Source organism: uncultured Sphingomonas sp. (assembly GCF_964237335.1).
Lineage (GTDB): Bacteria > Pseudomonadota > Alphaproteobacteria > Sphingomonadales > Sphingomonadaceae > Sphingomonas.
Genome location: NZ_CAXSHM010000027.1, coordinates 1 through 47,042 on the forward strand (window position 1 = coordinate 1; position 47,042 = coordinate 47,042).

Here is a 47,042-nt window from a genome sequence, read left to right on the forward strand (position 1 = left end):
TGGATCGTGCGCCTGATCTCCTCGTCGCGGCCGATCACCGGATCGAGCTTGCCGTCGCGTGCCGCCTGCGTGAGGTCGCGCGCGAACTTCTTGAGCGCGTCATACCGGTCCTCGGCGCCCGCGGTGTCGGCGGTGCGGCCCTGGCGAAGCTGGTTGATCGCGCCGTTCAGCGCCTCGGGGCTGGCGCCCGACGCCTTGATCGCCTTGCCCGCCGCCGTGTTCAGCGACAGCGCGAGTGCGACCAGCAGCCGCTCGACGGTGACGAAGCTGTCGCCCGCCTGCTTACCGATCTGCTCGGCCTGGTCGAGGACGCGCACCGCGTCGTTGTCGAGCCCAGGTGTCTGTTGCGCGCCGGAGCCGGACACCGCCGGGATGCGCGACAGCGCGAGGTCCGTCTCGCTCGTGGCGCGCGCGGGATCGCCACCGGCGGCGCGGATCAGGCCGGCCGCCATGCCTTGCTCGTCCTCCAGCAATGCCTTGAGGATGTGTTCGGGCGCGATCCGCTGGTGGTTCATGCGGATCGCGACGGTCTGCGCCGACTGGAGGAACCCCTTGGCGCGATCGGTGAAGGTCTCGATGTTCATGCAAACTCCCTGTTCGCTGGTGCCGGGAAGATGGTGTGATATTTGAGACACACAAGGGGGAGGGCGGCGCGGGCATCGAACGCATGTTGCGCTGCTCGCGCCGCCAACTATCGTGGCGGGAGGACTCGGGGGGAAGATGACATGAACACCAAGGCTCTGGCACTGGCCGGCGCAGCGACGGCTGTGCTCGCGGCACCTGTCCTCGCGCAGACGGCTCCGTCGCGGCCCGCACCGGTCGCGGCGCTGGTGCGCGAGGTGAACATCCCGTTCCAGCAATTCACCTTGCCCAACGGCTTGCGCGTCGTCGTCTCCACCGATCGCAAGGCGCCGGTGGTAGCCGTCAGCGTCTGGTACAATGTCGGGTCGAAGTTCGAGCCCGCGGGCAAGACGGGCTTCGCGCACCTGTTCGAGCATCTGATGTTCAACGGCAGCGAGAACTCGCCGACCGACTTCTTCGTGCCGCTCAAGAGCGTCGGCGCGACCGATTACAACGGTACCACCTATTTCGACCGCACGAATTACTTCGAGACGGTGCCGACCGCCGCGCTCGACCGCGCGTTGTTCCTCGAGTCCGATCGCATGGGGTATCTGACCGGCGCGATCACGCAAGGCGTGCTCGACGAGCAGCGCGGCGTCGTCCAGAACGAGAAGCGCCAGGGGGACAACCAGCCCTACGGCCTCGTCCAGTACAGGCTCGTCGAGGGCCTGTTCCCGGCCGGGCACCCCTATGCCCACACGACGATCGGCTCGATGGCGGACCTCGATGCGGCGTCGCTGCAGACCGTGAAGGACTGGTTCCACGACCATTACGGACCGAACAACGCGGTGCTGGTGCTCGCCGGTGACATCGACGTCGCGACCGCGCGCGCGCTGGTGACGAAATACTTCGGCGCGATCCCACGCGGGCCCGCCAGCGTCGCGCCCGCCGCACCGATCCCGACGTTGTCCGCGCCCGTGAACGAGGTGATGAAGGACCGGGTCGCGGCGACGCTCATCACCCGCAACTGGGCGGTGCCGGGCCTGAACGATCCTGAGTCGACCGCGCTCGACGTGGCGGCGGGCGTGCTCGGCGGCCTGTCGTCATCGAGGCTGGAGACCGCGCTGGTCCGCAACGAGAAACTGCTGGTGAGCGTGTCGGCCTCCAACCGCACCTTCTCGCAGCTCGGCTTCTTCGCCATCCGCGCGGTCGTGCGGCCGGGCGTCGACCCCGCGCTGGCGGCGAGGCGGGTGGACGAGGTGGTGGCCGAGTTCCTGCGCACGGGGCCGACCGCCGACGAGGTCACCCGGGTCGCGACCCGCGACGCGGCGCGCACGATCGAGGGGCTGGAATCGGTCGGCGGGTTCGGCGGAAAGGCGGTCGCGCTCGCGGAGGGTGTGCTTTATTCGAACGATCCGGGCTTCTACAGAAAGGAGCTTGCCCGGCTGGCCGCGGAAACCCCGGCGCAGGTTAAGGCGGCGACCGACAAGTGGCTGTCGCGCCCGGTCTACGCGCTGACGGTCGTGCCGGGCCCGCGCGACGCCTATGCGAATGCGCAGGTGGCGCCCAAGGCCGCCGTCATCGCGGCCGCCGAGCCCATCGTGAAGGGCACGCGCGGGCCGTTGCCGGCGGTGGGCGCCGTTCCCGACCTGTCGTCCCCGGCGGTGCAGCGCACGACGCTGCGCAACGGCATCGCGCTGGTCTATGCGCAGCGCAGGGCCGTGCCCATCACCAGTGCGGTGCTGAGCTTCGATGCGGGCTATGCCGCCGACGTGCCGGACAAGCTGGGCACGCAGCAACTGGTGCTGGACCTGATCGACGAGGGCACGCCGATGCGCACCGGGCTGCAGATCGCGGAGGAGCGCGAGCGGCTGGGCATGGGGCTGGGCGGGGGCGCGAGCGCCGATCGCACGACCATCTCGATGACCGTGCCCAGCGCCAACCTCGCGCCCGCCGTCGACCTGTTCGCGGACGTCTCGCGCAATCCCGCCTTCGCGCCGGCGGAGGTCGCGCGGTTGAAGAACCAGCAGCTCGCCGGGATTGCGCAGGAACTCACCAATCCTACCGCCCTCGCCGGACGCATTGGGCCACGTCTCGTGTTCGGCGCCGCTTACCCCTATGCCAAGCAGCAGGGCGGCGGTGATCCCGCGGCGGTGCGGACGTTGACCCGCGATGATCTCGTCGCGTTCCAGCATGCTTGGTTGCGGCCGGACAAGGCGAAGATCTTCGTCACCAGTGATCGGTCGCTCGCTGAGGTGCGCGCCGCGCTCGATGCCCGGTTCGGCGATTGGCAGCCGGTGGGGCCGGCCGGCACCAAGGACTTCTCGACGCCGCCGCAGCCCTCGCGGCCCAGGATCATCCTGGTCGACCGGCCCGACAGCCCGCAATCGGTGATCGTCGCGGCGGCACCCACGAAGGTCGTCGGCACGGACGATCTCCTCGGCCTGGAGGTCGCCAACGACGCGCTGGGCGGCAGCTTCCTCAGCCGCGTCAACATGGACCTGCGTGAATCGAAACACTGGTCCTACGGCGTGTCGGGCCGGTTTCAGCGAGACGCCTTTGCGACGCCCTATGTCGCCACGGCGCCGGTCCAGGCGGACAAGACCGGCCCTTCGCTCGCGTCGCTGCGTCAGGACATCGCCGGGTTCGTGACGACCCAGCCGATGACGCAGGAGGAGTTCGATCGCACGATCACCGGCGCCACCCGGTCGCTGTCAGGAACGTTCGAGACGTCCGGCGGCGTGTTGCGGGCGATGCAGGCGAACGACCTCTACAAGCGGCCGGACGACTATTACGCGACCATAACCCAGCGCTACCGCGCGCTGTCGTTGCCGCAGGTGAACGCCGCGATCCGGGACACGATCGACCCGTCGCGTTTCGTCTACGTCGTCGTCGGGGACGCCAGGATCGTGCGGCCGCAGCTTGACGCCGTGAGCCTTCCCGTCGAGGTGGTGCCCGCCGCCGCGGTGGCGGGGCCGGCCGCGGCGACCGTACCCAAGCCGACGGACGGATCGCCGCAAGCCGGCACGAACTAGGAAGGACGCAGCATGGCGGACATCGACGGGACCTGGAACTGCACGGTGAAATCGCCGCTGGGCGATCAGAAGCTGACGATGGCGCTGACCGGCGACGGATCGTCCTTCTCCGGCCAGGCGAGCGGCGCCATGGGATCACTGCCCGTGTCCGGCACCGTCTCGGGCGACAAGCTCGCCTGGAAGATGTCGATCAGCGTGCCGATGCCGATGACGCTCGATTGCGCGGCGACGATCTCGGGCGACACGCTGACCGGCGACGTGGGCGCCGGCGGCTTCGGCAGCTTCGCGCTGACCGGCACCCGCGGATAGCGTAGCGCGCGATCCCGGCTCGGGATCGCCCGCCTGGCTTCAGGCGGCGATGCGATGGAGCGCGCACAGCTTGTTGCCGTCGGGATCGCGCAGATAGGCGAGGTAGATCTGGCCGAACGGCGTCTGGCGCGCGCCGGGCGCCTCCTCGATCGCGGTGCCGCCGTTCGCGATGCCGGCGGCATGCCAGGCCTTGGCCTGCTCGGGACCTTCCATCGCGAAACCGATCGTGCTGCCGTTGCCTGCGGTCGCGGGCTCGCCGTCGATCGGCACCGTCACCATGAAGCTCGCGCCCTTTCCGCGATAGGCGAGCCGCCCGAGCGGGTCGACGATGCCTGGCCGGCCGCCGGTCGCGGTGAACAGCGCGTCGTAGAAACGCCGCGAGCGTTCGAGGTCGTTGCTGCCGACCATCATGTGGCTGAACACGGGGACGCTCTCCTTGCCGCACGATGCGGGCGGTCCGCCATCGCGCGATGGACCGGCAGCGTCAAACCCGTTGGGCGCCGCAGATCAGGCTGCGCCGCGTCGTTGCTGGCGGGAGAGCTGGAGCCGTTCGAGGTTGAACTGCTGCGCGAACTCGACGCCGGCGCGGCCGCCCTCGGTCCAGCGGAGCGTGGCCGCGAACATCTGGTCCTCCAGCAGCTCGATCAGCACCTCGACGCCTTCGGCGCCGTCCGCCAGCTCGAAGCCATCGAGGTCGAGGCCGTCGACCATCGCGCCACTGGACGAGATGTTGCGGATGCGGACGTCCTTGTGCCCGCCGGCGAGATCGAGCCGCGCGGACCGGAGCATCGTCGTGCGCGGACTGCGGCTGACCTTGAAGCCCGATGCGGCGACCTGGCCGCCGACGTCGAACAGCTGGCGGCGCGCCTCCTCGCCGAGCATCGGCTTGCCATAGACATAGCCCTGGATGTGGCTGCACCCCAGTTGGCGCACGAGTTCGATCTCGTCCTGCACCTCGACGCCTTCGGCCGTCGTCTCCATGCCCAATGTGTCGGCGAGCGTGACGATCGCCTTGATGATCGCGGCGTTGCGATTGCCCGGCTGCGCCGCGCCGCGGACGAAGCTCTGGTCGATCTTGATCTTGTCGAACGGCGCGGTGCGCAGATAGCCGAGCGAGGAGTAGCCGGTGCCGAAATCGTCGAGCGACAGGCGGACACCGAGCCCTTTCAGCGCGGCGAACATCGCGTCCGACGAGCGCGTCTGGTCGAGGAACACGCCCTCGGTGATCTCGAGCTCCAGCCGGGCGGGATCGAGTTGCGCGCTCGCAAGCGCGCTCGCGACGAGGGCGGGGAGCGCGGGGCTGGCGAACTGGATGGGTGAGACGTTGACAGCGACGCGCACGCCGCCCGGCCAGCTCGCCGCCTCCGCGCAGGCCGTCCGCATCACCCACTCGCCGATTGCGCCGATCAGGCCGCACTCCTCCGCGACCGGGATGAACGTCGCCGGGCCGACCGCGCCGCGGGTGGGATGATCCCAGCGGAGCAGCGCCTCATATCCCACGATGCGCGCGTCGGCGGTGGAGACGAACGGCTGGTAGGCGAGGTGGAAGGCCCCGGTGGCGACCGCGTGGCGCAGGTCGTCTTCCAGCAGCTTGCGGCTCTGCGCGCCGGCCAGCATGTCGTCGGCGTAGAAACGGTGGACGCCGCGTCCGTCGCCCTTGGCCGCGTAGAGCGCAAGATCGGCGTTGCGGATCAGCGTCTCGGCCTCGGCATCGTGGCGCGGCGCGACGGCGATGCCGATCGAACAGCCGATCGTCACCGACTGCCCCGCGATGTAATAAGGCTGAGACAGCGAGGCGATGATCGTCCGGGCGAGCTCGGCCAGCACGTCGCGCGCGTCCGTGCCGGGCAGCAGGACCTGGAACTCGTCGCCGCCCAGTCGGCCGCACAGGCCCTTGTCGCCGACGCAGCGCTGCAACCGCTGCGCGACCTGCCGCAGCAGCTCGTCACCGGCCTGGTGCCCCAGCGTGTCGTTCACGGCCTTGAACCGGTCGAGGTCGAGCATGAACAACGTCGTGGCGCGATAGGGGCCGACGGTCTGCGACAGCGTCTTGTCGAGCGACAGCCGCATGCGCTGGCGATTGGCGAGTCCGGTCAGCCCGTCGAACAGCGCGAGGCGGGTGATCTGCGCCTCCGACCGGCGCTTCTGGGTCAGGTCGCTGCCGGAGCCGATGAAGCCCTGGAACCGTCCGAGCTCGTCCGTCATGGGCCGGCCGGAGATCGACCAGCAACGGCCGCCCGTCGGATCGCCGGTCGCCTCCTCCTCTGCCGCCAGGACCGAGTAATCCGAAAACGACGTCCGCGACGACAGGTGGAAGGCGAGAGTCCGCTCGGTGGCGGGCGCGTCGGAGTCGATCCGGAACAGCTCGGTCAACGGGCGGCCGACCGGGTCCATCCCCTTGGTCTGCGCCAGTTCGTCCGCCACCTTGCGCGACAGATAGGTGACGCGGCCCGCGCGGTCGGTTTCCCAGAACCATCCGGTGCCCTGGCCCTCGAACTCCGCGATCATGCGGGCGGCGAACTGGCCTTCGCTCGCCTGGCCGGCATGGGCGAGCGCGTTGCGCGTGTCGCGCCGCGCGAGCCGCAGCATCGCGACGCCGAGGCAGAGGACGACCGGCGCCACCGCGCCCGTGGCGGCGATGCTCTGCCCCATGATCCCGAACGCGGCGAGCAGGCCGGCGCCGAAACCCAGCGCCGCGATACGCGCCGGATACAACAGGATCGCCGACACGCCGATCGCCGCCACGACCGCGGCGATGGCGGCTGGCTGCATCGGGCCGGCCGGCAGGGCGCGGGCCGAACACAGGAGCGCGGCCTGCGCGATCGCCAGCACGACGACCGCGGGCAGCAGCGCGCGATGCCGGCGACAGGCGCTCCACTCCTTCGCACGGGTCAGGATCGCCCATGTCGGCACCGCGCATGCCGCCGACGCGGCGAGCAGTGCCAGCGCGAGGAGCGTCGGTCCTCTGCCGGTCGTCATCGACAGGATGGCGATCGTCGCCGTCGCCAGCGCCTGAGCGGTGACCGCGAACGACCAGGTCGCCCCGATCCCGACGAGCTGGCTCGTATGAGCCGCCGTCACCGGATCGCGCTCATCCTCGCGCAGGCCAAAGTCGAGGAGGAAAGAGGAAGTGGCGCCCTTCATGGATCGTCGCTGCCACGACACCGATTGAGGATCGGCGATGGAACATGGTTAACGGTCTCGTCTTCGCTCGACAGGCGGCGCTGGCGGAGCCGCGGGATCGGCATTAAGGACTTGATGTGGATCGCAGCGGCACGATCGTCATCCTGACCGGCGCCGGCATCTCGGCGGAAAGCGGCCTGGCGACATTCCGCGGGCCGGGGGGCCTGTGGGAAGGCCACCGAGTCGAGGACGTCTGCACGCCCGAGGCGCTGGCGCAGGATCCGGTGTTGGTCCACCGGTTCTACGACGCGCGGCGGGCGGCGCTGGCGACGGTGGCGCCCAACGCCGCGCATAGGGCGCTGGCGCGGCTGGACGCCAGCTGGAGGGGCGACTGCTGCTGGTGACGCAGAACGTCGACGACCTGCACGAGCGCGCGGGCAGCCGGCGGATGATCGCGATGCACGGCCAGCTCCGGTCGGCGCTGTGCGCGGCGTGCGGAACGCGGCGCCCCTGGTCCGGCGACCTGCCGCCGGGCGCGCGCTGCGAAGGCTGCGACCGGCCGGCGCTGCGGCCCGACATCGTGTTCTTCGGGGAGATGCCGTACCGGATGGACGCGATCATGGCCATGCTGGGCCGGTGCGACCTGTTCGTGTCGATCGGCACGTCGGGCGCCGTCTATCCCGCAGCCGGCTTCGTCGAGATCGCCCGCGAGGCGGGCGCGGCGACGCTGGAGCTCAATCTAGATCGGTCGGCGGGCAGCGACCGCTTCGACGAGAGCCGGCTTGGCTCCGCGAGCACGCTAGTCCCCGACTGGGTGGACGCGCTGCTCGCCTGACCTCAGCCGGTCATCGGCCGCCGCGCGTAGAGGCCATAGGCGGCGATGCAAAGATAGCAGAGCGCCGGCAGCAGCAGCGCGAAGTGGAGCCCCGACGCGTTGGCCAGCCGGCCGGTGAGATAGGGCACGACCGCGCCGCCGACGATCGCGGTAGCGATCACGCCCGATCCCTCCGCCGATCGCGAGCCCAGGCCCTGGCTCGCCAGGCTAAAGATCGTCGGGAACATGATCGAGTTCATCAGCCCGATCGCCAGCAACGCCCAGCCGGCGATGCCGCCGACGCTGTTGGCGGACAGCAGGATCAGCCCGATCGCGGCGACGGCGACGCTCGCCAGCGCCCTGCCCGGAGACACCTTGCCGAGGACCCACGCGCCGACGAAGCGGCCGACCATCGCACCACCCCAATAATAGGACACGTGATTGCCCGCGGTCTGGGGATCCACTGCCCAGACGTCGCGCTGGACGAGGTAGGCGACGGTCATCGACCCGATCGACACTTCCGCGCCAACGTAGAGGAAGATGCACGCCGCGCCCATCGCGAAGCGCGGCCGGCGCAGCAGGGTGAAGGCGTGGAACATGCTGCCGGCCTGCTCCTGCGCCTCGTGAATGCGGTTGCGCCGCGTCCACACGACGCCCGCGATCACCAGCAGCGCGACGGCGAGGCCAAGATAGGTGTGGACGATCGCGCGCGAGGCCTCGACACGGTAGGCATCGAGCGCGGCGCCCGAGAGCGACGCGGCGCTGACGCCCGCGATGCCGCCCAGGATCAGCGTCGAGCCGATGCGCGGGAAGATGGTGGTGCCGAGCGAGTTGAACCCTTGCGCGAACGTCAGCCGCGACGGCGCGCTGGCGGGCCTGCCCAACAGCGAGATCAGCGGGTTGGCGACGACCTGCACGATCGTGATCCCCGCGCCGAGCACGAACAGCGCGAACAGGAACATCCCGAAGGTCGCACTCCGCGAGGCGGGGATGAACAGCAGGCACCCCGCCGTCATCGTCACCAGCCCGACGGACGCGGTGCGTAGATAGCCTAGCCGGCGCACGATCGCCGCCGCCGGGATCGAGAACAGCGCATAGGCGACGAAGAACGCCGACTGCACCAGCATCGACGAGGCGTGGTCGAGCGTGAACAGTTCCTGCAGCTTGGGGATGATGATGTCGTTGAGGCTGGTGATGCCGCCGAAGATGAAGAACAGCGCGAACACGAACACGCGCAGATCGGGCGCGTCGATGCCGGTCGCGGGGCTGTCGGCACCGGAGGCCGGATCGGACGACGAAGGGGCGACGTCGATGTGCAAGCGTGATCCTCCCGGGTGCCGGGCCGTGGTCGCCGCCCGATCGTGACCCTTTGCCGCCCGTCCTAGCGACAGGCGGGGGCACGTGCCAACCGGCCTATTGACCCAGTCTAGTCAACCCAGTCGAGGCCGATGTCGCGATAGACCTCGCGGTCCTCGTCCCAGCCGGGGCGCACCTTGACGTGCAGATAGAGGTGCACCGGCCGTTCCATCAGCGACGCGAGCTGCGCGCGGGCGCGGGCGCCGATCTCGCGGATGCGGCTGCCGCCCTTGCCCAGCACGATCGCGCGCTGGGTCGGGCGCTCGACCATCACCTGCTGGTGGATCTCGACCGAGCCGTCGGCGCGTTCCTGATAGGACTCGGTCTCGACCGCACTCGCATAGGGCAGTTCGGCGTGGAGCTGGAGGAACAGCTGCTCGCGCGTCACCTCGGCGGCCAGCGCGCGCTCGGTGGCGTCCGATACCTGATCCTCGGGATAGTGCCACGGCCCGGCCGGCATCGCGGCGGCCAGCGCGCGCTTGAGCTCGGGCACGCCGTCGCCGGTCCCGGCCGACACGAAGAACGTCTCGTGGAACGGCAGGATCGCGTTCAGTCGCTCGGCATGGACCAGCAGCTTCGCCTTGTCGGCGACATCCACCTTGTTGAGGACGAGATACGGTCGCTCGGGCCGGCCGACGAGCTGTTCCACCAGCGCCGTCACCTTAGTGCCCGTGCCCGCCTTGCCGTCGACCACCAGCACGACGATGTCGGCGCCTTCGGTCCCGCCCCACGCCGCGGCGACCATGGCGCGGTCGAGCCGGCGCGTCGGCGCGAAGATGCCGGGCGTGTCGACCAGCAGCAACTGCGTCGCGCCCTCGATCGCGACCCCCAGCAGCCGCGCGCGCGTCGTCTGCGCCTTGGGACTGACGATCGCGACCTTCTGGCCAACCAGCGCGTTGACCAGCGTCGACTTGCCGGCGTTGGGCGCGCCGACGAGGGTGACGAGGCCGCAATGGGTGGGGGGGGCGGCGACAGGCGCGGTCGTAGGATCGGGTTTTGGAGTCACCCCGATCCCCTAACCGTTCACCTTGAGCTTGTCGAAGGAGACGAGGCCGGATCCCCCTTCTCCGCCTGTTCCGAGCTTGCCGACGGAAGACCATGCTCTCCCCCTCCCGCCTACCCTGAGCTTGTCGAAGGGCTGCCTTTCTTCCTCGCCAGTGCGGAAATCATCGACCAATCACCCCGGATCAGCGCGAGCTTCTTCGCCCGGCTCCAACCCTTGATCCGACGCTCGGCTTCCTGAGCCTCCAACCGCGGGGGAAATCTTGGCTCCACACCAACGTCACCGGCAGGTGATCGCGGGTGTAGCCCGGAAGATCGCCGCGTTCATGCTGTGCGAGGCGGACCTCCAAATTGTCCGTATGTCCTGCGTAGAAGCTGCCGCCATTGCAGTGGAGCAGGTACGCGTGGAACGGCATGCACTCAGTTTAGGAAAAAGGGCAGCCCTTCGACAAGCTCAGGGTGAGCGGAAGAAAGGGACAGGTGAGGGTAACGGTTAGGAAGAAGGGCAGGGCTTCGACGCGCTCAGCCTGGACGGACGTGAGGGCAAGTAGCAGAGTCGCCCCTATCCCCGCACGATCGCCAGCAGCGCCGCCGCCGCCGCCGTCTCGGCCTCCTGCTTCGATCCGCCTTCCGCGCTCGCCTCGGCCAGTCGGCCCACGCTGACCTTGACCGTGAATCGCGGCGCGTGGCCGGGGCCGGCGCGGTCGGTCACCTCATAGGCAGGGGCCTTGCGGTTGTTGGCGGCGGCCCATTCCTGGAGCGCCGACTTGGGATGCTGCGGCGCGGCGCCCGCGCTGTCGATCCGGTCCGCCCACAGCCGCCGGACCGCACCGCGCGCGCCGTCCACTCCCGCCTCCAGGTACAGCGCGCCGATCAACGCCTCCATCACGTCGCCCAGCACGTTGTCGCTGTCGCCCGCGCCGTCGGAAAGCGCCTGCTTGCCGAGCCGGAGCGCGGCCGGCACGCCGATCCCGCGCGCGACCTCCGCGCATACCGGGCCCGTCACCAGCGCGTTGAGCCGCTTCGACAACAGGCCTTCGGGTTCGGCCGGGAACGTCTCGAACAGCCACTCGGCGACGAGCAGACCCAATACGCGATCCCCCAGGAACTCCAGCCGCTCGTAATGCGCCTCGCCATGACTGCCATGGGTCAGCGCGCGTTCGAACAGCGCGGGATCGATCGGGCGATGGCCGAGCGCCGTCTCGACCCAGGCGAGGACACCTGGCTTGCCGGTCAGAAACCCTCTCCGATCCGGCGCCAGCGCGCGGCGCTGAACCACGTCCAGGGGAGTAGCCATTGCGCCGATCCGTCGGTGGAGAAGAAGCCAACCAGCGCGCGGCCCTCCACGTGATCCAGCGGCACGAAGCCCATGCCTTTTTGTTGCAGTGGCAGGGCATCGTCCGGCGCCGGAAAACGGCTGTCCGCACTGTTGTCGCGATTATCGCCCATCAGGAAGATGTCGCCCGCGGGCACCGCATACACATCGGTGTCGTCGGCCGCGACGGTTCCCATATCGAGGACGGAGTAACTGTATCCGCCCGGCAGTGTTTCGCGGAACTGCGGATAACGGCAGACGGGACGCTGGGCGGCATCCACGCTCTGGAACCGCGACGAGCATTGCCCCTCGCCCTCGCCCGCGCTGTAGTTGGGCGACAAAGGCAACACGAAATCCGCAACTCGCACCTTGGGGACGGGCACGCCGTTCAGGATCAGCTGCCCATGTCGCATCTGCACCGTGTCGCCGGGCAGGCCGATCACGCGCTTGATGACGTCGTGATCTTCGCCATGCGGTCCGCGGAACACGACGACGTCGCCGCGCGACGGGGTCGCCCAGCGGACATGGCCCGGGATCGCCGGCTCCCCCCACGGCAGCGACCAGCGCGAGAAGCCATAGGCGGGCTTCAGCACAAACAGATAGTCGCCGATCAACAGCCGTGGCAGCATCGATTCGGATGGTATGCTGAACGGCGCGAACAGGAACGACCGGAACACGAAAACGATCACCGCCAGCTTCAGCAGGAAGACGAGCGTGTCCCGAAACTCGGCGAGCGGCGTGCTGGGGCGGGGAGTGGCCATGGGAGCGGCGTCGCGCAACGTCCCGCGCGCGTCAAGCCGGAGCCTTGGCGCCTCCTGTACGTTGGCGACGCGATCACGGCATCACTCGAACACGAAGGAGCTTTGCATGGCCGACAACGAGGCAGGCGATCAGACGAACGACTGGTCCGCGATCGAGGCGCTGCCCAAGCGGAAACTGGAAGAGCTGTTCGCGTCCGACCCCGAGCGGCTGTCGCGCTTCTCGCTCGACGTCGCGGGGATGCATTTCGACTGGTCCAAGACGCATTTGACGACCGAGGCGGTCACGGCGTTCGAGGCGCTTTCCCACAAGCGCGACCTCGCCGGCCGTCGCGACAAGATGTTCGCGGGCGATCACATCAACGTGACCGAGGATCGGCCGGTCGAGCATACCGCCGAGCGTTACGAGGGTGCGCCGGAAAGCGTCGCTCGGGCGAAGAAATACCACGAGCGGATGCGCACGCTGATCGACGCGATCGAAGCGGGCGCCTTGGGCGAGATCCGCTACGTGCTGCACACCGGCATCGGCGGATCGGCGCTCGGCCCCAACCTGCTGGTCGACTCGCTCGGACGCGGCGCGGATCGCTACGAGGTGGCGATCGTCTCCAACGTCGACGGCATGGCGATGGAGGACGTGTTCAAGCAGTTCGATCCGCACACCACGTTGCTGGTGGTCGCATCCAAGACGTTCACCACGACGGAAACCATGCTGAACGCCGACACGGTCGTCCAGTGGATGCAGGAAGCCGGCGTCGATGACCCCTATGGCCGCGTTGTCGCGCTGACCGCAAGCCCCGAAAAGGCGATCGAATGGGGCGTGGACGAGACGCGCGTGCTGCCGTTCGGCGAAGGCGTGGGCGGCCGCTATTCGCTCTGGTCGTCGATCGGTTTCCCGGCCGCGATCAAGCTCGGCTGGGCGGCGTTCGAGGAACTGCTGGAAGGCGCGGCCGAGATGGACCGCCATTTCCGCCTGACCGCGCTGCACGAGAGCGCGCCCGCGCTCGCGGCGTTCGCGGACCTATACTACACGCAGGTGCGCCGCGCGGAAACGCGCGCGACCTTCGCCTATGACGAGCGGCTCAAGCTGCTGCCGCCTTATTTGCAGCAGCTCGAGATGGAGTCGAACGGCAAGGGCGTGACCGTCTCGGGCCGGTGGCTGACGCGGCCGTCGACCGCGATCACCTGGGGCGGGGTCGGCACCGACGCGCAGCATGCGGTGTTCCAGTTGCTGCACCAGGGTACGCACCTCGTCCCCGTCGAGTTCGTCGCGGTGATCGAGGCAGGCGACGATCTGAACCCGGAGCATCACAAGCAGCTGCTGCTCAACGCATTCGCGCAGGGCGCGGCGCTGATGAAGGGCAAGCATGTCGACGATCCGGCGCGTAGCTATACCGGCGATCGGCCGACCTCGACCATCCTGCTCGATCAACTCGATCCGCACACGCTCGGCGCGCTGATCGCCTTCTACGAGCACCGGGTGTTCGTCGCGGGCACGTTGCTCGAGATCAACAGCTTCGACCAGTTCGGCGTCGAGCTCGGCAAGGAGATGGCCAAGGCGGCGTCCAAGGGCGGGCAGGAGTTTGACCCTTCGACCACTGACCTCATCAAGCGCGCTGGGCTGGAGTGATGCCATTGCTGCCGGCGTCGATGCTGCCAGCGATGGCGGCATCCGGCGCGCGGACGGTGGCGCAGATGCGCGACCAGCGACGCGTGCTGTTGATCGCCGCGCCGGCGGCGGACGATCCCCGGCTGCGGGCGCAACGCGCGACGCTGGCAAGCTGGAGCAAGGGCGCGACGGACCGCGATGTGATCGTGGTCGAGCTGGTGGGGCGCACGACATCGGGCGCGGCGGACGATCCCGCCTCGTTGCGCGCGCGTTTCCATCTGTTGCCGAGTTCCTTTGCGGTCGTGCTTATCGGCAAGGATGGGCACGAGGCGTACCGGTCCGCGGCGCCGGTGACCGCGCAGATGCTCCAGGGCACGATCGACGCGATGCCGATGCGGCGGGCAGGGCAGCGTTGAAGCAAACCGCATTGTCCACTATGTGTATCGCGCAGCGGGAGCGTACACATGCGGACCAACATTGATATCGACGAAACTCTGATGGCTGATGCGATGGCGGCTACCGGTGCCACGACAAAGCGTGAGACCGTGGAACAGGCCTTGCGTCAGGTAGTCACCGCAAACCAGCGCCGTGGTATGTTGAAGCTGCGTGGAAAAATCAATTGGATTGGCGATCTTGACGAGATGCGACGCGATTGATTGCGGTAGACACCAGCGTCTGGATCGACTTTTTCCGCGACACTTCGACGCCTCAGGTCGACATGTTGATATGCGGGATCGAGTCGAACGAGATTACGATTCCTGATCTGGTCGTCACCGAGGTGTTGCAGGGGTGCGATACGGATCGTGAGTTTGCGGCGTTGTACCAGGCGTTGCGCCCGCATCGTGTGTTGCAGACGGTGGATGAAACGACCGCCCTTGCCGCCGCTCGCCATTACAGAACCTTACGCACGCGCGGTATTACGGTTCGCAAGACCATCGATACGTTGATCGCCACGCGGTGCATCACCGACGACATCCCGCTGCTCTACAGTGACCGCGATTTCGATCCCTTCGTCGAGCATCTGGGCCTCCGCTCCGCACTCGATGATCTTGAAAGCTTCTGATGACCGATTACGACTACGACCTCTTCGTCATCGGCGCGGGCTCCGGTGGAGTGCGTGCCGCCCGCGTTGCCGCCGCGCATGGCGCGAAGGTCGCCATCGCCGAGGAGTATCGCGTCGGAGGCACCTGCGTCATCCGCGGCTGCGTGCCCAAGAAGCTGCTCGTCTATGGCGCGCATTTTGCCGAGGACCTGAAGGACGCGCGCCGCTTCGGCTGGAACGTGCCGGCTCAGTGCGACTTCTCCTGGTCGACGCTTCGCGGCAACGTGATGGAGGAGGTGGACCGGATCAACGGCGCCTATACCCAGACGCTGACGAGCCACCATGTCGAGATCATCGCCGCGCGCGCGACAGTCGCCGGGCCGCATGAAGTGGCGCTGGCGGACAACCGCACCGTGACGGCGAAGACGATCCTGGTCGCGGTCGGCGCACACCCGTCGATCCCGACCTTTCCGGGCCACGAGCATGGCATCACCTCGAACGAGGCGTTCCATTTGCCCGACGTGCCCAAGCGCATCCTGATCGCCGGTGCGGGCTATATCGCCAACGAGTTCGCCGGGCTGTTCCACCAGTTCGGCGCGCACGTCATCATCGTCAACCGGACGCAGGAGATCCTGCGCGGCTATGACGTGTCAATCCGCGACCGCCTGCTTCAGATCAGCATCATGAAGGGGCTGGAGTTCCGCTTCGACGCGGCGTTCCAGAAGATCGAGCGCGGCGACAACAATTGCCTGACCGTCCACATGTCCAACCACGAACCGGCGGTCGTCGATTGCGTGATGTTCGCGACCGGCCGCTCGCCCAACACGCGCGGGTTGGGACTGGAGACCGCGGGCGCCGAGCTAGACCAGCATGGCGCGATCGTGGTCGATGCCGACAACCGATCGACCTGCGAGAGCCTCTATGCGGTGGGGGACGTCACCAACCGCGTCCAGCTCACCCCCGTCGCGATCCGCGAAGGCCAGGCATTTGCCGATACGCTCTACGGCGGCAAGCCGACGCGGGTCGATTATGACTGCATCCCCAGCGCCGTCTTCAGCCACCCGCCGCTCGCCGGGGTCGGTCTGACGGAGGCGCAGGCGAAGGAAAAGCTCGGTTCGGTGCGGGTCTATACGAGCGATTTTCGCCCGATGAAGAACGTGCTCGCCGGCCGCAACGAACGCTCGCTCTACAAGATGGTGTGCGACGGAGAGACGGGCCGGGTCGTCGGGTTGCACATGATCGGCCCCGACGTGCCGGAGATCCTCCAGGCTGCGGCGATCGCGGTGAAGGCGGGATTGACGAAGGACCAGTTCGACGATGTCGTCGCGCTCCACCCGACGATGGCGGAGGAACTGGTCCTGATGAAGTGACGATCGTCAGCGCGGGTCCCGGTCGCCGTCTCTGCGAAGGAAACCGAAGCGGGCCACCGCACGGCGCAGGTGCATCGCCAATTTCTGATGCGATAGTCGTGCCTCGATACTGGTCGCACGTTGCGCGGCACGGTCCTCCTGCAGGGCACGGGCCAGGAACTCGTCGGTTCGATCAAGCGTCGCCATCGGTCACCACCGTTCTCGACGCCGACAGCCTCGCGGCATCGTCGGGCGGTTATGCGCTTCGTCGCGTCGGCACGCAATCCCGTCCGGCCTCCATCCGGGTGCCCCGTCACTCGCCGAGCGTCAGGTCGTCCGCGCTCACGATCCGTGCGATCCGCGGCAGGATCTTCTCGATCGCGAAGCTGTGCAGGTCCGCCGTCATCGAGGTGCAGGCGTCTTCCACCACGACGACGTCGTAGCTCAGCTCCGAGGCCGAGCGTACGGTGGATTCGACGCCGAAGTTGGTCGCGATCCCGGCCACCACCACCGTCTTCACGCCGCGCCGGCGCAACTGGAGGTCGAGATCGGTGCCGGTGAACGCGCCCCAGTTGTGCTTCAGCACGACGATGTCGCCCGGCTGGTGCAGGCCGCCCGCAAATGCGTAGAAAGCGGGTGGGGTGCCCCCGGTCGGGATCGGGATGGCATCGTCGACGTGGCGGCTGGGGACTTCTTCCTCGTTGCGGAACCCGACGTGGACGAGCACGACGGGAGCGCTCTTTTCACGAAAGCGCGCCGCGAGGTTCTTGGCGGTCTCGACGACGGCATGGCCGGAATATGGTGCCTTGTCCCCGGCGACGATGCCGTCCTGAAGGTCGATGAGGACAAGGGCGGTGGTGCGGGGATCTAGCGTGCTCATCGCGCCTCAACCGACGAGCGCGCGATGGGTTCAACCCGGAGTATCGAGCTCGAGACGCTAGCGCCGCGCCGGGCGCCGGGTGATCGCCTCGGGCGAGTGGACCAGCTTGCGCAGCGCCTCCAACTCCTCGGGCGTATCGACGTCGATCAGCTCGGCCGGCGCGGTGACGACGTGGCGGCCGGCCCTCACCAGGTCGCGCGCGCCCGCGTCGCCGTCCAGCGTCTTGAGGAACGCGAACCGGCCGCGGCCGAACAGCGCCGGTGGCTTGGGATCGCAGCCGTCGCTCGACGCCACGACCGTGTTCGCGTCGGTGCTCGCGTCGAACAGCCGATGGATATGCGCAGCCGTCACCCGCGGCATGTCGGCGAGCGCGATCAGCACCGCGTCCGCCGCCGTCCGCTCCGCGGTCTCGATCCCGATCCGCACCGACCGCGCCATGCCCTGACCGGGATCGTCGTTGTGCAACACCTGAAAACCATGGCGCGCATAGTCGAGCCGGTCGGTGCCGACGACGGCGAGGCGCGACAGGAAAGGCAGGTCCTCAAGCGCCACCGCGACGTGCAGGCCGAGTGGACGACCCAGGAACTCCTGCTCCAGCTTGGCATCGATGTCGCCGAACCGGGACCCGCGACCTGCTGCGAGCAGGACGAGCACGGTTTTCTCGATCCGGATCTGTTCAACTATGCTCACGAAAAGCTCCCACCATCGCCGCCGCGATCGACAGCGCGATCTCGGACGGGCCGATCGCCCCGATGTCGATGCCAACGGGCGCGTCGATCCGGTCGATGTCCGCCTGCGCGACCCCCGCCGCCGCCAGCCGCTCCCGCCGTGCGGCGTGGCTGCGCCGGCTGCCGAGCGCGCCCACATAAGGCGCGTCGCTTTTCAGGGCCTCGATCAGCGCGGGATCGTCGATCTTGATGTCATGGCTGAGCGTCACGACCGCGGTGGACGGGTCGGGCTTGAGCGCCGCGACCGCTTCGTCGGGCCAGCGATCGTCAAGCGTCGTGCCGGGAAACCGCTCCTCCGTCAGGAACCGCCCGCGCGGATCGATCACCACTGTCTCGATGCCGAGCTCGCGCGCCAGGCCCGTGAGCGCCTGCGCAATCTGGACCGCACCGACGATCAGCAGCCGGCGTGGCGGATCGTAGCGGTTGATGAACGCCTCGCTTGTTTCCAGCGGTCGCGCGTCCGAATGGCCGGTCGCAAGGTCGGTCGCGACCGTCAGTGCCGCGCCGTGGGAGCGCGCGTCGGCGATGCGGTCGAACAATTCGGGGTCGAAGCCCTCGGCCGACACCGGCTGCACCATCACCGCGATCTCGCCGCCGCAGGGCAGTCCCACCTCCCAGGCGGCAGCATCCGCGACGCCATAGCGCTTCACCTGGAACGGCGCGCCCGCGATCACCTCGGCGGCCGTTTGGAGGATGTCGCTCTCGACGCAACCGCCCGAAACCGATCCCTCGAACCGCCCGTCGGCATGGACGAGCATGTGGCTGCCTTTGGGTCGCGGCGCCGAGCCCCAGGTGGACACGACCGTGGCGAGCGCCAGCGGCTCTCCCTTCCAGCCGCGCGCGGCCGCGATGACGCTGTCGTTCTCTGCCATGGCATGGATGTAGGACTGCGGAGGGTGAACATCACCTCCCCCGGTCCTTCACATCGGCGGCAATCCGGCGAGCAGCTTGTCGCAGGTGATCGGGAAGTCGTTCACCCGAACCCCGCAGGCGTTGTAGATCGCGTTGGCGATCGCCGCGGCCGAGCCCGAGATGCCGAGCTCGCCGATCCCCTTGGCATGCAGCGGATTGGCGAACAGGTCGCGCTCGGGCAGCAGGATCACCTCGATCGCGGGCACGTCCGCGTTCACCGGCACATGATATTCCGCCAGGTCACGGTTGACGAGCTTGCCGTTGCGCACGTCGTGGATCAGATCCTCCTCCAGCGCGGCGCCGATCCCGAAGGTGATGCCGCCGATACATTGCGAGCGCGCCGTCTTGGCGTTGAGGATGCGCCCCGCGGAGAACACGCCGAGATAGCGGCGCACGCGGACCTCGCCCGTGACCGCGTTGACGCCGACCTCGCAGAAATGCGCGCCGTGCGAGGCCTGGCTGCTGCTCTTCTCGTTGTGGCCCGGCGCGATCTCGCCCGTCACCTCGATGCCGTCGCCCGCCAGGTCGGCGAGCGGCGTCGCCTTGTTCTGCGCGATGGCGACGCCGTCCTTCAGCGTCAGATCGTCGGGGTCGACGCCCAGTTTCTTGGCGATCTGGCTCCGGATGCCTTCCGCGGCGAGGTAGACAGCCGACCCGGCCGACGCCGCACCCCATGACCCACCCGATCCGGCGCTGGGGCCATAGCGCGTGTCGCCCAGTTCGACCCTGATGCGGTCGATCGGCAGCCCCAGCAGCTCGCCCGCGATCTGCGCCAAGATTGTGTAGGTGCCCGTGCCGATGTCGGTCATCGACGTGCGCACCGTCAGCATCCCGGCCGCGTCCAGCCTCACGCTGGCCGACGACTTCATCAGCTGGTTGTTGCGGGTCGCCGCCGCCATGCCCATGCCGACCAGCCATTCGCCGTCGCGGACCTGGGCCGGCGTCGCGTTGCGCGTCGACCAGCCGAACCTGTCGGCGCCTTCGTCGAGACAGCGGCTGAGCTGCCGGCTGGAATAGGGCACGTCCATCTCGGGATCGCGATCCGGATCGTTGCGCTTCCTCAACTCCACGGGGTCGATGCCGACCTTCTCGGCCAGGACGTCCATCGCCGCCTCGACCGCGATCATCCCCACCGCTTCGCCCGGCGCGCGCATCGACCCCGACATGCCCCAGTTCAGCGTCACCAGCTCGTGGGTGATGAGCCGGTTCTCGCCGGCGTAGAGCGCGTGGGTGCCGATGCCGCAGGGCTCGTAATAGGTCTCGCCCGGCGTGTTGGTCGAGACGCTCTCATGGCCGATGCCGGTCAACACGCCGTCCGGCCCTGCCGCGAGCCGCACCCGCTGAAGCGTGTTGGAGCGGCGCGGCGTCGTCTCGAACACCTGCTGGCGCGCCATCGCGACCTTCACCGGCCTGCCGATCGCCTTCGCCGCCACTGCGGCCGCGACCGCCTCGGGCGCGATGCCGAGCTTCGATCCGAAACCGCCGCCGATATAGTGCGACACCATCCGGACCTTGGATACGGGCAGCCCAAGCGCCTTGGCGAGCGACTGGCTGTCCTGCGTCGGCATCTGGTACGATCCGAACATCGTGAGGTCGCCGTCGCTGGACCAGACGGCGGTGGAGCTGTGCGGCTCCATCGCCGCCGAGTTCTGGCTGGGCGTCGTGTACGTCTCGTCCACCGTCACCGCGGCATCTGCCATCGCCTTGTCGAGATCGCCCTGCTTGTATCTGGGCGGCGTGACCGTCTCCTTGGGCGTCGTGCGATCGTCGCTGAAGCGGGCGAAGTCGTAGCGGCCCTCGGCATGGTCGTATGCGACGACGATCCGCTCGCCGGCATCGCGCGCCGCCTCGTAGCTTTCGGCGACGACGATCGCGACCGGCTGGCCGATGTAGCTGATCTCCTGCGTCCCCTGCGTCGGAGCGCTCGTCTGCCCGCCCTGCGCCGCGACGCGGGCGAGCGTCTTGTGGTCGACCACCACGTCGATCACGCCGGGGACGGCCTTGGCCGCGTCCACGTCGATCGACCGCACCTTGCCCGCCCCCTCGCGAGCCTGGACGAGATAGCCGTAGGCGAGGTGCTCGACGGGGTACTCGGCGGCATAGGTCGCCGTGCCCGCGACCTTCAGTCTGCCCTCGTAGCGGTCGAGCGGTTGGCCGATCAGGCCCTGTACGCCCGTGTCGAGCAGGCTGCGCGGCACCTTGTGGCTCATGGTGAGCGAGTTGGTCGTGCTCATGGCTATCGGTCCTGCGTGTCGGTCAGCTCGCGCAGGCTCGCGATCAGCGTGCGGCGGGCGAGGGGGATCTTGAAGTCGTTGCTGCCGTGGCCGCGCGCGTCGGCGAGCAGCTCGTCCGCCGCCGCCTCGAACAGCGCGGTCGCGGGAACTTGGCCGACGAGCAGATGCTCGACCCGGGTGTCGCGCCAGGGCATGGTGCCGAGGCCGCCGAAGGCGAGCGCCGCGGTGGCGATCTTCCCGTCCGCCATCGTCACCACACCGGCCACGGACACCAGCGCGAAGGCGTAGGAGGCACGGTCACGCACCTTGCGGTACAATTGTCGCGTGCCGTCAGGCATCGGCGGTAGTTCGACCGCGGTGATGAGCTCGCCCGGCTCCAGCACCGTTTCGATCTCGGGCGTGTCGCCGGGCAGGCAATAGAAATCGTGAATGGCGATCCGTCGCCGGTCGCCGTCCGGCTTCAACGTCACGATCGTCGCGTCCAGCGCGCGCATCGCCACCGCCATGTCGCTGGGATGGCTGGCGATGCATTTGTCGGAGGTGCCGAGCACCGCGAGGATGCGATTATACCCCTCCATCGCGTCGCAGCCGCTGCCGGGGGCGCGCTTGTTGCACGCGCTGCTGGTGTCATAGAAATAATAGCAGCGGGTGCGCTGGAGCAGGTTGCCGCCCGTCGTCGCCTTGTTGCGGAGCTGGCCCGAGGCGCCAGCGAGCAGCGCGCGGCTCAGCACCTCGTAGCGGTCGCGCACGCGTGGATCGGCGGCGAGATCGCTGTTGGGCACCAATGCGCCGATCGACAGTCCGCCGTCGTCGGTATCCTCGATCCGGGCCAGGTCGAGCCGGCTGATGTCGACCAGCCGACCCGGCGTCATCACCTGGAGCTTCATCAGGTCGAGGAGGTTGGTGCCGCCGGCGATGAAGCTCGCATCCGCGGCCGCACCGGTGCGGGTCGCGACTTCGGGCGACGAGGCGCGCTCATAGTCGAACAGCTTCATGCCGCTTCCTTCCTGCCGGCCGCGTCGGCCTGGTCGGCGACATCCCGGATCGCCGCGACGATGTTGGGATAGGCGGCGCACCGGCACAGATTTCCGCTCATCCGCTCGGCGATCTCGGCGTCGGTGAAGGCGGGATCGTCGAGGTCTGCGCTGACATGGCTCGCCCAGCCCTTCGCCACCTCGTCGAGCATGCCGACCGCGGAGCATATTTGCCCCGGCGTGCAATAGCCGCATTGATAGCCGTCATGGCTGACGAACGCCGCCTGCAGCGGGTGGAGGTGCTCGGGCGTGCCCAGTCCCTCGATCGTCGTGATCTCGTCGTCCTGGTGCATCACCGCCAGCGTCAGGCAACTGTTGACCCGGCGCCCGTTGATGAGGACGGTGCACGACCCACATTGGCCGTGATCGCAGCCCTTCTTGCTGCCGGTCAGGCCCAGATGCTCCCGGCATAGGTCCAGCACGGTGGTGCGGATGTCGGGCTCGGCATCATAGGCTCGGCCGTTGATGGTGAAGTGCATGGGGCTCGCCTGTTGGATCGAAAAGCGTTAACGTGCGGGACTGAAATGGTGTCCCGCCCGGTCCTCGCGCTTCTGCTGCCTCTGGCCGCGACCGGCTGCGTCAGCGCGGTCTCGACGGTCGCGCACGCGCCGTTCACCGCCGTGTCCGTCGCCAAGGTACCGTTCAAGGCGGGCGGCAAGGTGGTGGACTGGACCACGACTAGCCCCTCGGAACGCGACCGCGCCTATGTCCGCAAGAAGCGCAAGGAGGAGGAGCGCGAGCGGCGGGAGCTGGCCAAGCGCTGCCACAAGAGGTCGAACGTCAGCGGCTGCGGGACGTACACGGGGTATACTTGAACGGCCACATTGGCGGCGTGGAGTCGATTAGGACGCCACAGATTGACTTTTCTGACGGTTGCGAAGCGACTGACGGATCGACGGGATAGCGTCGACCATCGAATTGCATTCGGCCCGTCCAATTCGGAAGACTGCCGCCGCGGGCGGTCTGCATGGCGAGGTCTCGCCAACCGTGACTCCGGGAGCGTAACAGCCAAACCGGCGGCCAGGCGATCGTCATACGACCGACCACGGCTGTTGTCCCGCCGCGGCGCGTTAGCACCCAGAGCGTGCAGCCGTTGCCGTCACCCATGCGGCAGCGTCTCCAATCTTCAGAGTACACCAGCACCTCCGGTCGCCCGTCCCCGTTCAGGTCGACGCTCGCGGCGCGGTATTTGTTGAGGTGCAGGGTGCCCATCGCATAGGATCGTGCCCAGTCGGGTATTGCGACGGCGGCCGCGGCGGCGAGCAAGGCTAGTGCTGGCATGACACGACTTTACCCTACGGCCGCGCTTGGAACCAGCGTGTCACTGTGATGGGGAAGGGCGTCCACCAGCCGACCCGCACCCCCGCCGCCGCCAGCGCGTCGCCGGTCCACGCGTTGCAGGTGTTGGCCGCACTATAGTGGCCCTGGGCGTCGTAGAAGGCGTCGTCGCGGTCGTAGCCGCGGTAAGGCCGGCCGCCCGGCCTGGCGCTTGCGCGGATGAAGGCGGCGAGGCGGCGGTATTCCTCGGGGCGCAGCACGATGCGGCGCTCGTCGTCGCTGGCGCGCGTCGGGGCGGGGATGTGCTCGACGTGGAGCAACGTCGCGTCGCTGCCGATCGCGGCGGCGAGCAGCACGCGAGGGCTGACGTGCGCCCAGTCGGGCGTGTCGAGGAAGAACGCCTTCTCGCCCCAGCCGATCGCGATATGGTCGAAGCGGGCGTAGCGTGGGTCGGCGAGGTCTCCGGGCCGCGCGAGGTCGCGCCAGTCGATCCGCCAGCCGGCGCCCGCCGCGACCTTGGGCAGAATGAAGCCGGTGTGGATGCCGTTCGACTCGACCCAGATCGTCACGCTGCCCGGGCTGCCCGCCTCCATCGGCCGCCAACCGGCATTGCGCGGGATCGCGCCGCCCGCCAGGCCCGCCGCTCCATAGCCGAGCAGCAACAGGACGAACGCCGTCCCGACCCGTCGCGCCCACCGGGCAACCTGCCACCTCACCCGAGCGTTCCCCTTTTCCGATCCGGTGATAGGATAGCGCGATGGCCGACGATACGCATGTGCTCGATGCTCCCGCACCCTCCGCTTCCCCGGTGGCGGTGTCCGCCGATTGGACGGTGAACCAGGATTGGGACGCCTATACCGCGCAGGACCATGCGACCTGGGACACGTTGTTCGCGCGCCAGGCGAAGCTGCTGCCCGGCCGCGCGTCGGACGCGTGGTTCCGCGGGCTTGACGTTCTCAAGCTGTCGAAGCCCGGCATCCCCGACTATCGCGAGCTCAACGACCGGCTGGGCGCGCTGACGGGGTGGCAGGTCGTCGCGGTGCCGGGGCTGGTGCCCGACGACGTGTTCTTCGACCATATGGCCAATCGCCGCTTCGTCGCCGGCAACTTCATCCGCCGTCCGGACCAGCTCGACTATCTGGAGGAGCCGGACGTTTTCCACGACGTGTTCGGTCATGTGCCGATGCTCGCCGATCCGGTGTTCGCCGACTATCTGGCGGCCTATGGCCGGGGCGGACAGCGGGCGTTGCAGATGGGCGCGCTCAAGAACCTCGGGCGGCTGTACTGGTACACCGTCGAGTTCGGGCTGGTGCAGGAGGCGGGGGCATTGCGCATCTATGGCTCGGGCATCGTGTCGAGCTACGCCGAGAGCCGCTTCGCGCTCGACGATCCAAGCCCCAACCGGATCGGCTTCGACCTCAAGCGGGTGATGCGGACCGAGTACCGGATCGACGACTTCCAGCAGAATTACTTCGTAATCCCGAGCTTCGAGGAACTGCTGCGCGCAACGGTGGAGACCGATTTCGCGCCGCTGTATGCCGAGCTGGCGGGGGAGGCGGACATCCCCGTTGCGACGATCGTGGAGGGCGACCATGTCATCACGCGCGGCACGCAGGACTATGCGCGGGGGAAGGCAGGCTAGCCTCTGTCATCGTCATCCCCGCGAAAGCGGGGACCCAGCACCTGTCGCTCGTGCTCAGTATAATGGTTAGGAGATGGGTCCCCGCCTTCGCGGGGATGACGCGTCAGGGTGTGCGCGGCCCCTTACTCTGCCCATCTATTGCGGCGCCCGCCGTCAGCCGCAGGATCGTCCAGTCGCCGCGCACCAGACGTTCGTGGATGGCGCAGCCCGCCGCCGCATAGGCGGTCTCCACCGCCGCAGCCTGGGTGGTCAGCAACCCGGCGAGCAACACGGTCGCGCCGGGCGCGGCGATGGCGGCGATCTCGGGCGCCATCGCGATCAGCGGGCCGGCAAGGATGTTGGCGATGATGAGGTCGTAGGGCGCGCGTTCGGCGATGGTCGGGTCGCGCGTGCCGTCGGCGACGAGAAGCGAAACCTCACCGATATCGCCGCCGACCGCTACGTCGTTAGCGGCAGCGTTCTCCCGCGTTACCTCGATTGCGATCGGATCGATGTCGGTCGCCGTGACGTCCGCGTCCGCCCAGAGCGCGACCGCCGCGAAGGCGAGCAATCCCGTGCCAGTCCCTAGGTCGATGATCTTGCGGTATCGCCTACCCTCGCGTGCCAGACCATCGAGCACGCCAAGGCAGCCGGACGTAGTCTCGTGATGACCGGTGCCGAACGCCTGCCCGGCCTCGATCCGGAACCTGACGACGTCGTCACCTCCGCCAACGGCCCCGGCGTGCGCGCTGGTGTAGACCACGAACCGTCCCTCGCGGATCGGTTCCAGCCCGGCCTGGCTCAGCGTCACCCAATCCTCGTCCGCCAGCGATGTAGCGGCTGCGTCGTCGGGGTGCGCGACCAAGGCTCGCGCGGCGGCGAGTGTGTCCGCATCGGGTTCGCCATCGAAATAGGCGTCCAGCCGCCAGCGGCCGGCGCCGTCGTCGGCATGCTCCTCCTCTTCGGTGGTGACGAGGACCACGCCGTCGATCTCGGCGAGCGCGATCCCCTCGGCTTCGGCGCGTGTGCAGGGCAGGGTCAGGCGATAGGCGGTCATCGCACGAAGCTCGCGCCGTTCACGTCGATCGCCGCGCCCGTCATCGACGGCGGCGCGTCGAGCGCGCACCAGCGGACGACCTCCGCCACCTCGTCCGCCGACGCGACGCGACCGAGCGGGATGTCGGCCAACAGCTTATCACCGCCGCGGCTCGCCAGATACTCCTCCGCCATGCCCGTCATCGTGAAGCCCGGCAGCACGGAAAAGGCGAGGATGCCGTCGCGCGCATAGCCGCGGGCGATGGTCTTGGTCATGCCCACCATGCCGGCCTTGGCGGCGGCGTAGTGCCAGTGGGCGGGCGAGTCGCCGCGATAAGCGGCGCGGCTGGCGACGTTGACGATCCGTCCGCCGCTTCCCCGTCGCTGCCAGTGGAGAACCGCGAGCCGGGACAGCTCGGCCGCGGCAGTCAGGTTGATCCGCATCGTGCGCTCCCACTGCGCCACCCAGGCATCGTCGTCGGCGTCGAGCGGGCTCGCCTCGAACACCCCGGCGTTGTTGACCAGCACGTCGATCCGCCCGCCCAGCGCGTCGAGCGCCGCATCCCACAGCGCGCGCGGCGCGGCGGGGTCGGCGAAGTCTGCGGCGAGCACGCCCGGTGCGGGACGGGTCGCGTGGCGGGCGAGCGAAACGTCCGCGCGATCGAACGCGACCGCGCACGCCGCGCCAATGCCCCGCGACGCGCCGGTGAGGAGGATGTGTGTCATCCGGTGAGCATTAGCCGGAGGCGGCCGAGGGGAGAAGGCGCGGACGGGGAGGAGTGGTGGAAAGCTTCCGCTGCAGTTAGGGCGTAGCCGTAAGCACGGCCTCTTCGACGTGCCCGTCGATAGCGTCGAGCAGAGCGGGTGCGAACCGACCAAGGTCGCCGTAGGTAACGAGGAACCGAATTGTAGTCTCATTGTAGAGGCCGCGCTCCTTTCCGTCCCAGTTCGCGGTCTCTAAGTGTACCGTGGCCCGGACGCCTCCCACGCTGTTATGCGGCTCAAAGGTGATCGTAACCAAGTCTTGCGGAGAGTTCTTCTCGTTGCCGCCGAGGCCGCCCGAAATCGATGGCGGCGTGTCTGCCGGTAGAGGGAGCGCCGTGATCGCCTGTGCGAACTCCCTTAGATTGTCCTTCGAAAACCATGCTTCACCAACGCCCGCAAAGCCGTTGGCCGAGGCTGAGACCACGAGCCTGCCAAGCCATTCATCATCAGGGCGAAAACGTATGCGAAGGACATCCATGAGGCCAATCTAAGCGCCTCCGCCAATACCTGCTACTGGGCACAAATTTTCCCGACGATCTCCCTACGCCGCCACCTTCGCCGTGAACTCGCCCGCGCTTGCCTTCAGATGGTCGAGCCGGCCGTCGAGCCGGCCGAAGCCCGCACCCACCCGGTCGATCTCGCTCGCGACGCCTTCGGTGTCTTCCCGGATCGCGGCGATCGTGTCGCTCATCGAGTCGGCCGCCAGCGCGGTCTCGTCGACAGCGGCGGTGATGGCGGTCACGGTCTGCGCTTGCGCCTCCATCGCGTAGCGGATCCGCTCGGCGGATTCCTGCACCTCGGCGACGGTGGACTTGATCGACGCGTTGGTCTCCACCGTGGAGCGTGTCGCCGCCTGGATGGCGGCGATCTTGGCGGCGATGTCGTCGGTCGCGCGCGCGGTCTGGCTGGCGAGGCTCTTCACCTCTTGCGCCACCACCGCGAAGCCGCGGCCGGCATCGCCCGCGCGCGCCGCCTCGATCGTGGCGTTGAGCGCTAGAAGGTTCGTCTGCCCGGCAATGTCGCGGATCAGGCCCAGGATCGATTCGATCGACTTGGCGTGATCGGACAGCGCCTCGCTCATCCCCACCGCGCGACCGGCCTGTGCCGATGCGCGCGTGGCGATCTCCGCCGCTGCCTCGACCTCGCCGCGCGCATCCTCGATCGCGCGGATCAGGCCGGCGGCGGTGGACGCCGCCTCGCGCATCGCGACCGCGGACTGCTCCGCGGCGGCGGCGACTTCGCTCGCCTTGCCCAGCACGCCGCGCACCGCGGCGGACGAGCGGATCGCCTGGTCGCGCAACTGCGACCCCTCCTGGCTCGCCACCTCGACGGTCGCGGCGATCCCGTCCCGGAACTCGGTCACCAGCCGGTCACGCGCGATGTCCGCCGCGTGACGGGCATAGCCGTCGTTCAACTCCACCGTCACTTCCGCTTCCATCCCCGCGAGCCGCAGCATGGCGTCGACATAGGCGCCGAAGCGCGGATCGTCCGAGCGTACCGCCCGCAACAGCAGCTCGAGCGCGACGCGGTCGCTGGAGCAGCTCATCGACAGCAGCCCCATCGTCGACACGCCCGCCCGATATCCGCGACCGACCGTGCGCTCCATCGATTCGACCCAGGCCTGGCCGCCGGGATCGGTGAAGCGGTCGCGCAGGAACCTGCACCCGATCTCGAGCAGGCGCGGCCCCTCTTCGGGCAGTTCGCGCCCGTCGGGGAACACGCGCCGGCCGTGCGCCCAATAGGCGCGCACGATCGCTTGCGCGTCCGGTTCCAGGATCGCCCACAATTCGGTCGCGGTCGCCTTCAACGTACCGTCGGGATCGAAGGCGCGCATCCGGGCCGCCATCTCGATCCGGGCGGCAAGTTGACCCGGGACGGGGAGGGGCGGCGAACTGACGGTGGCTGGCACTTCCTGGTCTCCGGAGACGCGATCGCGTTGCCCGGTCCTATGATCGAAGTGGTTAGGAGCGGGTTAAGCCGATGTCGCCGAAGCGCGCGCGCTTGCATCCCCCGGACTCGTGCGTAAAGGATCGTGGCCATCGATCCTGCAGGAAGCAACTCCTTGGCCAGTCCCCTTGCTACGCCGGTGCATGCGCGCCCGCTGTCCCCGCACCTCGGCATCTATCGCTGGGGTCCGCACATGCTGGTGTCGATCCTGCACCGCGCGACGGGAACGGGAATGGCGCTCGTCGGCGTGCCGCTGCTCACCTGGTGGCTGGCGGCGATCGCGTCGGGTCCGGCGGCCTATGCCCGGTTCGTGGACATATTCACGACGTCGACCGGGCGGCTCAACATCATCGGCTGGGTGGTCGGGATCGGCCTGACGCTCAGCCTGTTCCAGCACATGATGGGCGGCATCCGCCACCTCGTGCTGGATACGGGCGCCGGTTACGAGCTGCGCCGCAACAAGCAGGGCGCTCTCGCGACGATGGTCGCGGCCGTCGTGCTGACGCTGATCTTCTGGCTGTGGATGGGGCTGCGCTGATGGGTACCGGAACCGAACTCGGCCGCGTGCGCGGCCTGGGCTCCAGTCACGAGGGCACGCACCACTGGTGGCGCCAGCGGCTGACGGCGGGGTCCAACCTGTTCCTGATGGCGTGGCTGATGTTCTCGCTCGCGCGCATGCCGGCATTCGGCTTCGCGCCGATCCATGACTGGGTGCATTCGGCCTGGGTCGCGGTGCCGATGGGGCTTCTAATCGCGTCGGTGGTCTACCATCTTCGTCTCGGGCTCCAGGTGGTGATCGAGGACTATGCCCATGCGGAAAGCCGCGTGGTGCTCACGGTCCTGCTCAACGCCTATACCGCCCTTGTCGCCGGGATCGCGATCTTCGCCATCCTGCGCATCGCTTTTGGAAGTGCCGCCTGATGCCCGCCGCTTATCAGATCATCGACCATACCTATGACGTCGTCGTCGTCGGCGCCGGCGGATCGGGCCTGCGCGCCACCATGGGCAGCGCGGAAGCGGGCCTGAAGACCGCCTGCATCACCAAGGTGTTCCCGACGCGCAGCCACACGGTCGCGGCGCAGGGCGGCATCGCGGCGAGCCTCGGCAACAACTCGCCGGACCATTGGTCGTGGCACATGTACGATACGGTCAAGGGCTCCGACTGGCTCGGCGACCAGGACGCGATCGAGTATATGGTGCGCGAGGCGCCGGCGGCGGTGTATGAGCTGGAACATGCCGGCGTGCCGTTCAGCCGCAACGACGACGGCACCATCTATCAGCGCCCGTTCGGCGGCCACATGCAGAACATGGGCGAGGGTCCCCCCGTCCAGCGCACCGCCGCCGCCGCCGACCGGACCGGCCACGCGATGCTGCACTCGCTGTACCAGCAGAGCCTGAAGTACGACGCCGACTTCTACGTCGAGTATTTCGCGCTCGACCTCATCATGGAGAACGGTGTCTGCCGCGGCGTGATCGCGCTGTGCATGGAGACGGGCGCGATCCACCGGTTCCGTGCGCATTCGGTGGTGCTGGCGACCGGCGGCTACGGGCGTTGCTATTTCTCCGCGACCTCGGCGCATACCTGTACCGGCGACGGCAATGCGATGGTGCTGCGCGCCGGCCTGCCGTTGCAGGACATGGAGTTCGTCCAGTTCCACCCGACCGGCATCTACGGCGCCGGCGTCCTCATCACCGAGGGCGCGCGCGGCGAGGGCGGGTATCTGACCAACTCCGAGGGCGAGCGGTTCATGGAGCGCTATGCCCCGTCCGCCAAGGACCTGGCGTCGCGCGACGTCGTCTCGCGGTCGATGGCGCTGGAGATGCGCGAGGGCCGCGGCGTGGGCGACAACGGCGACCACATCTGGCTCCACCTCGACCATATCGATCCCAAGGTGCTGCACGAGCGGCTGCCCGGCATCACCGAGACGGGCAAGATCTTCGCCGGCGTCGACCTGACGCGCCAGCCGCTGCCGGTGACGCCGACCGTCCACTACAACATGGGTGGCATCCCGACCAACTATCACGGCGAGGTCGTCCATCTGAAGGACGGTGATCCCGACGCGATCGTCCCCGGCCTGTTCGCGGTGGGCGAGGCGGCGTGCGTGTCCGTCCACGGCGCGAACCGGCTGGGCTCTAACAGCCTGATCGACCTGGTCGTGTTCGGCCGGGCGACGGGGTTGCGGCTGAAGGACACGCTGAAGCTCAACACGTCGCACAACCCGCTGCCTAAGGGCTCGGAAGAGCTGGCGCTGGGCCGCCTGGACAAGTTCCGTCATGCGGACGGCAGCGCACCGACGGCGGGCATCCGCCTCGACATGCAGCGCACGATGCAGAAGCATTGCGCGGTGTTCCGCGACAACGCGTTGCTGGCCGAGGGGCAGACCAAGATCGCGGACATCTATCGCCGGATCGGCGATGTGGGCATCAAGGACCGCTCGCTGATCTGGAACACGGATCTGGTCGAGACGCTGGAACTCGACAATCTTGTCGCCCAGTCGGTCGTGACGATGGAGAGCGCCGCCAGCCGCACCGAAAGCCGCGGCGCGCATGTCAACGAAGACTATCCCGACCGCAACGACGCCGAATGGATGAAGCACTCCACGGCCACGTTCGCGGGCTGGGGCGGCGTGGGCGGCAAGGTGGAGATCGGCTCCCGTCCGGTCCACGACTACACGCTGACCGACGATGTTGAATACATCAAGCCGAAGAAGCGGGTGTATTGATGGTCACCGGGACTGCCCCGTGACCCTCTGGACCCTCCACGCCGCCTACGATCCGGATGCCCGGGTCTGGTACACGCTCGATTGCGATGTGCCGGGGCTGGTGACGGAGGGGGATACGCTCGAGCATCTGCGCGACCGCGCGGTGGCGGTCATGCCCGAACTGATCGCCGACAATGCCGAGCATCTGGCGCCGGAGCGTCGCAACGGCCCGCACGCCTTGCGGCTGGTGGCGTTCCACGAAAGCACCGTACCGGTCGCCGCTTGATGGGCGCCAGTTACGGACGGGACCTGAAGCGCATTCTGCTCGATCACGGTTGCCGCTTTGTCAGGAACGGCAAGGGCGATCATGAAATCTGGTTCAGTCCGATCACCGGCCTCAACGTGACGGTCGATGCGGGTACCCGGAGCCGGTTCACCGCCAATGGAACGCTGAAGCAGGCAGGGATCAAGCCTGTGTTCTGACGAACGGGGCCGCTAGGGTCATCAATCCCTGAACATCTCCCCTAGCACCGCCAGCGTCCCGTCAAGCACCTCCGCATCCACCCGCCCGAGCCGTTTCACCAGCCGCGCCTTGTCCAGCGTGCGGAGTTGATCGGGAAGGATCAGGCCAAGTACGTTCTGGAAAGTCACGGCCACCCGAAATCGCGAGGGCCGACCACCGCTAGTCAGCGGAGCGACGATCACGGTATGCAATCGCCCGTTCAGCAGATCGGGTGAGACGATCAGGCAGGGTCGCGTCTTCCGTATCTCGCTACCGACGGTCGGGTCGAGCATGCAGAGCCAGATGTCGCCGCGCTTCACCAGACGAGCTCGTCATCACCTTCGTTGCCGAACGCGAGCCAGTCGCGTTCTTCTTCGGTCAGTGGCTCGGCGGCGATGCGGGCGGCGTCCTCTTCCCATCCTTCACGAACCCGCCGCTGCGGCGTCGCCACGACGGCGCCAGCCTCCACACGCACGTCCATCGTCGTGCCCACGCTCGCGCCGAGTTCCTTCAGCAGCGCGCTGGGGACGATCATGCCCACTGAATTGCCCATCTTGCGTAGCGTGGTCTGCATAGGCGACACATAGCGTCCTATGCCCGTAAGCACAATGTACAACTCGCTGATCGCCGCGGCCGTGGTGCTCACCTCGGCCGCGTTGCCTTCGCCGACGCTCGACTCCTTTTACACCCGGCGCCTCGACGCCGCCGGCATCCCCGTCGTCGGCTCGGCGCGTGCGCCCACGCAGGCGCTGGAGATCGCGCGCGATCTGACGATCGACATGCTCGCCGCCCGCCCGGACCTGCTTGCGGCGCTGGTCGCGCGTGGCCAGCGGGTCGCGCTCATGGCGGAGGACGAGAGCACGACCGACCTTCCCGAACAGCGCGACTGGAAGAAGCCCGCGCCCAACGACGTGCGCCTCACACGCTGCGAGCGACTGCACTACGCCGCGCGGATCGGCGCGCTGACCGATCGGCAATATTGGAATGCGCGCGCCCGTGGGATGGCTGGCGTGCTCACGTCGGGCGGGGCGGAGGACCTGCTCGGCCTGCCGCACAGCCGGTACGCGGGCCAGAACATCTTCGTCCACGAGATGGCGCACGACGTGTTCGACGCGATCCACGCGGTCGACAAACCGCTCTATGCGCGGGTCGAGGCGGCGTATCGCCACGCGTTGTCGGCAGGGCTGTGGAAGGGAGAATATGCGACCACCACCCTCACCGAATATTGGGCGGTGGGCACGCAGTTCTGGTTCGACGACGCACCGGTGGCGCGGTTCGACGGGCATACCGTGCTCAGTCACGACGACCTGACCACCTATGATCCGAGCCTCGCGGCGGTGCTCCGCGCCGCCTATGGCGAGCGGCACCGGCTGGCCGCCGATCGCTGGTGGCAGTCGCCGCTTCGCGTGCCGCGCGGTCCGTTGCCGGCGAATACCGCGGAAGTCTGTTAACGGGAGCAGATGCAGACCTATTCCTTCCCGCCCTTGCGGAACAGCAGGAGCGCCGCGCCGCCGATCAGCGCGCCGACGCCCAGCGCCGTCGCGCGGGGATGTTCGGCGGCCTTTGTGTAGAGGCTGGAGCGCAGACCCGGCTGCTCGCCCGATCGCTCCGTCGCCGGCGTTCCGGCCGCGAACAGGTTGCCCGGACCCCGCTGTGACTTGGCGGGGTTGGTGAAGCCCTTGGCGGCGATCGGCGCGAGTCTCTCGTACAGGCCCTTGAAGTGCTCGGCGAACAGCACCTGCGCGCGGCCGCCGCCTCCCACGGTGATGTCGCGCCGGCGGTTGACGGCCGAGACGAGGATCGCGTCGGCGACGAGGTTGGGATCGTACACCGGCGGCGGGATGCGGCCGGCACCTGGCTGCCCGACGCCCTCGGGCGTTCCGGGCGCACCCTCGCGGACATGGTTGGCGCCGTGCTGCGCGATCGGCGTGTCGATGCCCGATGGCTTGATGATCGTCACCGAGATCGGCGACCCCGCCGCCGCCAGCTCGATCCGCAGCGTCTCCACATACGCCTTCACCGCATGCTTGCTGGCCGCATACGCTCCCATCAGCGGCGTCGGCATGTCCGCCGCAATCGAGGCGACGGTGATCAGTGCGCCGCCATGCGCGAGGTGTGGCACGGCGGCCTCGCAGCCGTGGACGACGCCGAAATAGTTGGTCTGGAACAGTTTCTGGTGCTCGTCTTCCGGGGTCTCCAGCAAATTGGCATAGATCGCTGTCCCCGCGTCGTTCACCCAGGTGTCGATCCGGCCGTACAGCTCGACCGCGCGCGCCGCCGCGGCCATGACCTCGGCCCGGTCGCCGACGTCGGCGACATGGTAGGCGGCGGTGCCGCTGGCGGAGTGGATGTCCCTCACCGCCTGCGCCAATCCCTCCTCGCCGCGCGCGACCAGCAGCACCTTCGCACCTTTCCACGCGAACGCCTTGGCGGTGGTGAGGCCGATCCCGGAGCTTGCGCCGGTGACGACGACGACCTGCTCGGACAGGGGCTTGAGCGGCGATTTAATGGGCGAGGGCATGCGAGGTCTCCTGATCGCTCGTCCAAGCGTAGGGCGCAGGCCCAAGTTCCGCTTCGCGGCGGAGAGGCACGCGACCTGGGCGTGATCCTCGACGTCATCTGATCTTCGCGGACGCCGCGACGCATGGTATGCCGGCGGCATGGCCAGCCTGCTCGCGCCCCACAACCCGCGCCTCCTAACGGTGGAGGAGTTCCTCCAGATCGACTTCGGCGCGGAGCTCAAGGCCGAGCTCGATCGCGGGGTCATCGTGATGATGGCCGGCGGGACCAGGGATCATGCGCGCATCCAGGGCAATTTCATGCGGTTCCTGGGCAATGCGCTCCGCGGAACGGGCTGCCGGCCATATGGCTCCGACATGAAGGTGCGCAGCCATGACATGTCGGTGCGCTATCCGGACGTGACGGTCGATTGCGGCGCGCTTGGCGACGCGGGCGGGGACGAGTTTCTTCATGCGCCACGGATCATCGTGGAAGTGCTGTCCCCTTCGACCCGTGGCAAGGACGCCGGGGTCAAGCTGGACGAATACCGCTCGCTGCCCACCGTCGAGACGATCGTGCTGGTCGATCCGGAAACCGAGCGGCTGCGCGTCCTCCAGCGCTCCGGACCGCAATCGTGGAACGACGCGGTCTTCGTCGGCCCCGCGGCGCTCGACCTGCCGTCGCTGAACGTCACCATGCCCCATGACGAGATTTTTGCGCGCGATTGACACAAGCTTTTTGCGGCAGGCCCGCAAGGCTTGCGCCCCGACGGCGGAGGACATAGCTGTAATCACAGCATAGGAGCGCCTGATGGCCGAGTTTCGCCTACCCAAGAACAGCGTCGTCAAGAAGGGTGAGGCGCATGCGGCGGCGCCGACGGCGACCCGGCTGAAGTCGTTTCAGGTTTATCGCTACGATCCCGACAGCGGCGCCAACCCGCGCTATGACACGTTCCAGGTCGATCTGGATAGCTGCGGCCCGATGGTGCTCGACGCGCTCATCAAGATGAAGTCGGAGCAGGACAGCACGCTCACCTTCCGTCGGTCGTGCCGTGAGGGTATCTGCGGATCGTGCTCGATGAACATCGACGGGCGCAATGGCCTCGCCTGCACGACCGCGATCGAAGACATCAAGGGCACGGTGAAGATCACGCCGTTGCCGCATATGGAGGTCATCAAGGACCTCGTCCCCGACTTCAAGCATTTTTACGCGCAATACGCCTCGATCAAGCCGTGGCTTCAGACGGTGACGCCGCCGCCCTCGGGCAAGGAGCGGCTGCAGTCGCCGGCCGATCGTGCGAAACTCGACGGGCTGTACGAGTGCATCCTGTGCGCCTGCTGCTCGACGTCTTGCCCAAGCTACTGGTGGAACTCGGACAAGTTCCTGGGTCCGGCGATCCTGCTCCAGGCGTATCGCTGGCTGGCCGACAGCCGCGACGAGATGACGGGCGAGCGGCTCGATGCGCTGGAGGATCCGTTCCGCCTGTATCGCTGCCACACGATCATGAACTGCGCCAACACCTGCCCCAAGGGCCTGAACCCCGCCAAGGCCATCGCCGAGACCAAGAAGCTGGAAGCCGAGCGGGTCGTCTGAGGCGATCGCGCCCACGCGGGCAGGATGTTAGCGCAACGTCGGGACTGGACCTCTGCTTGGGCAGGGGTATCAGGACTGGATGGGTGACGCTTTTCTCTATGACGACGATCCCGCGGAACCTGGGTGGAAACGATGGCAGTTTCGCGATGCCACCCGCTACAATGCGTTCATCGAGCCGATCCATGTCCGCATCGAGGACGGCACCGCGCGCGTCCGGATGACGCCGGAGCGCCGGCACTCCAACATGCGGGAGGCGGTGCATGGTGGCGCTCTGTTGGGCTTCATGGACGTCGCCCTGTTCGCCGCGTCCCGCGGGCTGGGTGCATTGACCGAGAGCGCCGTGACGCTCGACCTGTCGGCGCAATTCATCGGAGCCGGCCGGATCGGCGAGCCACTGGAGGCGCGGGTGGAGCTGTTGCGCGAAACGGGTCGGATGCTGTTCCTGCGCGGCCTGATCGTCCAGGAGCATGAGCCGGTGGTCGCGAGCTTCACCGGAACGCTGAAGAAAATGGCGCCGTGATCCCTCCGTCTTTCTCCTGTCTTGTGCCCTTCACCTCCGTTCGTCCTGAGCTTGTCGAAGGACTGGCTTGTTTCTTCTATGTCCAGTCCGAACAAGGGCAGCGCTTCGACAGGCTTAGCCTGAACGGGTTTGGTAGCAGGGGGGCGTTGAATGCCTGACGTCCTGGCTGCCTATGATGCGCTCGTCGCCTCGGGCGAGTTGCACGCCGATCCCGAACAGGCGGAGGCGGCGCGGTTGCTGGACGCGCTGGCGACGCGGCTGGAGCAACCGTCCCGTGTCGGCTTGCTGGCCCGTCTGTCACGGCGGCGGCCCGAGCCGGTCCGAGGCGCCTACCTGTGGGGTGGCGTCGGTCGCGGCAAGTCGATGCTGATGGACCTGTTCTTCGTCAACGTCGGCATCGCGGCCAAGCGCCGCGTCCATTTCGGCGCCTTCATGCTGGAGGTCCACGCACGTCTCGCCGCCGAGCGCGCGCGGCCGAAGGAGGCTGGCGAAGCCGGCGATCCGATCCCGCCCGTCGCCGCCGCGATCGCCGCCGAGACGCGGCTGCTGGCCTTCGACGAGATGATGGTCACCAACTCGCCCGACGCGATGATCCTCTCGCGGTTGTTCACGCAGGTGATCGAGGGTGGGGTGACGGTGGTGACGACGTCCAACCGTCCGCCCGTCGATCTCTATCGCAACGGCCTCAACCGCGAGCATTTCCTGCCGTTCATCGCGCTGATCGAGGCGCGCATGGACGTGCTCGCCCTCAATGGCCCCGTCGATCATCGCCGCGACCGGCTCGGCAGCCAGGAAACGTGGCTCGTGCCGAACGGTGCGATGGCGACCGCCGACCTGTCGGCCGCGTTCTTCCGGCTGACCGACCACCCGGTCGAGGACGCCGCGCACGTCCCGTCGTTCACGCTGCAGGTCAGCGCCGGCCGCACCCTGCGCGTCCCGCGTGCGCTGAAAGGCGTGGCAGTGTTCTCGTTCAGGAAATTGTGTGGAGAGGCACGGGGGACGCCCGACTATCTTGCCGTCGCGCGCACCTTCCACACCGTGATCCTGGTCGGCATACCCCGGCTCGGGCCGGACAATCGCAACGAGGCCGCCCGGTTCGTCGCGCTCGTCGACCAGCTGTACGAGTACAAGGTCAAACTCCTCGCGGCCGCGGATGCCGATCCGGACCAGCTCTATGTCGCCGGCGATGGCGCGTTCGAGTTCCAGCGGACGGCGAGCCGGCTGGAGGAGATGCGCTCCGATGCCTACCTGGACGCCAGCCACGGCAGTTAGTTGCTATCGGTTCGCAAGTGCATTAGATCACGATTTGGGTTGCTCTGCCTGTTTCGACCGCCTAAGCCGCCGCGCGACTAGGGCGCCGCGGATGGTGATGGCGCGCGCAACCGGAGATTGGGATGTCCCGCAACAAGATCGCGCTGATCGGCGCCGGCAACATCGGCGGCACGCTTGCGCATCTGGCCGCTTTGAAGGGTCTGGGCGACATCGTCCTGTTCGACGTGGCGGAGGGCGTGCCGCAGGGCAAGGCGCTCGATCTGTCGCAGTGCGGGCCGGTGGAGGGCTTCGACGCGACGATCACCGGCTCGAACGACTACGCCGACATCGCCGGCGCGGACGTCATCATCGTCACCGCCGGCGTCGCCCGCAAGCCGGGCATGAGCCGCGACGACCTGCTGGGCATCAACCTCAAGGTAATGAAGGCGGTGGGCGAGGGCATCAAGGCCAACGCCCCCGATGCCTTCGTGATCTGCATCACCAACCCGCTCGACGCGATGGTGTGGGCGTTGCGCGAGTTTTCGGGGCTGCCGACGCACAAGGTCGTCGGCATGGCGGGCGTATTGGACTCGGCGCGTTTCAGCCACTTCATCGCCGACGAGTTCAAGGTGTCGGTCAAGGACGTGTCGACCTTCGTGCTCGGCGGCCATGGCGACACGATGGTGCCGGTGGTGCAATATTCGACGGTCGCCGGCATCCCGGTGCCCGACCTCATCAAGATGGGTCGCACGACGCAGGACAAGATCGACGCGATCGTCAAGCGCACTCGCGGCGGCGGCGGCGAGATCGTCGCGCTACTCAAGACCGGTTCCGCCTATTATGCGCCGGCGACCAGCGGCATCGCTATGGCGGAGGCGTATCTGTACGATCAGAAGCGCGTCCTCCCCGCCGCAGCCTACATCGAGGGCCAGTATGGGCTGGACGGCCTGTACGTCGGCGTACCCGTGGTGATCGGCGCGGGCGGCGTCGAGCAGATCATCGAGATCGCGCTGGACGACGAGGCGAAGGCCAATCTGAAGGTCAGCGTGGACGCGGTGAAAGAACTGCTGGAGGCCTGCAAAGGCATCGACGAGAGCCTGGCGTAGGCACGATGGCCGAGCGCGATCCCTCTGAGCTGCGCCGGAACTATCCGGCCTATGAGGAGGATTTCGCGGCTTGGCTTGGTGCACAGGCGGCGTTGCTGCGTGCCCGCCGCTTTGACGAACTCGACATCGAACATCTGGTGGATGAGGTGGAGAGCGTGGGTCGCAGCGAGTTCCGGGCGTTCGCCAGTTCGATCGAACTCATCATCTTCCATATGTTGAAGTGGGACTTCCAGCCCGAGCTTCGCGGCACTAGCTGGCGAAAATCGATACGGGATCAGCGTCGCTCGGCGGCCAAGTTGCTTGTCGACAACCCCAGTTTCAAACTCCGGATAGTCGAGGCTGTCGAGCTCGCTTATATCGGCATGCCCGAGGCGGTGAATGATGAAACCGGGGTGCCGGCGTATCGACTGCCGCAGTCCTGCCCGTACAGTTGGGACGAGATAATGAACCGTCTGCACGATCTAAATCCCGACCGGCCTTGGCCGAACTGACCATTAACCGGAGCACGGCTTCAGTATGAGCATTCTCGTCGACCGCAACACCAAGGTCATCACGCAAGGCATGACCGGGGAGACCGGCAGCTTCCATACCAAAGCGGCGCTGGAATACGGTACGCAGATGGTGGGTGGAGTCACGCCCGGCAAAGGCGGCACCGAGCATCTCGGGCTGCCGGTGTACAACACCGTCGCCGAGGCGGTGAGCAAGACCGGCGCCAGCGCGTCCGTGATCTACGTTCCGCCGCCCTTTGCGGCCGACTCGATCCTCGAAGCGATCGATGCGCAGGTGCCGTTGATCGTGACGATCACCGAGGGTATTCCGGTGCTCGACATGGTGAAGGTCAAGCGCGCGCTCAGCGGCAGCAAGTCGCGGCTGATCGGGCCGAACTGCCCGGGCGTGCTGACGCCGGGCGAATGCAAGATCGGCATCATGCCCGGCAGCATCTTCAAGAAGGGTAGCGTCGGCGTCGTCTCGCGCTCGGGCACGCTGACGTATGAGGCGGTGTTCCAGACGTCGAATGCAGGACTGGGGCAGACGACCGCCGTCGGCATCGGCGGCGATCCGGTCAACGGCACCAACTTCATCGATGTGCTCGAGTTGTTCCTGGCCGACGACGCCACCCAGTCGATCATCATGATCGGCGAAATCGGCGGCTCGGCGGAGGAGGAGGCGGCGCAGTTCCTGCGCGACGAGGCGAAGCGTGGACGCACCAAGCCGATGGCAGGCTTCATCGCCGGCCGCACCGCGCCTCCCGGGCGCCGGATGGGCCATGCCGGGGCGATCGTCTCGGGCGGCCAGGGCGGCGCCGAGGACAAGATCGCCGCGATGGAAGCGGCGGGCATCAAGGTGGCGGCGAGCCCCAGCGAACTGGGATCGACACTGCTGGAGGTGCTGAAGGGTTGATCGGTCTCCCTCTCCCGGTGGGAGAGGGAGAGAGCGGCGCAAGCCGCGGAAGGGTGAGGGTAATAAAACCGTCGCCCTCATCTTTCCACCCGCTGGCGCGGGCGGGCCCCTCCTTCTTCCAAAGGGAGAAGGGAAAGGAACAAACGATGGGCTACGAAGGTCAGGATTTCGGCGATATCGCGGGCGGCGTCAGCCCGGCGTTCGTGGATGCGTTGTACGCCCGGTACAAGGCGTCGCCCGACAGCGTCGAGCCGCAGTGGCGTGGGCTGTTCGAGGGGCTGGAGGGGCCGAGCCGCCCGAGCTGGACCAACGCCGCCTGGCCGCCGTCGACCACCGATGACCTGACCGCCGCGCTCGACCCGACGCAGATGGAGCCGGCACCCAAGCCTGTTAAGGGTGGGGCCAAGCCCGCTCCGGCCGCCGCCGCTCCCGCACCGTCCCAGGCGGACATCATCCGCGCCGCGGCGGACTCGATCCGCGCGCAGCTCCTGATCCGCACCTATCGCGTGCGCGGGCATCTGGCGGCGCAGCTCGATCCGCTCGGCCTCGTCAAGAACGAGATGCCGGCGGACCTCAAGACCGAGTATCACGGCTTCTCCAACGCCGACATCGACCGTCCCGTGTATCTCGGCGGCACGATGGGGCTGGAGTGGGCGACGATCCGCGAGCTGGTCGACATCCTGCGCGCCAATTACTGCGGCGCGGTCGGGCTGGAGTTCATGCACATCGTCGACGTGGAGGAGCGCCGCTTCCTTCAAGAGCGGATGGAAGGCCAGGACAAGGCGGTCGATTTCACCCCGCTCGGCAAGAAGGCGATCCTCAACAAGGTGATCGAGGCCGAGCAGTGGGAGAAGTTCCTGGGCCGCAAATACGTCGGCACCAAGCGCTTCGGCCTCGACGGCGGCGAGAGCATGATCCCCGCGCTCGAAAGCGTCATCAAATACGGTGGCCAGATGGGCATCGACGAGATCGTGTTCGGCATGGCGCATCGCGGCCGGCTGAACGTGCTCGCCAACGTGATGGCCAAGCCGCTGCGCGTCATCTTTCACGAGTTCGCCGGCGGATCGTCCAACCCTGACGACATCGGGGGCTCGGGCGACGTCAAATACCACCTCGGCACCAGCACCGATCGCGAGTTCGACGGCCACCACGTCCATATGAGCCTGGTCGCCAATCCGTCGCACCTGGAGGCCGCCGATCCGGTGGTGCTGGGCAAGACGCGGGCGATCCAGACGATCGCCGGCGACCTGACCGAGCATAGCCGCTCGCTGCCTGTGCTGATCCATGGCGACGCGGCGATGGCGGGGCAGGGGATCGTCTGGGAGTGTCTCGGCTTCTCCGGCATCCGCGGCTATAATACAGGCGGCTGCGTCCACTTCATCATCAACAACCAGATCGGCTTCACGACCAGCCCGCAGTTCGCGCGCTCGTCACCCTATTCGTCGGACGTCGCCAAGGGCGTCCAGGCGCCGATCTTCCACGTCAACGGCGACGATCCCGAGGCCGTGACGTTCGCGACCAAGATGGCGATGGAGTTCCGGCAGAAGTTCCACCGCGACATCGTGATCGACATGTGGTGCTATCGCCGCTTCGGCCACAACGAGGGCGACGAGCCGAGCTTCACCCAGCCGCTGATGTACGGCCGCATTCGCCAGCACCCCCCGGTCAGCGAGGTCTATGGCCGCCGGCTGATCGCGGAAGGCGTGGTCGATCAGACGTGGATCGACGACAACGTCAACCAGTATGTCACGCGGCTGGAAGGCGAGTTCGAGGCCGGCGCGACCTACAAGGCGAACCGTGCGGATTGGTTCGCGGGCCGCTGGTCGGGCCTCCATGCGCCGGCGGATGCGGAGACCGCACGCCGCAACGTCGAGACGGGGATCGAGCCCAAGCTGTTCGATGCGCTCGGCCGCACACTGACCGGCGTGCCCGAAGGCCTGACCATACACAAGACGCTCGGCCGGGTGCTCGAGGCCAAGGCGCAGATGTTCAAGACAGGGCAGGGGTTCGACTGGGCGACCGGCGAGGCGCTGGCGTTCGGGTCGCTGCTGTCGGAAGGCTATGGCGTCCGCCTCTCGGGGCAGGACTCCGGCCGGGGCACGTTCAGCCAGCGCCATGCCGTGTGGGTCGACCAGAGCGACGAGCATAAGTACGTGCCACTCCAGACGGTGGAGCACGGCCGTTTCGAGGTGCTGGACTCGCCGTTGAGCGAATATGGCGTGCTCGGCTTCGAATACGGCTATGCGCTCGCCGACCCCAAGACATTGGTGTTGTGGGAGGCGCAGTTCGGCGATTTCGTCAACGGCGCGCAGATCATGATCGACCAGTTCATCGCGTCGGGCGAGGCCAAGTGGCTGCGCGCCAACGGGCTCGTTATGCTGCTGCCGCACGGATACGAGGGGCAGGGCCCGGAGCACTCGTCCGCCCGGCCCGAGCGGTTCCTGCAATTGTGTGCGCAGGACAACATGCAGGTCGCCAACTGCACCACGCCAGCCAATTACTTCCACCTCCTGCGCCGGCAGATGCACCGCGGCTTCCGCAAGCCGCTGATCGTGATGACGCCCAAGTCGCTGCTCCGCCACAAGATGGCGGTCAGCACGGCGGCGGAGTTCTGCGGGGACAGCCATTTCCGGCGCCTCTTGTCGGACCCGTCGGCGCCCGCCGACGCGACGACCAAGCGCGTCGTGCTCTGCACCGGCAAGGTGGCGTACGACCTGATCGAGGCACGCGACGCGGCGGGCGACACGACGACGCAGATCGTGCGCGTCGAGCAGCTTTATCCTTTTCCCGGCGACGCGCTGGCGGCGCGTCTCGCGCGGATGCCTGCGCTGGAGGAGGTCGTCTGGGCGCAGGAAGAACCCCGCAACCAGGGATATTGGGCTGTCGCGGAGCCTTATGTCGAGGCGGCGATGGTCACGTCGGGTGTCGGGCCCAAGCGGCCTCGCTATGCCGGCCGGGCGGCCGCGGCCTCGCCCGCGACGGGGCTGATGAAGCGGCACCAGCTCGAACAATCGGCGCTCGTCGCCGACGCACTGGGGCAGAGCGTGCGCGGCGAGATCCGGCGTACGCAAAAATCATAGATGGAAATCCCGTTCTTTCGTTCACCCTGAGCTTGTCGAAGGGCTGCCTTTCTTCGAGAGGCAAGGGCAGGGCTTCGACAAGCTCAGCCTGAACGGTAATTGGGGTCAGGGAGTAAGCAGATGGCTACCGAAGTTCTTGTCCCCGTGCTGGGCGAATCGATTACCGAAGCCACGCTCGGGGAATGGCTCAAGCAGCCGGGCGACCCCGTGAAGGCCGACGAGCCGATCGCGAGCCTGGAGACCGACAAGGTGTCGGTCGAGGTACCGTCGCCGGTCGCGGGCACGATGGGCCAGCATGCGGTGAAGGTGGGCGACACCGTCGAGGTCGGCGCGATGATCGCCACCATCGACGCGGGTGCCGGCGCCCCGGCACAGCAGGCCGCGCCGCAGCCCGCCGTCACATCCGGCGGCGACAGGGGCGGCGCGCCTGCGACGGCCGAGCAGCCCCGCCTGCGCGATGAAGCGCCCGCCGCCGGTGACTCAGCCGCCGCGCTCTCGCCGTCGGTGCGTCGCGCCGTGCTCGAGCATGGCGTCGATCCCGCGACGGTGAAGGGGACGGGCCGCGACGGGCGGCTGACCAAGGAAGACGTCACGGCCGCCGCCAGTGCGCGGCCGGCCGAGGTGCCGGCGGCTCCGGCTCCCGCACCCTCGTCTGCGCCCATGCCTGCTCCGACCGGTGCGGGCCGCAACGAGGAGCGCGTCCGCATGACGCGCCTGCGCCAGACGATCGCCAAGCGGCTGAAGGAGGCGCAGAACACCGCCGCGATGCTCACGACGTTCAACGACGTGGACATGGGCGCGGTGATGGAGGCGCGCGCCAAGTACAAGGACCTGTTCGAGAAGAAGCATGGCGTCCGGCTGGGCTTCATGGGCTTCTTCGTGAAGGCCGCATGCATGGCGCTGAAGGACGTGCCGAGCGTCAACGCCTCGATCGAGGGCGACGAGGTCGTCTATCGCGATTACGCCGACGTGTCGGTCGCGGTCTCCGCCCCCAATGGCCTGGTGGTACCGGTAATCCGCGACGCCGACAAGCTGTCGGTCGCGGGTATCGAGAAGACGATCGGCGACTTCGGCCGCCGTGCCAAGGACGGCACGCTCAAGATGGACGAGATGCGCGGCGGCACCTTCACCATCTCGAACGGCGGCGTGTTCGGCAGCCTGATGTCGACCCCGATCATCAACCCGCCGCAGTCGGCGGTGCTGGGCCTCCACCGGATCGAGGAACGGCCCGTGGTGGTGAAGGGCCAGATCATGGCGCGGCCGATGATGTACCTGGCGCTGTCCTACGACCACCGCATCATCGACGGTCGCGAGGCGGTGACGTTCCTGGTCGCGCTCAAGAATGCTATCGAGGACCCGACGCGGATTTTGATCGATCTGTAGGGACGTGACAGTGGGAGCAACGGAGATGGACTGGCGCGAGCACATACATTCGGACTCAGAAGTCATGGGGGGCAAGCCCGTGATCCGCGGCACGCGCATCACTGTCGAGATCGTCCTCGATTGGCTCGTTGCCGGCTGGTCCGAGGCCGAGCTGTTCGACAATTACCCCCGTCTGACCGCGGATGCGTTAAAGGCGGTGTTCGCTTTTCCCCGTGAGATCGCGTCAGCGCAGCTTTACTCACCGGTAACGCAGGCCGCGTGAGCGATGCGCTTTCTGATCGACGAAAACGTTCCCTTCGTCGTGGTAATCACATTGCGCGAACTCGGGCATGATCGTTTCGCCGTTGCCGAAAGTACGCCAAGCGCTCTCGATCCAGACATCATGGCGCAGGCCCGGCACGAAGACCGGGTGCGCGTCACGTTCGACCAGGACTATAGCCGCATGATCTTCCGGGAAGGACAGCCTGCACCCTCCGGCGTCGTATATATGCAGAGCCGTCCTCAACACGCCGCGTTAGTCGGCGACCTGTTCCTGACGCTATTTCGTACAGGCGCAATCGACCCCATCTCTCGCTTCGTCGTGATCGAGCCGGGTACCGTCCGCTCGATGCCGCTTGTCTAGGAAGAAAAATGGCTGACACTTTCGATTATGACGTCCTCGTGATCGGCGCCGGCCCGGGTGGCTATGTCGCAGCGATCCGGGCGGCGCAGCTCGGCCTCCGCACCGCCTGTGCGGAGAGCCGCGAGACGCTGGGGGGCACGTGCCTCAACGTCGGGTGCATCCCGTCCAAGGCGCTGCTCCACGCCAGCGAGATCTACGAGGAGGCCAAGGGCGGGCACCTGACCAAGTTCGGCATCGATTTTACGGGCGTGACGCTCAACCTCGACCAGATGCACGCCGAGAAGGCCAAGGCGGTGAAGGAGCTGACCGGCGGCGTTGAGTTCCTGTTCAAGAAGAACAAGGTGACGTGGCTGAAGGGCCTCGCGAGGTTCAAGGACCCGCACACCGTCGAGGTAGCGGGAAATACCGTCACCGCGAAGGACATCGTCATCGCCACCGGCTCGTCGGTGACGCCGTTGGGCGGAGTCACGGTCGACCAGCAGGTGGTGGTCGATTCCACCGGCGCGCTCGCGTTGCCCAAGGTTCCCGAGCATCTGGTGGTGATCGGCGGCGGCGTCATCGGTCTGGAGCTCGGCAGCGTCTGGCGGCGGCTGGGCGCCAAGGTGACGGTGGTTGAATATGTCGACCAGATCCTGCCCGGCTTCGACGGCGAGGTGCGCAAGGAGAGCGCGCGGCTGTTCAAGAAGCAGGGCATGGACCTCCGCCTGTCGACCAAGGTGACGGGCGTCGAGGTGGCCGACGGCCGCGCGACGGTGACCGTCGAGCCGGCTGCGGGTGGCGAGCCCGAGACGCTGTCCGCCGACGCGGTGCTGGTCGCAATCGGCCGGCGCGCGAACGTCGACGGGTTGAACCTTGAGGCGATCGGCCTGGCGCTCAACGCACGCGGCCAGCTCGAGACCGACCACTCGTTCCGCACAACGGTGCCGGGCGTATGGGCGATCGGCGACGCGATCCCCGGCCTGATGCTCGCGCACAAGGCGGAGGACGAGGGCGTCGCGGTGGCGGAGAACATCGCCGGCCATACCGGCATCGTCAGCGAGGCAGTCATCCCGTCGGTGGTCTACACCATGCCCGAGATCGCCGGCGTCGGCCTAAGCGAGGAGGTCGCCGCCGCCCATGCGCAGAAGAACGGGGGCGAGATCAAGGTCGGCAAGTTCCCCTTCGCCGCCAACAGCCGCGCCAAGACCAACCGCGACACCGACGGCTTCGTGAAGGTGATCGCCGACGCCAAGTCCGATCGCGTGCTGGGGGTGTGGATCGTCTCCAGCCTCGCGGGCACGCTGATCGCGGAAGCTGCGATCGCGATGGAGTTCGGCGCGACGAGCGAGGACATCGCCTACACCTGCCACGCGCACCCGACGCACGCGGAGGCGATCAAGGAAGCGGCGATGGCGGTACAGGGGAAGGCGATACACGCCTGAGCCGCCGCCGGCGCAGCCAAGGCTGCGCCGCGAAGCGGCCAGGCCGGCCGACGCGGCGGAAAGCCGCGTTCGAGGTCATGGGATTTACTCCCATGACGGCAGGTCTGTCCGTCCTCCGGTCGCCCCAGAACTGACCAGCGCACGTTTCTTCTTTCGTAGTCGACGTAAGCGGGACCCCGGATCAGGTCCGGGGTGACGACGAAGTGTTGATTTGCACTGAGAGTTGACCCGGAGTTTTCATCGAGAAATGACCCGGGT

General features: G+C 67.7%; 50 protein-coding genes and 1 pseudogene. 28 read left to right on the forward strand and 23 right to left on the reverse strand.

Features of this window, described 5'->3' with window-relative positions; genetic code table 11:
- On the reverse strand, positions 1–584 hold a 584-nt coding region (locus ACFE65_RS12895), incomplete at its 3' end, for a Clp protease N-terminal domain-containing protein (RefSeq protein ID WP_375382771.1).
- A gap of 141 nt (positions 585–725) precedes the next feature.
- Here ACFE65_RS12895 and ACFE65_RS12900 point away from each other — a divergent pair.
- Together ACFE65_RS12900 and ACFE65_RS12905 are read left to right on the forward strand one after the other, a co-directional pair.
- Complete coding sequence (locus tag ACFE65_RS12900; RefSeq protein WP_375382772.1) at positions 726–3,596, forward strand: M16 family metallopeptidase; 2,871 nt, start codon at positions 726–728, stop codon at positions 3,594–3,596.
- Positions 3,597–3,608: 12 nt separating this feature from the next.
- Positions 3,609–3,905, forward strand: coding sequence for a hypothetical protein (locus tag ACFE65_RS12905; RefSeq protein ID WP_375382773.1), 297 nt, complete (start codon positions 3,609–3,611; stop codon positions 3,903–3,905).
- Between the two features lie 39 nt (positions 3,906–3,944).
- Here ACFE65_RS12905 and ACFE65_RS12910 read toward each other — a convergent pair whose 3' ends face one another.
- Both ACFE65_RS12910 and ACFE65_RS12915 read right to left on the reverse strand, forming a co-directional pair.
- Positions 3,945–4,328, reverse strand: a complete 384-nt coding sequence (locus ACFE65_RS12910) for a VOC family protein (RefSeq protein ID WP_375382774.1) — start codon at positions 4,326–4,328, stop codon at positions 3,945–3,947.
- A gap of 84 nt (positions 4,329–4,412) precedes the next feature.
- On the reverse strand, positions 4,413–7,049 hold the full coding sequence (locus tag ACFE65_RS12915; RefSeq protein ID WP_375382775.1) for an EAL domain-containing protein: 2,637 nt from the start codon (positions 7,047–7,049) through the stop codon (positions 4,413–4,415).
- Positions 7,050–7,165: 116 nt separating this feature from the next.
- Between ACFE65_RS12915 and ACFE65_RS12920 the strand changes: the two are divergent.
- A pseudogene (locus ACFE65_RS12920) lies at positions 7,166–7,863 on the forward strand (NAD-dependent deacylase).
- Positions 7,864–7,865: 2 nt separating this feature from the next.
- Here ACFE65_RS12920 and ACFE65_RS12925 read toward each other — a convergent pair.
- The 5 genes from ACFE65_RS12925 to lepB form a co-directional block, all read right to left on the reverse strand.
- A complete protein-coding gene (locus tag ACFE65_RS12925) occupies positions 7,866–9,161 on the reverse strand; it encodes a sugar MFS transporter (protein ID WP_375382776.1) in 1,296 nt (431 codons plus the stop codon).
- A gap of 107 nt (positions 9,162–9,268) precedes the next feature.
- Complete coding sequence (gene era, locus ACFE65_RS12930; RefSeq protein WP_375382777.1) at positions 9,269–10,204, reverse strand: GTPase Era; 936 nt, start codon at positions 10,202–10,204, stop codon at positions 9,269–9,271.
- Between the two features lie 181 nt (positions 10,205–10,385).
- Positions 10,386–10,616, reverse strand: a complete 231-nt coding sequence (locus tag ACFE65_RS12935; RefSeq protein ID WP_375382778.1) for a GIY-YIG nuclease family protein — start codon at positions 10,614–10,616, stop codon at positions 10,386–10,388.
- 146 nt (positions 10,617–10,762) lie between these two features.
- Positions 10,763–11,497, reverse strand: coding sequence for a ribonuclease III (gene rnc, locus ACFE65_RS12940; protein ID WP_375382779.1), 735 nt, complete (start codon positions 11,495–11,497; stop codon positions 10,763–10,765).
- Positions 11,434–12,276, reverse strand: coding sequence for a signal peptidase I (gene lepB, locus ACFE65_RS12945; RefSeq protein WP_375382780.1), 843 nt, complete (start codon positions 12,274–12,276; stop codon positions 11,434–11,436). Before lepB ends, rnc begins: the two co-directional genes overlap by 64 nt.
- A 106-nt stretch (positions 12,277–12,382) precedes the next feature.
- Here lepB and pgi point away from each other — a divergent pair, with 106 nt between their 5' ends.
- From pgi to gorA, 5 genes are read left to right on the forward strand one after another with little or no spacing between them, the layout of a single operon-like run.
- Positions 12,383–13,900 (forward strand): glucose-6-phosphate isomerase, encoded by a 1,518-nt coding sequence (gene pgi / locus ACFE65_RS12950; RefSeq protein WP_375382781.1) that lies wholly within the window; start codon positions 12,383–12,385, stop codon positions 13,898–13,900.
- Positions 13,900–14,295: a DUF4174 domain-containing protein gene (locus ACFE65_RS12955; protein ID WP_375382782.1), complete on the forward strand. Its 396-nt coding sequence runs from the start codon at positions 13,900–13,902 to the stop codon at positions 14,293–14,295. The genes pgi and ACFE65_RS12955 overlap by 1 nt, the downstream gene beginning before the upstream one ends.
- Positions 14,296–14,343: 48 nt before the next feature.
- Positions 14,344–14,535, forward strand: coding sequence for a type II toxin-antitoxin system VapB family antitoxin (locus ACFE65_RS12960; protein WP_375382783.1), 192 nt, complete (start codon positions 14,344–14,346; stop codon positions 14,533–14,535).
- A complete protein-coding gene (locus ACFE65_RS12965; protein ID WP_375382784.1) occupies positions 14,532–14,942 on the forward strand; it encodes a PIN domain nuclease in 411 nt (136 codons plus the stop codon). The genes ACFE65_RS12960 and ACFE65_RS12965 overlap by 4 nt, the downstream gene beginning before the upstream one ends.
- Positions 14,942–16,291 carry a glutathione-disulfide reductase gene (gene gorA, locus ACFE65_RS12970; RefSeq protein WP_375382785.1) on the forward strand — a complete coding sequence of 450 codons (1,350 nt, stop codon included), beginning with the start codon at positions 14,942–14,944 and terminating at the stop codon, positions 16,289–16,291. Before ACFE65_RS12965 ends, gorA begins: the two co-directional genes overlap by 1 nt.
- 6 nt (positions 16,292–16,297) lie before the next feature.
- Here the strand turns inward: gorA and ACFE65_RS12975 are convergent, their stop codons facing one another.
- From ACFE65_RS12975 to ACFE65_RS13005, 7 genes are all read right to left on the reverse strand, one after another.
- The gene (locus ACFE65_RS12975; protein WP_375382786.1) at positions 16,298–16,477 is read right to left on the reverse strand and encodes a hypothetical protein; all 180 of its coding nucleotides are present in this window, start codon (positions 16,475–16,477) and stop codon (positions 16,298–16,300) included.
- A 106-nt stretch (positions 16,478–16,583) separates the two neighbouring features.
- On the reverse strand, positions 16,584–17,150 hold the full coding sequence (locus ACFE65_RS12980) for an isochorismatase family protein (protein WP_375382787.1): 567 nt from the start codon (positions 17,148–17,150) through the stop codon (positions 16,584–16,586).
- 57 nt (positions 17,151–17,207) lie between these two features.
- Positions 17,208–17,840: a nucleotidyltransferase family protein gene (locus ACFE65_RS12985; protein WP_375382788.1), complete on the reverse strand. Its 633-nt coding sequence runs from the start codon at positions 17,838–17,840 to the stop codon at positions 17,208–17,210.
- On the reverse strand, positions 17,827–18,750 hold the full coding sequence (locus ACFE65_RS12990; RefSeq protein WP_375382789.1) for an XdhC family protein: 924 nt from the start codon (positions 18,748–18,750) through the stop codon (positions 17,827–17,829). Before ACFE65_RS12990 ends, ACFE65_RS12985 begins: the two co-directional genes overlap by 14 nt.
- Positions 18,751–18,798: 48 nt before the next feature.
- On the reverse strand, positions 18,799–21,024 hold the full coding sequence (locus tag ACFE65_RS12995) for a xanthine dehydrogenase family protein molybdopterin-binding subunit (protein ID WP_375382790.1): 2,226 nt from the start codon (positions 21,022–21,024) through the stop codon (positions 18,799–18,801).
- A gap of 2 nt (positions 21,025–21,026) precedes the next feature.
- Positions 21,027–22,019 (reverse strand): FAD binding domain-containing protein, encoded by a 993-nt coding sequence (locus tag ACFE65_RS13000; protein ID WP_375382791.1) that lies wholly within the window; start codon positions 22,017–22,019, stop codon positions 21,027–21,029.
- On the reverse strand, positions 22,016–22,537 hold the full coding sequence (locus ACFE65_RS13005) for a 2Fe-2S iron-sulfur cluster-binding protein (RefSeq protein ID WP_375382792.1): 522 nt from the start codon (positions 22,535–22,537) through the stop codon (positions 22,016–22,018). The genes ACFE65_RS13000 and ACFE65_RS13005 overlap by 4 nt, the downstream gene beginning before the upstream one ends.
- A gap of 48 nt (positions 22,538–22,585) precedes the next feature.
- On the opposite strand from ACFE65_RS13005, the gene ACFE65_RS13010 reads away from it, so the two are divergent.
- Positions 22,586–22,873 carry a hypothetical protein gene (locus tag ACFE65_RS13010; RefSeq protein WP_375382793.1) on the forward strand — a complete coding sequence of 96 codons (288 nt, stop codon included), beginning with the start codon at positions 22,586–22,588 and terminating at the stop codon, positions 22,871–22,873.
- A gap of 480 nt (positions 22,874–23,353) precedes the next feature.
- Here ACFE65_RS13010 and ACFE65_RS13015 read toward each other — a convergent pair whose 3' ends face one another.
- Positions 23,354–24,052, reverse strand: coding sequence for a TIGR02117 family protein (locus tag ACFE65_RS13015; RefSeq protein WP_375382794.1), 699 nt, complete (start codon positions 24,050–24,052; stop codon positions 23,354–23,356).
- A gap of 41 nt (positions 24,053–24,093) precedes the next feature.
- Between ACFE65_RS13015 and phhA the strand changes: the two genes are divergently transcribed.
- Entirely contained in the window at positions 24,094–24,978 is an 885-nt protein-coding gene (gene phhA / locus ACFE65_RS13020; protein WP_375382795.1) for a phenylalanine 4-monooxygenase, read from the forward strand.
- Positions 24,979–25,081: 103 nt separating this feature from the next.
- Here phhA and ACFE65_RS13025 read toward each other — a convergent pair whose 3' ends face one another.
- The 4 genes from ACFE65_RS13025 to ACFE65_RS13040 form a co-directional block, all read right to left on the reverse strand.
- Positions 25,082–26,014, reverse strand: coding sequence for a 50S ribosomal protein L11 methyltransferase (locus ACFE65_RS13025; RefSeq protein WP_375382796.1), 933 nt, complete (start codon positions 26,012–26,014; stop codon positions 25,082–25,084).
- Positions 26,011–26,718 (reverse strand): SDR family NAD(P)-dependent oxidoreductase, encoded by a 708-nt coding sequence (locus ACFE65_RS13030; RefSeq protein ID WP_375382797.1) that lies wholly within the window; start codon positions 26,716–26,718, stop codon positions 26,011–26,013. Before ACFE65_RS13030 ends, ACFE65_RS13025 begins: the two co-directional genes overlap by 4 nt.
- Positions 26,719–26,794: 76 nt before the next feature.
- Positions 26,795–27,235 carry a hypothetical protein gene (locus ACFE65_RS13035; protein WP_375382798.1) on the reverse strand — a complete coding sequence of 147 codons (441 nt, stop codon included), beginning with the start codon at positions 27,233–27,235 and terminating at the stop codon, positions 26,795–26,797.
- Between the two features lie 63 nt (positions 27,236–27,298).
- A complete protein-coding gene (locus tag ACFE65_RS13040; protein WP_375382819.1) occupies positions 27,299–28,603 on the reverse strand; it encodes a methyl-accepting chemotaxis protein in 1,305 nt (434 codons plus the stop codon).
- 216 nt (positions 28,604–28,819) lie between these two features.
- On the opposite strand from ACFE65_RS13040, the gene sdhC reads away from it, so the two are divergent.
- Genes sdhC through ACFE65_RS13065 form a run of 5 tightly spaced genes read left to right on the forward strand, consistent with a single transcriptional unit; the run spans position 28,820 to position 31,889 of the window.
- Complete coding sequence (gene sdhC / locus ACFE65_RS13045) at positions 28,820–29,242, forward strand: succinate dehydrogenase, cytochrome b556 subunit (protein WP_375382799.1); 423 nt, start codon at positions 28,820–28,822, stop codon at positions 29,240–29,242.
- Complete coding sequence (gene sdhD, locus ACFE65_RS13050) at positions 29,242–29,625, forward strand: succinate dehydrogenase, hydrophobic membrane anchor protein (protein WP_375382800.1); 384 nt, start codon at positions 29,242–29,244, stop codon at positions 29,623–29,625. Before sdhC ends, sdhD begins: the two co-directional genes overlap by 1 nt.
- Positions 29,625–31,427 carry a succinate dehydrogenase flavoprotein subunit gene (gene sdhA / locus ACFE65_RS13055; RefSeq protein ID WP_375382801.1) on the forward strand — a complete coding sequence of 601 codons (1,803 nt, stop codon included), beginning with the start codon at positions 29,625–29,627 and terminating at the stop codon, positions 31,425–31,427. Before sdhD ends, sdhA begins: the two co-directional genes overlap by 1 nt.
- A 19-nt stretch (positions 31,428–31,446) precedes the next feature.
- The gene (locus tag ACFE65_RS13060; protein WP_375382802.1) at positions 31,447–31,692 is read left to right on the forward strand and encodes a DUF1902 domain-containing protein; all 246 of its coding nucleotides are present in this window, start codon (positions 31,447–31,449) and stop codon (positions 31,690–31,692) included.
- Positions 31,692–31,889 (forward strand): type II toxin-antitoxin system HicA family toxin, encoded by a 198-nt coding sequence (locus ACFE65_RS13065; protein WP_375382820.1) that lies wholly within the window; start codon positions 31,692–31,694, stop codon positions 31,887–31,889. The genes ACFE65_RS13060 and ACFE65_RS13065 overlap by 1 nt, the downstream gene beginning before the upstream one ends.
- Before the next feature lie 21 nt (positions 31,890–31,910).
- On the opposite strand, the gene ACFE65_RS13070 is transcribed toward ACFE65_RS13065, so the two are convergent.
- Together ACFE65_RS13070 and ACFE65_RS13075 are read right to left on the reverse strand one after the other, a co-directional pair.
- Positions 31,911–32,228, reverse strand: coding sequence for a type II toxin-antitoxin system PemK/MazF family toxin (locus ACFE65_RS13070; protein WP_375382803.1), 318 nt, complete (start codon positions 32,226–32,228; stop codon positions 31,911–31,913).
- A complete protein-coding gene (locus tag ACFE65_RS13075; RefSeq protein WP_375382804.1) occupies positions 32,225–32,482 on the reverse strand; it encodes a hypothetical protein in 258 nt (85 codons plus the stop codon). Before ACFE65_RS13075 ends, ACFE65_RS13070 begins: the two co-directional genes overlap by 4 nt.
- Positions 32,483–32,501: 19 nt before the next feature.
- Between ACFE65_RS13075 and ACFE65_RS13080 the strand changes: the two genes are divergently transcribed.
- The gene (locus ACFE65_RS13080) at positions 32,502–33,359 is read left to right on the forward strand and encodes a glycoside hydrolase (protein ID WP_375382805.1); all 858 of its coding nucleotides are present in this window, start codon (positions 32,502–32,504) and stop codon (positions 33,357–33,359) included.
- Positions 33,360–33,376: 17 nt separating this feature from the next.
- Here the strand turns inward: ACFE65_RS13080 and ACFE65_RS13085 are convergent, their stop codons facing one another.
- The gene (locus ACFE65_RS13085; RefSeq protein WP_375382806.1) at positions 33,377–34,429 is read right to left on the reverse strand and encodes an SDR family oxidoreductase; all 1,053 of its coding nucleotides are present in this window, start codon (positions 34,427–34,429) and stop codon (positions 33,377–33,379) included.
- A gap of 139 nt (positions 34,430–34,568) precedes the next feature.
- Between ACFE65_RS13085 and ACFE65_RS13090 the strand changes: the two genes are divergently transcribed.
- The 12 genes from ACFE65_RS13090 (at position 34,569) to lpdA (ending at position 46,784) form a co-directional block, all read left to right on the forward strand.
- A complete protein-coding gene (locus ACFE65_RS13090) occupies positions 34,569–35,135 on the forward strand; it encodes a Uma2 family endonuclease (RefSeq protein WP_375382807.1) in 567 nt (188 codons plus the stop codon).
- Between the two features lie 82 nt (positions 35,136–35,217).
- Positions 35,218–36,000 (forward strand): succinate dehydrogenase iron-sulfur subunit, encoded by a 783-nt coding sequence (locus tag ACFE65_RS13095; protein WP_375382808.1) that lies wholly within the window; start codon positions 35,218–35,220, stop codon positions 35,998–36,000.
- Positions 36,001–36,079: 79 nt separating this feature from the next.
- Positions 36,080–36,520 (forward strand): PaaI family thioesterase, encoded by a 441-nt coding sequence (locus tag ACFE65_RS13100; protein ID WP_375382809.1) that lies wholly within the window; start codon positions 36,080–36,082, stop codon positions 36,518–36,520.
- A gap of 150 nt (positions 36,521–36,670) precedes the next feature.
- Positions 36,671–37,792 carry a cell division protein ZapE gene (gene zapE, locus ACFE65_RS13105; protein ID WP_375382810.1) on the forward strand — a complete coding sequence of 374 codons (1,122 nt, stop codon included), beginning with the start codon at positions 36,671–36,673 and terminating at the stop codon, positions 37,790–37,792.
- A 122-nt stretch (positions 37,793–37,914) separates the two neighbouring features.
- Complete coding sequence (gene mdh / locus ACFE65_RS13110) at positions 37,915–38,877, forward strand: malate dehydrogenase (RefSeq protein WP_375382811.1); 963 nt, start codon at positions 37,915–37,917, stop codon at positions 38,875–38,877.
- A gap of 5 nt (positions 38,878–38,882) precedes the next feature.
- A complete protein-coding gene (locus ACFE65_RS13115) occupies positions 38,883–39,368 on the forward strand; it encodes a DUF29 domain-containing protein (protein ID WP_375382812.1) in 486 nt (161 codons plus the stop codon).
- Positions 39,369–39,393: 25 nt separating this feature from the next.
- Positions 39,394–40,278 carry a succinate--CoA ligase subunit alpha gene (gene sucD, locus ACFE65_RS13120; protein WP_375382813.1) on the forward strand — a complete coding sequence of 295 codons (885 nt, stop codon included), beginning with the start codon at positions 39,394–39,396 and terminating at the stop codon, positions 40,276–40,278.
- 146 nt (positions 40,279–40,424) lie between these two features.
- Positions 40,425–43,358 (forward strand): 2-oxoglutarate dehydrogenase E1 component, encoded by a 2,934-nt coding sequence (locus tag ACFE65_RS13125; protein WP_375382814.1) that lies wholly within the window; start codon positions 40,425–40,427, stop codon positions 43,356–43,358.
- Positions 43,359–43,478: 120 nt separating this feature from the next.
- Positions 43,479–44,741 (forward strand): 2-oxoglutarate dehydrogenase complex dihydrolipoyllysine-residue succinyltransferase, encoded by a 1,263-nt coding sequence (gene odhB, locus ACFE65_RS13130; protein WP_375382815.1) that lies wholly within the window; start codon positions 43,479–43,481, stop codon positions 44,739–44,741.
- A 25-nt stretch (positions 44,742–44,766) separates the two neighbouring features.
- Entirely contained in the window at positions 44,767–45,003 is a 237-nt protein-coding gene (locus ACFE65_RS13135; RefSeq protein ID WP_375382816.1) for a DUF433 domain-containing protein, read from the forward strand.
- Positions 45,004–45,006: 3 nt separating this feature from the next.
- Positions 45,007–45,363: a DUF5615 family PIN-like protein gene (locus tag ACFE65_RS13140; RefSeq protein ID WP_375382817.1), complete on the forward strand. Its 357-nt coding sequence runs from the start codon at positions 45,007–45,009 to the stop codon at positions 45,361–45,363.
- 8 nt (positions 45,364–45,371) lie between these two features.
- Positions 45,372–46,784: a dihydrolipoyl dehydrogenase gene (gene lpdA, locus ACFE65_RS13145; RefSeq protein ID WP_375382818.1), complete on the forward strand. Its 1,413-nt coding sequence runs from the start codon at positions 45,372–45,374 to the stop codon at positions 46,782–46,784.
- Positions 46,785–47,042 lie beyond the last annotated feature (258 nt).

What these genes read in the sequence shown, in the direction of transcription:
- ACFE65_RS12900 (WP_375382772.1), top strand. Translation starts at nt 726, where the DNA reads ATGAACACCAAGGCTCTGGCACTGGCCGGCGCAGCGACGGCTGTGCTC.
- ACFE65_RS12905 (WP_375382773.1), top strand. Translation starts at nt 3,609, where the DNA reads ATGGCGGACATCGACGGGACCTGGAACTGCACGGTGAAATCGCCGCTG.
- ACFE65_RS12915 (WP_375382775.1), bottom strand. Translation starts at nt 7,049, where the DNA reads ATGAAGGGCGCCACTTCCTCTTTCCTCCTCGACTTTGGCCTGCGCGAG.
- ACFE65_RS12935 (WP_375382778.1), bottom strand. Translation starts at nt 10,616, where the DNA reads ATGCCGTTCCACGCGTACCTGCTCCACTGCAATGGCGGCAGCTTCTAC.
- rnc (WP_375382779.1), bottom strand. Translation starts at nt 11,497, where the DNA reads ATGGCTACTCCCCTGGACGTGGTTCAGCGCCGCGCGCTGGCGCCGGAT.
- lepB (WP_375382780.1), bottom strand. Translation starts at nt 12,276, where the DNA reads ATGGCCACTCCCCGCCCCAGCACGCCGCTCGCCGAGTTTCGGGACACG.
- pgi (WP_375382781.1), top strand. Translation starts at nt 12,383, where the DNA reads ATGGCCGACAACGAGGCAGGCGATCAGACGAACGACTGGTCCGCGATC.
- ACFE65_RS12955 (WP_375382782.1), top strand. Translation starts at nt 13,900, where the DNA reads ATGCCATTGCTGCCGGCGTCGATGCTGCCAGCGATGGCGGCATCCGGC.
- ACFE65_RS12960 (WP_375382783.1), top strand. Translation starts at nt 14,344, where the DNA reads ATGCGGACCAACATTGATATCGACGAAACTCTGATGGCTGATGCGATG.
- gorA (WP_375382785.1), top strand. Translation starts at nt 14,942, where the DNA reads ATGACCGATTACGACTACGACCTCTTCGTCATCGGCGCGGGCTCCGGT.
- ACFE65_RS12975 (WP_375382786.1), bottom strand. Translation starts at nt 16,477, where the DNA reads ATGGCGACGCTTGATCGAACCGACGAGTTCCTGGCCCGTGCCCTGCAG.
- ACFE65_RS12980 (WP_375382787.1), bottom strand. Translation starts at nt 17,150, where the DNA reads ATGAGCACGCTAGATCCCCGCACCACCGCCCTTGTCCTCATCGACCTT.
- ACFE65_RS12990 (WP_375382789.1), bottom strand. Translation starts at nt 18,750, where the DNA reads ATGGCAGAGAACGACAGCGTCATCGCGGCCGCGCGCGGCTGGAAGGGA.
- ACFE65_RS12995 (WP_375382790.1), bottom strand. Translation starts at nt 21,024, where the DNA reads ATGAGCACGACCAACTCGCTCACCATGAGCCACAAGGTGCCGCGCAGC.
- ACFE65_RS13000 (WP_375382791.1), bottom strand. Translation starts at nt 22,019, where the DNA reads ATGAAGCTGTTCGACTATGAGCGCGCCTCGTCGCCCGAAGTCGCGACC.
- ACFE65_RS13005 (WP_375382792.1), bottom strand. Translation starts at nt 22,537, where the DNA reads ATGCACTTCACCATCAACGGCCGAGCCTATGATGCCGAGCCCGACATC.
- phhA (WP_375382795.1), top strand. Translation starts at nt 24,094, where the DNA reads ATGGCCGACGATACGCATGTGCTCGATGCTCCCGCACCCTCCGCTTCC.
- ACFE65_RS13025 (WP_375382796.1), bottom strand. Translation starts at nt 26,014, where the DNA reads ATGACCGCCTATCGCCTGACCCTGCCCTGCACACGCGCCGAAGCCGAG.
- ACFE65_RS13030 (WP_375382797.1), bottom strand. Translation starts at nt 26,718, where the DNA reads ATGACACACATCCTCCTCACCGGCGCGTCGCGGGGCATTGGCGCGGCG.
- ACFE65_RS13035 (WP_375382798.1), bottom strand. Translation starts at nt 27,235, where the DNA reads ATGGATGTCCTTCGCATACGTTTTCGCCCTGATGATGAATGGCTTGGC.
- ACFE65_RS13040 (WP_375382819.1), bottom strand. Translation starts at nt 28,603, where the DNA reads ATGGCGGCCCGGATGCGCGCCTTCGATCCCGACGGTACGTTGAAGGCG.
- sdhD (WP_375382800.1), top strand. Translation starts at nt 29,242, where the DNA reads ATGGGTACCGGAACCGAACTCGGCCGCGTGCGCGGCCTGGGCTCCAGT.
- sdhA (WP_375382801.1), top strand. Translation starts at nt 29,625, where the DNA reads ATGCCCGCCGCTTATCAGATCATCGACCATACCTATGACGTCGTCGTC.
- ACFE65_RS13065 (WP_375382820.1), top strand. Translation starts at nt 31,692, where the DNA reads ATGGGCGCCAGTTACGGACGGGACCTGAAGCGCATTCTGCTCGATCAC.
- ACFE65_RS13075 (WP_375382804.1), bottom strand. Translation starts at nt 32,482, where the DNA reads ATGCAGACCACGCTACGCAAGATGGGCAATTCAGTGGGCATGATCGTC.
- ACFE65_RS13080 (WP_375382805.1), top strand. Translation starts at nt 32,502, where the DNA reads ATGCCCGTAAGCACAATGTACAACTCGCTGATCGCCGCGGCCGTGGTG.
- ACFE65_RS13085 (WP_375382806.1), bottom strand. Translation starts at nt 34,429, where the DNA reads ATGCCCTCGCCCATTAAATCGCCGCTCAAGCCCCTGTCCGAGCAGGTC.
- ACFE65_RS13090 (WP_375382807.1), top strand. Translation starts at nt 34,569, where the DNA reads ATGGCCAGCCTGCTCGCGCCCCACAACCCGCGCCTCCTAACGGTGGAG.
- ACFE65_RS13095 (WP_375382808.1), top strand. Translation starts at nt 35,218, where the DNA reads ATGGCCGAGTTTCGCCTACCCAAGAACAGCGTCGTCAAGAAGGGTGAG.
- ACFE65_RS13100 (WP_375382809.1), top strand. Translation starts at nt 36,080, where the DNA reads ATGGGTGACGCTTTTCTCTATGACGACGATCCCGCGGAACCTGGGTGG.
- zapE (WP_375382810.1), top strand. Translation starts at nt 36,671, where the DNA reads ATGCCTGACGTCCTGGCTGCCTATGATGCGCTCGTCGCCTCGGGCGAG.
- mdh (WP_375382811.1), top strand. Translation starts at nt 37,915, where the DNA reads ATGTCCCGCAACAAGATCGCGCTGATCGGCGCCGGCAACATCGGCGGC.
- ACFE65_RS13115 (WP_375382812.1), top strand. Translation starts at nt 38,883, where the DNA reads ATGGCCGAGCGCGATCCCTCTGAGCTGCGCCGGAACTATCCGGCCTAT.
- sucD (WP_375382813.1), top strand. Translation starts at nt 39,394, where the DNA reads ATGAGCATTCTCGTCGACCGCAACACCAAGGTCATCACGCAAGGCATG.
- ACFE65_RS13125 (WP_375382814.1), top strand. Translation starts at nt 40,425, where the DNA reads ATGGGCTACGAAGGTCAGGATTTCGGCGATATCGCGGGCGGCGTCAGC.
- odhB (WP_375382815.1), top strand. Translation starts at nt 43,479, where the DNA reads ATGGCTACCGAAGTTCTTGTCCCCGTGCTGGGCGAATCGATTACCGAA.
- ACFE65_RS13135 (WP_375382816.1), top strand. Translation starts at nt 44,767, where the DNA reads ATGGACTGGCGCGAGCACATACATTCGGACTCAGAAGTCATGGGGGGC.
- ACFE65_RS13140 (WP_375382817.1), top strand. Translation starts at nt 45,007, where the DNA reads ATGCGCTTTCTGATCGACGAAAACGTTCCCTTCGTCGTGGTAATCACA.
- lpdA (WP_375382818.1), top strand. Translation starts at nt 45,372, where the DNA reads ATGGCTGACACTTTCGATTATGACGTCCTCGTGATCGGCGCCGGCCCG.